Consider the following 56,450-nt stretch of genomic DNA (forward strand, 5'->3'; position numbering starts at 1 on the left):
CCCCGGGCGCAACCTGCGGCATGCGCGCCGCCGGCGTGCCCGCGCGCGGGCTGTAGGGGAAGATATGCGCATGCACGATGTCGCAATCGTCGATCAGCGCCAGCGTGTTGGCGGCCATCGCGTCATCCTCGGTCGGAAAGCCCGCGATCAGGTCCGCGCCGATCGCGATGTCGGGCCGTGCCGCCTTCAGTCGCTCCACCAATGCCACCGACTGTGCGCGCGAATGCCGTCGCTTCATCCGCTTGAGCACCATGTCATCGCCCGCCTGCAGCGACAGATGCACATGCGGCAGCACCCGCCGCTCCTGCGTCAGCAGCGCAAACAGCCGCTCGTCAATCTCGATCCCGTCGAGCGAGGACAGCCGCAACCGCTCGACCGCCGTATGCGCCAGCACCCGCTCGACCAGTTGGCCCAACGTCGGCGCACCGGGCAGATCGGGCCCATAGCTGGTCAGGTCGACCCCGGTCAGTACGATCTCGCGATGCCCCGCTTCGACCAAAGCCTGCACCCGATCGATCACCGCGCCCGCAGGCACTGAGCGGCTATTCCCCCGCCCGAACGGGATCGCGCAGAAGGTGCAGCGATGATCGCAGCCATTCTGCACCTCGACAAAGGCGCGGACATGCGCGGAAAAGCTCGCGGCCAGATGCGGCGCAGTCTGGCGCACCGCCATGATGTCCTGCACCAAGGCCGCGTCGTCGCTGACCCATGATGCCGGGACCAGCTTTTCGGCATTGCCGATCACCCGATCCACCTCCGGCATCGCGCCGAACGAGGCCGGGTCGATCTGCGCCGCGCAGCCGGTCACCACCAGTTGCGCCGAGGGTCGCGCCCGCCGCGCGCGGCGGATCGCCTGCCGCGTCTGGCGCACCGCTTCGTTGGTCACCGCACAGCTGTTGACGACCACCACATCGCTGGACCCCAACAGCGCGCGGATCGTTTCGCTTTCGGCAAGGTTGAGCCGACAGCCAAGGCTGATTACCTCAGGTGCGACAATGGAGGACGACATGACGGGCGATCTAGAGACGCAAGGGGTCGAAGTCCATGCGTGCGCGAAGGCGGTGCTGGACTATTGGTTCGATGAACTGAAGCCCGAGCAGCAATTTGCCAAGGACGATGCGGTCGATGCGGAGATTGCGCGCCGCTTCGGCCATGCGCGCGATGTCGTGCTGGCGAGCGGCGCGGCGGGGTGGCGTGACGATCCGGATGCGCTGCTCGCGGCGGTGATCCTGCTCGACCAGTTCAGCCGCAACATCCATCGCGGGACGCCTGAGGCGTTCGCCGCCGATCCGCTGGCGCTCGCCCTGACGCTGGAGGCGATCGGCAAGGGCTGGGACCGCGACCTGGTGCCGGAGCGCGCGACGTTCCTCTACATGCCGCTGATGCACGCCGAGAGTGTCGAGGCGCATCGGATGTGCCTTGAGAAATTCACCGCGCTGGGCCGCGCCGAGAATCTGCGCTTCGCGATGGAGCATGCGGTGGTGATCGAGCAATTCGGCCGTTTTCCAAGCCGCAACGCAGCGCTTGGCCGCGAGTCCACGGCGGAGGAATTGGAGTATCTGAAGCGGCCGGATGCGGGGTGGTAGACTCAATTCCTCCCCCAGCTCGCTGGGGGAGGGGGACCGCCGGCGAAGCCGGTGGTGGAGGGGCGGCCGCGTAGACGGCCGTCAAACAGCTCGGCAAAATTCCGCCGCTTGCAGCGGCGGCCCCTCCGTCAGCACTTCGTGCTGCCACCTCCCCTGCGAGGCAGGGGAGGAATTGATTACCCCGCCATCCGGTCCGGACGCTGCACCGGCAGCTCGCTCTCGATCGTCGGCTCAACCGGCGCCTGCACCAGCAGACGGCGTTCCGCGAGCAGGCGGCGCGCGCCGCTGACCGACAGCGGCTTGCCATAATGCCAGCCCTGCGCCTTGGCACAGCCCAGCGCCTTCAGCCGCGCGGCGATCGCCTCGTCCTCCACGCCCTCGGCAGTGATCGGCAGGTTGAGGCTTTCGCCCAGCGACACGATTGCGTTGACGATCGCCGCCGAATCCGCGCTTTCGTTGAGTGAAATCACGAAGCTCTTGTCGATCTTGATCCGGTCGAACGGCAGCGCGCGCAGATGCGCCAGCGACGAATAACCGGTGCCGAAATCGTCGAGCGCCAGCCGGACCCCCTGATTCTTCAGGCTGCCGACGATCGACTGGGCAAGCGAGAGATTGTCGAACAGCGAGCTTTCGGTGATCTCAACCTCCAGCCGGCTCGCCGGGAAGCGCGTCTCGGTCAGCACCTTGATGATCTTCTGCGCCAACCACGCATCGCGCAGCTGAACCGGGGAGATGTTCACCGACAGGCTGAGCGAGCTGTCCCAGTCGCGCGCGGCGGTGAACGCCTGGTGCATCAGCGACAATGACATGTCCGCGATCAGGCCGGTTTCCTCGGCGATCGGGATGAACAGCTCGGGGCTGATCAGGCCGCGGGTGGGGTGTTCCCAGCGCGCAAGCACCTCGAACCCGATCAGCTTGCCGGTCTGCAGGTCGATCTGCTGTTCGAAATAGGGGACGATCTCGCCGCGCGGGATCGCGGTGCGCAGGCCGTTTTCCAGCTCGTTGCGCGTCTGCAGTTCGCGCTCCATCGAATGGTCGAACCAGGCATAGCGGTTGCGGCCCGATTTCTTGGCGACATACATCGCGATGTCCGCCGATCGCATCAGCGAATCGACCGACTGGCAGTCGAAGTCCGACCGCGCGATGCCGACCGAACAGCTGACATGCAGCCGCAGCCCTTCGGCCTCGAACGGCTGCGCCATCTGCGCGATCAGCTTCTCCGCGATCCGTTCGATCAAGTCGGGATGCTGCGGGTCGAACAGGAAGGCGCAGGCAAACTCGTCGCCGCCCAGCCGCGCGGTCAGCGCGATCGGCGGCATCGCGCCGGCAATCTCGCCCGCTGCAGCGCGCAGCAGTGCGTCGCCCACCGCGTGGCCGTGCATGTCGTTGACGGTCTTGAAGTGATCGAGGTCGATGATCATCATCGCCATCGCCTTGCGCCGCTTTTGCCCGCGCACGAACATCGCCGCGCCCTCTTCGGCCAGGCTGCGGCGGTTGAGGAATCCGGTGAGCGGGTCGCGGCTGGCGAGCATCTGCGCACGCTCCTCAGCAGCGGCGCGGATGCGCACTTCGTTGCTGAGGCCCCGGTGGCGGCGCCAGCCGAACAGGATCAGCGCAACGTTGAGCAGCAGCGCGATCACTAGCGTGCGATCGGCCGGGGCGGCGCCCTCCAGATAATGGCGCAGCGTCTTCGACAGGACCGAGCTGCCGGTGCCGACGAACATCAGAATCGCGGCAACGCTGATCGCACCCGTGATCAGGTCGGATCCCGCGCCGTTGCGGTCGGACTGGTCGTCGTCGATGCCCAGCGACATGCCGGAATTGCTCCCCTTCATATGAACCGGGGATATCCCATGCCGACCGTGTAGAAGGGGTTAAGGCAATCGCAGGAAGAGGGTTAACGTCGCCGCAGTTGCACTTATCTAGGAATGCGGCTAAGCGCGCCTCCGACCGTTCTCACGAACGCGACGACATATGCCCCCGGGCAACGCTGGCTGACGAGGTTTCGTCCGCCGGCGTTTTATGCGTTTCGGACGTGAGAGCAATGGGAGAAGCGAGTGTTTGACAGTCTGAGCGAACGGCTTGGCGGCGTATTTGACCGTCTCAAGGGCCGTGGCGCGCTGACCGAAGCGGATGTGCGGACCGCGATGCGCGAAGTGCGTATCGCGCTGCTCGAGGCTGACGTCGCGCTGCCGGTCGCCCGCCAGTTCGTCGACAAGGTGACCGAGGAAGCGGTCGGCCAGCAGGTGCTGCGCTCGGTCACGCCGGGGCAGCAGGTCGTCAAGATCGTCAATGACGCGCTGGTCGCGATGCTCGGCCCCGACACTGCCGAGCTTCAGATCGACGTCACCCCGCCCGCCGTGATCATGATGGTCGGCCTGCAGGGTTCGGGCAAGACCACCACCACCGCCAAGCTCGCCCGCCTGCTCAAGAAGCAGGGCAAGAAGGTGATGATGGCGTCGCTCGACGTCAATCGCCCGGCCGCGCAGGAACAGCTGGCGGTGCTCGGCACCCAGATCGAGGTCGCGACCCTGCCGATCGTCGCGGGTCAGCAGCCGGTCGATATCGGTCGTCGTGCGATGCAGGCGGCGAAGCTGCAGGGCTTCGACGTGCTGATGCTCGACACCGCTGGCCGCCTGCATGTCGACCAGCAGCTGATGGACGAGATGAAGGCGGTTGCCGACATCTCCAAGCCGCAGGAAATCCTGCTCGTCGTCGACTCGCTGACCGGTCAGGACGCGGTCAACGTCGCGCAGAATTTCAGCGATCAGGTCCCGCTGACCGGCGTCGTGCTGACCCGCATGGACGGCGATGCACGCGGCGGTGCGGCGCTGTCGATGCGCGCGGTCACCGGCAAGCCGATCAAGTTCGCGGGCATCGGCGAAAAGCTTGATCAGATCGAGCCGTTCCACCCCTCGCGCGTCGCGGGCCGTATCCTCGGCATGGGCGACGTCGTCTCGCTGGTCGAAAAGGCCGCGCAAGCGATCGAGCAGGAAGACGCCGAGAAGATGGCGGCGCGCCTCGCCAAGGGGCAGTTCGACATGAACGACCTGCGCGGCCAGCTTGCGCAGATGCGCAAGATGGGCGGCCTGGGCGCGCTCGCTGGCATGATCCCCGGCATGAAGAAGGCGCAGGGCGCGGTCGAACAGGCCGGCGGCGACAAGATTCTGCTGCGCATGGACGCGATCATCACCTCGATGACCGTCAAGGAACGCGCCAAGCCCGAACTGATCAACGCCAAGCGCAAGATCCGCATCGCCAAGGGCAGCGGCACGACCGTTCAGGACGTGAACAAACTGCTCAAGATGCACCAGGAAATGTCCACCGCGATGAAGCGGCTCAAGAAGATGGGCGGCCTCAAGGGCATGCTCGGAATGTTGGGCAAAGGCGGCATGGGCGGCCTTGGCAATGCGCTGGGCGGCCCGGGCATGGGTGACATGATGGGCAAGCTCGGCGGGCCCGGCGGCGGGCTTCCGGGTCTTCCCGGCGGTGGCGGCGACATTCCGCCCGAGCTCGCCAAGTTTTTGAACAAGAAGAAATAGCCGTCGCCCCGGCGGAGGCCGGGGCCGCCCTGTGGCAAGGCGGGAACACTGAAACATAGCGGCCCCGGCCTCCGCCGGGGCGACGAATTGAAAAGAAGAAGGAAGTACACAATGGCTCTCAGCATGCGTCTGTCGCGTGGCGGTTCGAAGAAGCGCCCTTATTACCGCATCGTCGTTGCCGATGCGCGCTCGCCCCGCGACGGCAAGTTCATCGAGAAGATCGGCACCTACAACCCGCTGCTCGCCAAGGATGACGAGAAGCGCATCGTGCTCGACACCGATCGCGCGAAGCACTGGCTGAGCGTCGGCGCGCAGCCGACCGACCGCGTCGCCCGCTTCCTCGACGTCACCGGCGTCAAGGAGCGCACCGCGAAGAACAACCCGAACAAGGGCAAGCCGGGCGAAAAGGCCGTCGAGCGCGCCGAAGAAAAGGCCGAGAAGCTGAAGGCCGCCGAGGAAGCCGCCGCCGAAGCCAAGGCCGCTGCCGAAGCCGCCGCTGCCGCCCCGGCCGAAGAGTCCGCCGCTGAAGAAGCCCCGGCCGCTGAAGAAGCGACCACCGAGGAAGCTCCGGCTGCCGAAGGTGGCGAAGAAAAGGCCGAGGGCTGATCCTTGGCTAACGACGCCCCCGTCACGCTCGCCGTCATCATCGGCGCGCACGGCGTGACGGGGGAGGTCCGCCTCAAGGTCTTTGCCGAGGACCTGTCGGTGCACCGCCGTTTCAACGGCGGCGCGCTGACCCTCAAATCGGTGCGCCCCGGCAACAATGGCGCGATCGCGCGCTTTGCGGAAGTCGCCGACCGCAACGCCGCCGAAGCACTGCGCGGCATCGAACTCACCGTCGCGCGCGACGAACTTCCGCCGCTGGGTGAGGGCGAATATTACCATGCCGACCTGTTCGGCCTGAACGCCGTGTCCGAAAGCGGCGAACCGATCGGCACGATCGTGACGGTCGAGAATTTCGGCGCGGGTGACGTGCTCGAAATCGAAAAGCCCGACGGCAAGCGCTTCATGGTGCCGATGCGTGCGGAAGCCGTGCCCAGTTGGGACGCGACCACGCTCACCATCGCCGACGGCTGGGCGGAATGAGCACGGACGGCATGCTGGCCGTCCTGTCCGACATCCATGGCAATCTGCCCGCGCTGGAAGCGGTGATCGCTGACGCGCAGGCGGCGGGCGCGACGCGTTTCGTCAATCTGGGTGACAGCCTGTCCGGCCCGCTGTGGCCGGCAGAGACGGCCGCGTTGCTGATGCGGCTCGACTGGACGACCATCGCCGGCAACCATGAGCGCCAGCTACTCAGCGACGCGCCCGAGCGGATGAACGCGTCCGATCGCTTCGCCCGCGCCGCGCTCGATGACACGCAGTTGCGCTGGCTCGCCGCTCAGCCCGCGACGCTGAGCATCGACGGCATCCGCCTCGTCCACGGCACCCGCCGCAGCGATGTCGAGCAGCTGCTGGAAACGGTCGAGCCGACGGGCCTGCGCGCCGCGAGCGCTGCCGAGATCGCCGAGCGGCTGGGAGACGAGGCCGCACTGCTCACCCTGTGCGGCCACTCGCACCTCCCCGGCGTCCGCACGCTGGGCGATGGCCGCACCGCCGCCAATCCCGGCAGCGTCGGTCTGCAGGCCTATCGCGAAGACCAACCCTATCCCCATGTCGCGCAGACCGGCGACCCGCGCGCCCGCTACGCGTTGGTCCGTGACCTTCAGGTCGAGCTGCGCGCCATCGCCTATGATCATGCGAGCGCGGCGCAGAAGGCGGAGCGGGAAGGGCGCCCCGACTGGGCCATCGCACTGCGCACAGGAATGGCCTGAGCCCAATAGCGCTTTACATATCCATCAAGTTATATATCCATATGGCTATGGATGAGTCGCTCGATCTAGCCTTCGCCGCCCTGGCCGACCCCACCCGCCGCGCGATCCTGGCGCGACTGGCTAAGGGGGAGGCGACCGTGTCCGAACTCGCCGCGCCGTTTGCGGTCAGCCAGCCCGCCATTTCCAAGCACCTCAAGGTGCTCGAACGCGCCGGTTTCGTCGAAACCGCCACCGCCGGCCAGTCGCGCCCGCGCCGCCTCAACCGTGCCGCGCTCGCGCTCCCCGCCGACTGGCTCGACCGGCTCGGCGCCGACTGGGATGCGAAGTTCGACCGCCTCGACGCCTATCTCGCCACGCTCAACACTGGAGACCCCGCATGACCGACGCCGCCGTGACCCCCGAATTCACGATCCAGCGCACCTTTGCCGCCCCGATCGACCGCGTGTTCGACGCCTGGGCCGATCCGGTCCAGATGGCGCGCTGGTCGGGGCCGGAGGGGACGCAGGTGACCGTGCTCAGCGGCACCATCGAAAGCGGCGCGCAGCTCCACGCGCGCTCCGACGCGGCGGATGGCGGCGTGCTCTACACGCTGTGCGACTATCGCACCGTCGATCGCCCCGACCACCTTGTCTATGACCAGAGCTTCGCCGACGCCGACGGCAACATCGTGCCATGCCCGTTCTTCGACGCCTGGCCCGCAACGCTACGCACCGATATCCGGTTCGAGGCGGTTGCAGGCGGCACGCGCATCACGCTGCGCTGGATCCCGGTCGATCCGACGGCGGAGCAGGCGGCCAGCTTCGTCGCGGCGATGGAATCAATGACCGGCGGCTGGAGCGGCAGCTTCGACAAGCTCGACAGCTACCTCGCGGGCTGACGCGCGCAGGGGTTTGCGTGCGGGGCGGATTTCTGATTGGCTGCGCGCCATGAAGCTCCGCCTCGCCGCCGCCCTCGCGCTCGCCCCGCTGCCCGCGCTCGCTCAGACGCCAACGGGCCAGATCCCGCCCGCGCAAGTCACCGAAATCGGCGACCATTTCGCCAAATATCGCGACCAGAACCCGACCCCCGGCATGGTCTATATGATCGTCAAGGACGGGAAGCCTGCACTGTCCGCGATGGTCGGCACCCAGACCCCCGGCGGCGCGCCAGTCACGCTCGACACCCGCTTCCGCATCGCGTCGATGAGCAAGGCGTTCACCGCGCTCGCGATCCTCAAATTGCGCGACGACGGCAAGCTGCGCCTCGACGATCTGGCCGAACAGCACATCCCCGAAATGCGCGGCTGGAAATACCCCACGACCGACAGCCCGCGCATCCGCATCCGCGACCTGCTCGCCCATGTCGGCGGCATGGTCACCGACGATCCGTGGGGCGACCGCCAACAGGTGCTGAGCGAGGCGGAGTTCAGCGCGATGATCACACAGGGCGTGCCGTGGAGCCGCACCGGCGGCATGGCGCACGAATATTCCAACTACGGCTATGCGCTGCTCGGCCGGATCATCACCAATGCCTCGGGCCAGCCCTACCAAGCCTATATCGGGCGCACGATCCTCCAGCCGCTCGGCATGACCGCGACCACCTACGACATCGCCAAGGTGCCGCGCGACAAGCTCGCGCTCGGCTATCGCTGGCAGGACGAGACATGGGTGCTCGAGCCGGAAATGCGCGATGGCGCGTTCGGCGCGATGGGCGGCATGATCACCACCGCCGACGACTATGCTAAATGGGTGAGCTTCCTGCTCTCCGCATGGCCCCCGCGCGACGGCGCCGAAACCGGCCCGGTCAAGCGCGCCACGGTGCGCGAGATGGTGCAGGGCCTCAACTTCGTCCGCGTCGGCCCGCGCCGCGGCGCGCCGGAGGGCGATACGTGCCGCCACGGCACCGCCTATGGCATGGGCATGCGCATCACCAGCGACTGCGACCTTGGCACCGCGCTCGAACATGGCGGCGGCTATCCCGGCTATGGCAGCTATGTCGTCCTCGCCCCAGAACGCGGCATCGCCGCCTTCGCCTTCACCAACAAGACCTATACCGCGCCCGCCGTACCGGTGTGGCAGTCGCTCTGGTCGCTCGCGCGGGCAGGGGCGGCAGAGCCCGGCGCGACCCCGCCCAATCCGTTGCTCGTCCAGATGCACAATGCCGCTCGGGCCGCCTATGCCGCAGGCGACCTCAAGCCGCTCGACGGCAAGCTCGCGATAAATTTCCTGCTCGACCGCGACGCCGCCCACTGGCGGACGGAATTCGCGCGGATCAAGGCGATGGTCGGCGACTGTCCCACCGCCGAACCGCTCTTCGCGACCGGCAACCTCTCGGTCAATTTCCGCTGGAATTGCGCCAAGGGCAAACTCGACGGCCAAATCCTGATGGCCCCAACGAACCCGCCGACGATCCAGGCGCTGCGGTTCTTCCCGACGCAAAACTAACCTCACCGTCGCCCCGGTCTTGAGCCGGGGCCGGGCTTCCTCTTTGAGCTCGACGAAGAAGCCTTGCCCCGGGTCAAGCCCGGGGCGACAAAGGCACGAAGGCGCTTGCCTATCTCTGGAGTTGAAACCTTGCCAAACCGCAATGCAGCCAAGGGATGGATCGCCGTCATTGTGGCTGAAGCGGCGCTGACTGCCGCGGGCTTCACCGCATCATTCCCGATCGCGTCCGAATGCAGCACGCCGCAAGAGCTGCATTGGTGGATCGCGGCTCCGTTCTTCGCGATCTATGCCGTCGCGGGAACCTATGTCACGGCCGTCGGCACGCGCGCTCAGCGCCTGCTGCTGTTTGTTGGCACAGTGCTGACTGTTGCGGGATATGTCGGAGGGCTCTCTCTCACCTTGCCGACAGCTTTCGAGACCGAGATTTCGTGCGCTGCCGCTGGCGAGCGTTAGGCCGCACTACCGCCAAATCGCCCGCTGCGCGCTCAGCATATTCCGGATCGTCGTTGACGCGACCCCCGCCTGGCCCATCGCATTGCTGATCTGGTCCAGCCCCTTCACCACATCGCCCGCCGCAAACAGGCCGGGGATGCTGGTGCGCTGGTGATCATCGACCTCAAGGCACCCCTCCGCCGTCGCCGCCGCGCCCGCCGCAACCGCCAGGTCGGATCGGATGCGCGACCCCAGCGCCGGGTAGAGGCTGTCGAACGCCATCCGCCCATGCGCGGTATCCAGCGCAATCCGGTCGCCTTCGATCGCATAGCCCCCGCATGGCCCGTCGACTCGCGCGATCCCCGCTTCCTCCAGCTTGGCGACACACGCCGCATCCAGTCGATGCTCCACGTCCGGCGCGATCAGCGTCACGTCGCGGGTGAAGCCGCGCAGGAACAGTGCCTCGCGCATCCCATGGTCGCCGGTCCCGATCACGCCCACACGCGTGTCGGTAACCTCATAGCCGTCGCACACCGGGCAGTAGCGCAGCAGCCCGCGCGCCAGCGCCGGATCATGCACCGCATCCTCCAGCCCCTCGGGGCGGTGATTGACCACACCGGTCGCCAGCAGCACCGACCGCGTCGCAACCCGCCGCGCGCCGGCATGGACGATAAAGCCATCCGCCACGGGCTCGAGCCGCGTCACCTTGGCCGCCTCACGCACCGCGCCATACAGTTCCGCTTGTGCCAGCATCCGCCGCAGCAACTCGACCCCCGCGATGCCCTCGGGATAGCCGGCATGATTGTGCGTCCTCGGGATCAGCGCCGCGCGGCTCGACCCGCAATCGAACAGCCGGATCGACAGGTGATAACGCGCCAGATAGATCGCCGCTGTCAACCCGGCCGGTCCCGCGCCGATGATGATGCAATCTTCCATGCCCGCTCCCTTGCCAATTGGCGTTCAAGCGGCGAACAGGTGCGATGACCTTCGCCGCGACCGTCTTAACGCTTTACCCCGACATGTTTCCCGGCCCGCTCGGCGCGTCGATCGCCGGGCGCGCGCTGAATGAGGGGAAGTGGTCGCTCGACACCGTCCAGATCCGTGACTTCGCGACCGACAAGCACCGCACCGTCGATGACACGCCGGCCGGGGGCGGGGCGGGGATGGTGCTTAAGCCCGATATCCTCGCCGCTGCCTGTGACAGCGTGGGTTACGACCGCCCGATGCTGGCGATGACCCCGCGCGGCGCACCGCTGACACAGGACCGCGTCCGCGCGCTCGCCGCCGGTCCCGGCGTATCGATCCTGTGCGGAAGGTTCGAGGGGTTCGACGAGCGCTTGTTCGACGCGCGGCCGATCGAGCAGGTGTCGATCGGCGACTATGTCCTGTCGGGCGGCGAGATGGGCGCACTCGTGCTGCTCGACGCTTGCATTCGGCTGCTTCCCGGTGTAATGGGCGCGCCTTCCAGCGGAGTCGAGGAAAGCTTCGAAAGCGGCCTCCTCGAATATCCGCAATTTACCCGACCCGTCGAATGGGAAGGGCGCACGATCCCCGAAGTGCTGCGATCGGGGGATCATGCGCGGATCAACGCCTGGCGCAAGCAACAGGCGGAGACCGATACACGGCTAAGGAGGCCGGATCTTTGGGAGCGCCATGAGGGCGCTCGGGTCCAGTCTCCCTCTGGCGCGCGGCGCGAAAAGGAATGAGAGCCATGAACCTGCTCCAGCAGATCGAGGCCGAGAACGTCGCGAAGTTCTCCGCTGAAAAGAAGATCCCCGAATTCCGCCCCGGCGACACCGTCCGCGTCGGCGTGAAGGTCGTCGAAGGCGAGCGCACCCGCGTTCAGGCCTATGAAGGCGTCTGCATCGCCCGCGCCAACAAGGGCATGGGCAGCAACTTCACCGTGCGCAAGATTTCGTTCGGTGAGGGCGTCGAGCGCGTCTTCCCGCTCTATTCGCCGAACATCGACAGCATCGAAGTCGTCCGTCGCGGCGTCGTGCGTCGTGCGAAGCTCTATTATCTGCGCGGTCGTACCGGCAAGTCGGCGCGTATCGCCGAGCGCCGCGACCCGCGTCCGGCCAAGACCACCGAAGCCGCCGAGTAATCGGCCTTCGGCACGAACAAGCGCGGGGCGCGGGGCGAAAGCTTCCGCGCCCCGTTTGATTCTGCGGCCTGCGACACTAAGTTGGAGCGGTGACAGCCCGCTCCATCGCCTTCGCCGCCCCAACTACCCGGCCAGTCCGGGCGGCGGCGCTGTGGATGGCCCTGCTCGTCGCACTGGCCTCCTCGCTGCTCAGCAGCGGATTTCCGCGGACCACGGCGCTCGGCTCCGCATTCAACCCCGCAACCACGTCCGTGGTGCTCAAGCCGATCCGTCCGGCACCCCGCATCGTCGCAGACACCGCCCGCCGGGATGATGGCCCGGCGGCGGGTGCCAGCGGTATTGCCGCCAGTTCCGTGGTACCGGTCGCGATTGTTTCACCGGCATGGAATGGCTCCGCGCATGCCGTTGCGCCAGAACCGCTCCCCCTCGATCCGCATTCCGTACTCGACGGCAGCCCGCGCGGCCCGCCGCTCGCCTGACATCCGCCCTTTCGCCGGCCACGGCGTCATCGGGAGTATTGTCATGGAACAGGAAAAGAAGAAGCGGCCACCCTGGTGGTTCGCACCGGTCGTCTGGGGCGGGGTTGCGGCAAGTGCCGCTGCTGCCGCGCTCGTGATCGGGGGAACCCAGGGCTAACCGCACTGCCCGGACCGTCAACCGCGGTCCGGGCAACTACAGGGATAACGCCAGCCTATGCACCACACGCCGCTTATCGCCACGATTGTCGCGGGTCTCGTGATCGCCTTCATCATGGGGGCGATCGCCCACAAGATGAAGGTTTCGCCGATTGCCGGCTACCTCCTCGCCGGCATCATGGTCGGGCCATTCACGCCCGGCTTCGTCGCCGATGGCGACCTGGCCGCCGAACTCGCCGAGATCGGCGTGATCCTGCTGATGTTCGGCGTCGGCCTGCACTTCTCGCTCCGCGACCTGCTCGCGGTGCGCAAGATCGCGGTGCCCGGGGCGATCGGGCAGATCGCTGCTGCGGTGGTGATGGGCATGGGCCTGTCCTGGACGCTGGGCTGGGACCCGCTCGCCGGGTTCGTCTTCGGCCTTGCCTTGTCGGTCGCGAGTACGGTGGTGCTGCTGCGCGGGCTGCAGGGGTTCGGCATTGTCGATACCGAACGCGGTCGGATCGCGGTCGGGTGGCTGATCGTCGAGGATCTGGTGATGGTCCTCGCGCTGGTGCTGCTGCCGGTGCTGGCCCAGATCATGAAAAGCGAAGGCCCGATGACGTGGAGCGCGCTGCTGGTGCCGCTGGCGCAGATCGGGTTCAAGGTCACCGGCTTCCTGGTCGTCATGCTGCTGGTCGCGCGCCGCGTGATCCCGATGGCGCTGCATTGGGTGGTCCACACCGGCTCCCGCGAACTGTTCCGCCTTGCCGTCCTTGCCATCGCACTCGGCGTCGCATTCGGCGCGGCGGTGGTGTTCGACGTGTCCTTCGCGCTCGGCGCCTTCTTCGCCGGCATGATCCTGGGCGAAACGCCGCTCAGCCGTCAGGCGACCGAAGAGACCCTGCCGCTGCGCGATGCGTTCGCGGTGCTGTTCTTTGTGTCGGTCGGCATGTTGTTCAACCCGGCGGTGATCGTGGAGCAGCCGCTGCCCCTGATCGCGACCTTCCTGATCATCGTCGTGGGCAAATCGCTGGTCGCCTATGCAATCGTCCGTGCCCTGGGCCGCACGCACCGCATCGCGGTGACCGCCGCCGCCAGCCTCGCCCAGATCGGCGAATTCTCGTTCATTCTTGTGGGGTTGGGCGTGTCGCTGCAGATCCTTCCGCCGGAAGGGCGCGATCTGGTGCTGGCCGGCGCGCTGCTGTCGATCCTCGCCAACCCGTTCATCTTCAACGCCTTCGTCCCGCGCCGCCAGGAGCGGACCGACCCAATCGAGCCGCCGCTCGATACCGGCGACCGCACCGGCCATATCGTGCTGGTCGGCTATGGCCGGGTCGGCAAGCTGATCGCGCGCGATCTGCTCGCCCGCAAGCGCCCGTTCATCCTGATCGAGGATCAGGCTGACATCGCCAAGGTCGCGAAGGAGGCCGGGCTCGACGTGGTGCGCGGTAACGGCGTCGATCCCGAAGCGTTGAAGGCCGCCGGGGTCGATCGCGCGGCGAAGCTGCTCATCGCGATCCCCGAGGGGTTCGAGGGCGGCGCGGTCGTTCAGGCGGCGCGCGAACTCAACCCCGGCATCGCCGTCGTCGCTCGTGCCCATTCGGATGCGGAAGTTGAGCATCTCGAAGCGCGCGGTGCAGGCGACGTCGTGATGGGCGAACGCGAAATCGCCAACCGCATGCTCAGCCTGTGCGCGGTGCGCGCAGGGCGGGCGTAACCCACTCCTTCTTCTTCGTTCTCAAAACCCCTCCCGCTTGCGGGAGGGGCAGGGGAGGGTCTTCTTCTTCTTCTTCTTCTTCCCGCGTCGCGCGACCCAAGAAGAAGACCCTCACCCAACCCTCTCCCGCAAGCGGGAGAGGGCTAAGAAGGAAGGTGCGTGCTAATCCTCCCCCGCCAGGGGGGAGGTGGCGCCGAAGGCGTCGGAGGGGGAGGACGGCGATGTGCTCTCGACTCAATCCGAACCCCTTCCTCCCCCTCCGTCAGCTGCGCTCAAACCTCCCCCTGGCGGGGGAGGATGAACAATCACCCATAGCTCACAATCTCGAACTCGATCCCGTCGAAATCGAAGAAATAGAACCGCCGCCCCGGCTCATAGTCGTCATGGCCGAACGGTTTCAGCCCCGCCGCCGCGACCTTGGCCTCGATCGCATCCAGATCGTCGACCACGAACCCGACATGGTTGAGCGGCTGTCCCTTGGGGTAGCGCCGCTCGCCCTCAACCGGTGGGGCATAGAGCGCGAGGTAGCAGCGGTCGTCGCCGACATGGATCGACATGCCCCCATCGCGCGCGGCCCCCTGCCAGCGGATGTGCCAGCCGAACAGATGCTGGATCAGCTTCGCGGTGCGCGCCGGGTTGGTGACGGTCACATTGACGTGTTCGATAAAGGTCGTGGGCATGGCAATTCCTTTGCGGTTTGCGTTGGTGCCCAGCCCCGCTACAACCTCAACATAAGTTGAGGTCAAACGGAAAATGCGCGGCAACGAATTGCTCACCATCGGCGACCTGGCGGCGCGGACCGGGCTCAGCGTCTCGGCGATCCGTTTCTATGAGGGGCGGGGGCTGGTCGCGCCGATCCGAACCAGCGGCAACCAGCGCCGTTTCCTGCGCTCCGACATCCGCCGCCTGTCCTTCGCGCTGATCGCGCAGAGACTGGGGCTGACGATCGAGGAGATTGCGACCGAGCTGAACCGCCTGCCCCAAGGCCGCACCCCGACTGCGGCCGACTGGACGCGCATCAGCCGCCATTTCCGCGCCGAGATCGACCGCCGCATCGCGCTGCTGGAGCGGACGCGCGAGAAGCTGGACGGCTGCATCGGCTGCGGCTGCCTGTCGCTCAAGAAATGCGGTCTCTACAATCCGGGCGACGAAGCTGCCTCCACCGGCGCTGGCCCACGCTATGTGCTGAGCGATGCGGTTGCGGGTGAGACTTTACCTCGCCCCCGGGAAGCCCGATAGGCATGCGGACAATGGACAAGATGGACGGGTTGCAGGATGTGGAAAGCGGCACTGGGTGCGATGGCGTTAGTGTCGGCGGGGGTGGCGATGCCGGTTGAGGCGCAGCAGGTGGCAAGCGGCGACCTGACGCTGGAGCGCGTCTTCGCCAGCCCCGACCTCGCCGGCACCACGCCGCGCGCGCTGCGCCTGTCGCCCGATGGCACGCTCGTCACCGTCCTGCGCAACCGGGCTGACGACAATCAGCGCTTCGACCTGTGGGCAATGGACACCGCGACCGGCCAGTGGCGGATGCTGGTCGACAGCCTCAAGCTCGGCACCGGCGCAGAACTTTCCGAAGCGGAGAAGATGCAGCGCGAGCGCGCCAGGATCGGCGGGAGCAAGGGCATTGTCGCTTATGACTGGGCACCCGATGGCAAGTCGATCCTCGTCCCGCTCGACGGCGATCTCTATCTCGCGACACTCGACGGCAATGTCCGCCGCCTGACCGCGACCGAAGGCGGCGAGCTGAACCCGGTGATCAGCCCGCGCGGCGGCTATGCCAGCTTCGTGCGCGACCAGAATCTCGTCGTGCTCGACCTCGGCAGCGGCAAGGAGGTCAAGGCGACCACCGAAGGCAAGGGCAATGTCTATTTCGGCGAGGCCGAGTTCGTTGCGCAGGAGGAAATGGGCCGCCGCACCGGTTACTGGTGGTCACCCGATGATAAACGCATCGCCGTCCAGCGCTTCGACGAAAGCCCCGTCGGCATCGTCAGCCGCGCCGCGATCGGGGCGGAGGGGACGAAGATCTACGACCAGCGCTATCCCAAGGCGGGGACCGCCAATGTGCTGGTCGACCTCTATGTCATGAACCCGGACGGGTCGGGCCGGGTCAAGGTCGACCTCGGCGCCGAAACCGACATCTACCTCGCCCGCGTCGACTGGACGCCCGATGGCAAGACCCTGCTCGTCCAGCGCCAGAACCGCGCGCAGACCGTGCTCGACATGCTCGCAGTCGATCCCGTGACCGGCGTGTCGCGCGTGCTGTTCAGCGAGAAGTCGGGCGAGCGCAGCTGGATCAACCTGTCCGACGCCTATCACCCGATGCAGGACGGCAGCCTGATCTGGTGGTCCGAGCGCGACGGTCATGGCCATCTCTACCGCTTCAAATCGGGCAAGTGGACTCAGCTGACCAAGGGCGACTGGGAAGTCGCCGACATCGTCGGGGTGGATGAGCCAAGCGGCCGCATCACCTTCACCGGCAACAAGGACGGCGTGCTCGAACGCCATCTCTACACGGTGAACCTGAACAAGCCCGGCGTCGTGACCCGCATCACCGAACCCGGCTGGTGGCACGGTGCCAGCGCGAACGGTACCGCCAGCAAGATCATCCTGACCCGCTCAAAGAGCGATCAGCCGTCGCAGGTCATGCTCACCGACGCGGCGGGCAAGCGCATCGCCTGGGTGAACGAGAACAAGGTCGCGGGCGACCACCCCTACGCCCCCTATCTCGCCAGCCATCAGCAGAAGCAGTTCGGAACGATCAAGGCGGCGGACGGCACCGTCCTGCACTGGGAAATGATCACGCCCAAGCTGGAGCCGGGCAAGAAATACCCCGTCTTCTTCCACCACTATGGCGGCCCGCATTCGCAGCAGGTCAGCCGCGCCTGGGGCGGGGCGCTCCAGCAATATCTGGTCGATCGCGGCTATATCTGGTTCGTGCTCGACAATCGCGGCGCGGCCAATCGCGGCAAGGCGTTCGAGGATCACCTCTATCAAGCCATGGGCGGGGTCGAGGTCGAGGATCAGCTCGCCGGTGCGGCGTATCTCAAGGGCCTCGATTTCGTCGATGCCAACCGCATCGCGACCTATGGCTGGTCCTATGGCGGCTATATGACGCTCAAGATGCTTCAGGCAGCGCCCGGCACCTTTGCGGCGGGCATCTCCGGCGCGCCGGTCAGCAAATGGGAACTGTACGACACCCATTATACCGAGCGGTACATGGGCGACCCGCGTCAGGTTCAGGCGGCGTATGACAAGGCGAACACGGTCGCCGATGCCACCAAGATCACCGATCCGCTGCTGCTGATCCACGGCATGGCCGACGACAATGTTGTGCTGGAACATTCGACCGTGATGATGGCGAAGATGCAGGGCGCGGCGGTGCCGTTCGAAACGATGCTCTACCCCGGCCAGACGCACCGCGTCGCCGGGCCGGGCATCAGCGTGCATCTGTGGACCACGATCCTCAACTTCCTCGACCGCCACATGGGCAAGGACGCGCCGCCCGCGAAATGAATTGACCATCTGGAGGCACCGGCGCACCCTCCCTGTCTAAATTGGCGGGGAGGGGGAGCATGAAGGCACTGGTTGCAGCAGCGACGGCACTGACGCTGGCTGCTGGACCGGCGGCGGCGGAGCTGACCCAGTCGGATGCCACCGCCTTCGTCTCGACCCACAAGCTGGTCATCGCCGCCCCGCCGGAAAAGGTGTGGGACACCATCGCCCGGCCATCGCTGTGGTGGAGCAAGGATCACACCTACTCCGGCGACAGCGCGAACATCAGCTGGGACACGCGCCCCGGCGGCTGCTGGTGCGAAAAGCTGGATGGCGGCGCGGTCGAACATGGCCGCACGCTCTACGCCGTACGCGGCAAGACGCTGCGCCTGTCGGGCGCGTTCGGGCCGCTGCAGAGCGGGGCGGTGACCGCGACGATGACCTTCGCGCTTAAGCCCGAGGGGCAGGGGACCGCGCTCACCGTCACCTATGTCGTCGGCGGCTTCCATCCCGCCGGCCTCGCCAACCTCGCCGCGCCCGTCGACGGGGTCATCGCCGCGCAGATGCCGGGCCTGAAGGCGGCGGCGGAGCGCGATTGACGCATCTGTCGGAGAGCGTCCGTTGTTGCCCGGTCATCTCACTGGCGTGATATCGCGATGATTCCCGCGCTCGCCGCTCTTATGTTGATCGCGCAGGTGCCTGCGGACGCTGGCACAACGCGTTGGCGCGTCCCCGCGGAGGCGCTTGCGGCCAGTGCGCGGGGCGAGCACGCAACCGCCGCCGAGACTATTGCAAAGACGCTGGCCGAATGTCGCGCCAGCGCGCCGGAGCCAGCGCCCTGTCTCGACCTGATGCTCGCGCTCACCAGTTCGCAGACGCGTGCGGCGCAGCTCACCGCGGCGGTCGCGACCGGGCGAGAGGCGTTGGCCATCGCCGATCACTTGCCCAAAGCCAACAATCCCCGCCGCACCCGCGCGCGGGTAGTGCTTGCCTATCCGGTCGAATTCATCGGACGCCGGATGGAAGCCGAAGCACTGTTGCGCGAAGCGCTGGCGCTGGCCGGCGCGCACTATCCGCCCGGTCATCGCGAGCTGGTTTCGATCCGCTATGCCCTTGGTACCAATCTCTACCGCCAGGGGCGGTTGGAGGAGGCTGGGATCGAGCTGCGCGCGGCGATGGCGGTCGTTGAAGCGGGTGCCAAGGTTCATGAAACCGATCTGTATGCGCTGGTCCATGCGCTGGCGGTCGTTCTTGATGAGCAAAGGCGTTTTGCGGAGGCGGAGGCGATGTATCGACGGGCGATCGCGCTGCTCGAGGCGGCATCGCCGTCCGATGCGACCGGCCTGTCCGCGCGGACCATCGCGCTCGGCAAAGTGCTCGCCCGGCAAGAGCGGATCAGCGAGGCAGGGGTGATGTTCGCCCGCGCACTCGCCATCCGTGAGGCGGCGGCGCAACCCGACCCGGCATCAATCGGGGAGGCATTGAGCTTGGTAGGCCGCAACCTCAACATTCAGCGGCGGACCGGCGAGGCTGCGTTGGTCCTGCGTCAGCTCGTCGCCTTGTATGAACGCAACTTGCCGCCCGACGATTCCCGGTTGCGTGGGGCGCTGCACGACCTTGCTGGAGCACTATGGACGCTTAGGCGCGGTGCCGAGGCGGATGCCGCCATGGCGCATGCGCTCGATCTTTGCCGCCGTCATTGCGACCCCAATGAAACCACGCTGGCCAATGCCATGGCCAACTATGCGTCGATATTGATGGACCAAGAACGGTATCGCGAGGCCGAGAAGCTGCTGCTGGATGCTATTGCACTACAGGAACGCCGCACGCAGACGGACGACGATCGGGCGGATCTGGCTTTGGACTATGGCAATTACGGCGTGCTGCTGGGGCTAATGAACCGCCTGGTCGAAGCTGAAGCGGCTCTGCGCAAGGCGGTTGCGCTCGGCGATGCGGCCTATCCGCCCGGTCACCCGTGGGCCGTCGGCCTGCGCGGCGACCTTGCCCGCATCCTGCACAAGCGGCGGACCTGACCTGCCGAGCGCCGCACATTGTATCGGGAAGCGGGGCGAGCTGCACTGGCCGAGCTCAAGGACGTGGAGCTGACCAGCGCCGACGGCCGCGATCGCATCGATGTGATGCGCGATCTGTTCACCGGACAGGTCGCCGCCGCGTGGGATCTGTCCGTCCGGCAATGAGACGGGTGCCAGCCGCGTGCACTTGGCCACCACCCCGATTTGGTGTATGGCTTCCGAACCGATTTTTCCCTCGGTCCGGCGCTTGACAGCGCGGGCCGTGGTCAATATGTCGCCCATCTTCCGAAACACCGGCCAACGGCAGCGTGCATGCGCGTCTGCCGCGCGCATGCGTTTCGGGTCAACGCGACGAGATGGGGTTTGCTGCCATGCACGCCCCGTGGAGCTGGGAGAATTTGGTTCATGGCACGTATTGCGGGCGTTAACTTGCCCACCAACAAGCGCGTACTGATCGCGCTTCAGTATATCCACGGCATCGGCCCGGCAAAGGCCAAGGAAATCACCGAAAAGCTCGGCATCACCGTTGAGCGTCGCGTGCAGGACCTGACCGATTCGGAAGTGCTGCAGATCCGCGAAACCATCGACGCCGACCACACGGTCGAGGGTGACCTGCGTCGCCAGACCGCGATGAACATCAAGCGTCTGATGGATCTGGCCTGCTATCGCGGCCTGCGTCATCGCAAGGGCCTGCCGGTTCGCGGTCAGCGCACGCACACCAACGCCCGCACCCGCAAGGGCAAGGCGAAGCCGATCGCTGGCAAGAAGAAGTAAGCCGCTGGGCCGTTTCACGACGGCCCGCCTGCTTCGATTTTCGAAGGATTACTGAATAATGGCACAAGCACCGCAGCGTCTTCGCCGTCGCGAACGCAAGAACATCACCGCCGGCGTCGCCCATGTGAACGCCAGCTTCAACAACACCATGATCACGATCACGGACGCCCAGGGCAACGCGATCAGCTGGTCGTCGGCCGGCATGATGGGCTTCAAGGGCTCGCGCAAGTCGACCCCGTACGCCGCGCAGGTCGCTGCCGAAGACGCAGGCCGCAAGGCTGCCGAGCACGGCGTCCGCACGCTCGAGGTCGAGGTCAAGGGTCCGGGTTCGGGCCGTGAGTCGGCACTTCGTGCGCTGCAGGCGGTCGGTTTCCAGATCACGTCGATCCGCGACGTGACCTCGATCCCGCACAATGGCGTTCGCCCGTCGAAGCGTCGCCGCGTCTGATTTGACTTTCCGCCTCCGTCGCGGACTCGGGGTGCCGGGTCCGGGCTGGAGGCGGCTCCAATCCTGGCAGGATAGCCCCGTCCTGCCCAACCCAGGGGAAGCCTGTGTCTGTCAACGCAAAGAACTGGCAGGAACTGAAGAAGCCGAACGGCCTTGAGAAAAAGGGCGGTGACGGCAAGCGGAAGGCGACGTTCGTCGCTGAACCGCTGGAGCGTGGCTTCGGCCTGACGCTCGGCAACGCGCTGCGCCGCGTGCTGCTCTCGTCGCTGCAGGGTGCGGCGGTGACCTCGATCAAGATCGAAAATGTGCTGCACGAGTTCAGCTCGCTCGCCGGCGTGCGTGAGGACGTCACCGATCTCGTCCTCAACGTGAAGCAGATCGCGCTGCGCATGCAGGGTGAGGGCGCCAAGCGCCTCCAGCTCAGCGCAACCGGCCCGGCCGAAGTCAAGGCCGGCGACATCGCCGTGTCGGGCGACATCGAAGTGATGAACCCGGAACTGGTGCTGTGCCATCTCGATGATGGTGCGACGCTGAACATGGAACTGATCGCCGACACCGGCAAGGGCTATGTCCCCGCCAGTGCCAACCGTCCGGCCGATGCGCCGATCGGTCTGATCCCGGTCGATGCGCTCTACTCGCCGGTCCGTCAGGTCAGCTACAAGGTCGAGAACACCCGCGTGGGTCAGGAGCTCGACTATGACAAGTTGAGCCTGTCGATCGAAACCGATGGCACCGTCACGCCGGAAGACGCGCTCGCTTATGCCGCGCGCATCCTGCAGGACCAACTGGCGCTGTTCGTCCACTTCGACGATTCGGCGATCACCCGCACCAGCGCCCCGGTCGGCCTCGCCGCCCAGGCGTCGGCGTCGGAAGGCAGCAGCGACACGGCGACGATCAACCGCTACCTGCTCAAGAAGGTGGACGAGCTCGAGCTGTCGGTCCGTTCGGCCAACTGCCTCAAGAACGACAACATCATCTACATCGGCGATCTGGTCCAGAAGACCGAAGCCGAGATGCTGCGCACCCCGAATTTCGGCCGCAAGTCGCTGAACGAAATCAAGGAAGTGCTGTCGTCGATGGGCCTGCGCCTCGGCATGGAAATCCCGGGCTGGCCGCCTGAGAACATCGAAGAGATGGCCAAGAAGCTCGAGCAGGAAATTATGGGCTAAGCGTCGCCCCGGCGAAGGCCGGGGCCGCCATGCCGCTTGGCGTGGCACTTTGCTCATAGCGGCCCCGGCCTTGGGTCCCATCAAAGTATTACTTTGATGGGTGCCCTTTCGCCGAGGCGACGGATTTATCGGCGGGCGCACCGTCCCTGCCTGGTCTGGGGTTCCGTAAGACGGCCCCTTAACGAACGAAGGAAGATATCATGCGCCATAAGTACGGCGGTCGTAAGCTTCAGCGCACCTCGGCGCATCGCCTTGCGCTGTTCCGCAACATGTCGGCCGCGCTGATCAAGCACGAGCAGATCACCACCACCGTCGCCAAGGCGAAGGAACTGCGCCCCTACGTCGAAAAGCTGGTGACGCTTGCGAAGAAGGGTGGTCTTTCGAACCGCCGTCTCGCCCATGCCCGTCTGCTCGACGATGCGCAGCTGGTGAAGCTGTTCGACGTGCTCGCGTCGCGCTACGCCGACCGCAACGGCGGCTACACCCGCATCATCAAGACCGGCCCGCGCGCTTCGGACGCCGCGCCGATGGCGATCATCGAATTCGTCGACCGCGACGTCTCGGCCAAGGGCCAGGACTCGGGTCCGGTGATGACCGACGAGGATTTCGACGAAGCCGCCTGATTTGGGCAGCCCGATTTAGGGCACTTCATCGACCAGAGCTGGGGCGGTCGCACGACGGTGCGGCCGCCCCTTCGCGTTTGAGGCCAGCGCACAGGCCCTCCCACTTCCTCTTAAGCCCCTCCCGCCTGCGGGAGGGGTTGGGGAGGGTCTCCTTCTTCTACCTGTGTCCGTCATGCTGAACTTGTTTCAGCATCCACCCCTCCACCAACACCTCAGTCGCCTGAGGAGCCGTGGATCCTGCAACAAGTTCAGGATGACGGAAGTGGGGAAGGGGCCGCTCCACGCTGCCTCAACATCGCTTCAACTCCGGCAAGGCCCGCTATCCCAAGCAAATGTTGCGCCCCCGTAAGAATCGCTGAACTTTGGCGCAGCGTCCGACTTCCCATCTAGCGTGCACCGGCCAAACCGACGGAAATCCGCCGATCGCCGAATTGGCACGCGCCCTGCAAACGATGCGGCGCAGGAGGACTCGATGAAACGGACGAGCGGACATGGCGCAAGCAATGCGGTAGCGATCGCCTTTGCCACATTCCCGCTGCTGGTGATGGCGTGGGTCGCGCATGAAAGCGCGCTGCTCGCTTTCGCCTGAGCTACGGCCTTCAACTGTTGGATTTTCTCTGATCTATGCTGGCGCGTACCCGGCGATCCCATCCATCGATGCCTGTGACCGCGAACCGGACAGCGCCACCCGGTGTCGCGTCGTCGTCGCGCGGATGTCGCCTACACGGCGCGTCGCGGTCGCTTGGCGGGTGCCTCGCGGTCGTGTCGGCCGAAAAGGACGCATTTTTTGTCTGCTTCGTCCGGCGCCCGCTTGACCCGGTCGGGTGTAGCAATAGGGTAAGGCAGTTCCGTTTCAGGAGATACCAATGCGCCGCGCGTCGATTCTCGCCCTGCCACTGTTGTTCGTCACCCCCACTGCCTTTGCCAGCCCGGAGTCCGCGCCGACCATGACTGCACCGATCACCTATCCCGATACCCGCCGCGTCGATGTCGTCGACGAGCAGTTCGGGGAAAAGGTCGCCGATCCCTATCGCTGGCTCGAAAACGATGTCCGCAACGACAAGGAAGTGGCCGAATGGGTCGCGGCGCAGAACAAGGTGACCGACGCCTATCTCGACACGCTGCCCGGCCGCGACGTGTTCAAGGCGCGTCTGACCAAGCTGTTCGACTATGAGCGGTTCGGCATGCCGTATCGCAAGGGCGGGCGTTACTTCTACTCGCGCAACTCGGGGCTTCAGAACCAGTCGGTCCTCTATGTCCGCGATGGCCTGAACGGCGAAGGGCGCGTGCTGATCGACCCCAACACCTGGGCAGCGGATGGCGCGACGGCGCTTGGCGAATGGTTGCCGTCAGAGGACGGCAAGCTGCTCGCCTATTCGATCCAGGATGGCGGTAGCGACTGGCGCACGATCCGCGTGCTCGACGTCGCGACCGGCAAAGTGCTGGACGACAAGATCGAATGGGCCAAGTTCACCATGGCCGCGTCGTGGGCCAAGGATGGATCGGGCTTCTTCTACTCGCGCTATCCCGAGCCGCCGGCGGACGCCAAGTTCCAGGCGCTGAACGAAAATCACCGCATCTATTTCCACAAGCTCGGCACCCCGCAGAGCGCCGACCGGCTGGTCTATGAAACCCCCAGCCAGCCCAAGCAGAGCCATTATTCGGGCCTGACCGACGATGGCCGCTGGCTGGTAATCTATACCAGCGAGGGGACCGACAACCGCAATCTGCTGCACGTCATCGACCTCAAGGACCCGGCGGCCAAGCCCAAGACGATCATCGGTGAACTGACCAACGAATGGTCGGTGATCGGCAATGTCGGATCGACCTTCTATCTGTCGACCAACAAGGACGCGCCGCGCAGCCGTGTCGTGACGATCGACGTCGCCAGCGCCGATCTGACTCCGCGCGAAATTGTGCCGCAGGATCAGGCAGTGCTGAACGGCACGTCGATCGTCGGCGGCAAGCTGATCCTGTCCTATCTGGTCGACGCCAAGACCGAAGTGCGCCGCCATGCGCTCGACGGCAAGCTGCTGGGCAAGGTGACGCTGCCGGGCATCGGCACCGCCGCGGGCTTTGGCGGCGATCCGGACGAGACCGAGACGTTCTTCGCCTTCACCAGCTTCAACTATCCCACAACCATCTTCCGCTACGATGTCGCGACCGACAAGGCGACGGTGTGGGCGCAGCCAAAGGTCGCGTTCGATCCGACCGCCTATGTCGTCGATCAGAAATTCTACACGTCGAAGGACGGCACCCGCGTGCCGATGTTCGTGGTGCGCAAGAAGACGACGACCGGTCCGGCGCCGACGATCCTGTGGGGCTATGGCGGTTTCAACATCGCCTATACCCCCGCTTTTTCGGCGGCGCGGGTCGCATGGATGGAGCAGGGCGGCGCATTCGTGCTCGCCAACATCCGCGGCGGCGGCGAATATGGCAAGGCGTGGCATGACGGCGGCCGCTTGGCGAACAAGCAGAATGTGTTCGACGACTTCATTGCGGCTGGCGAATATCTGATCGCTCAGGGCATTACCAAGAAGGACGGGCTGGCGATCCAGGGCGGCTCGAACGGCGGCCTGCTGGTCGGTGCGGTGGTCAATCAGCGACCCGACCTGTTCGCGGCGGCGATGCCGGCGGTGGGCGTGATGGACATGCTCCGCTTCGACCGCTTCACCGCCGGGCGCTACTGGGTCGATGACTATGGCTATCCGTCGAAGGAAGCGGACTGGAAGCGGCTGCGTGCCTATTCGCCCTATCACAATATCCGGTCGGGCGTGACCTATCCGGCGATCCTGGCGACGACGGCGGATACCGACGACCGCGTCGTGCCGGGGCACACGTTCAAATACACCGCCGCGCTGCAGGCCGCAGATATCGGGCCGAAGCCGCACCTCGTCCGCATCGAAACCCGCGCCGGCCATGGTGCGGGCAAGCCGACGGACAAGGTGATCGAGGAGACGTCCGACCTCTATGCCTTTGCCGCAAAGTGGACCGGGCTCGACGTCAAGCCGGTCCAATAAGTTCGGATCCCCGGGGACAGCAATGCCCCGGGGCCGTTGAGATCGCGGCATTTTTGTCGCTTTCTGCCCTGACTGGCTGCCGTTATCGTTGCGGCGAATCGTTGGGGGGCTTTCGGTGAAGAGATTCTGGGCAGCGCTGGTCGGCGCAGTGGCGACCGGCGGGATGGCAAGCGGTGCGCAGGCCGGCCAGTCCAAGGTGGTCGAAGTGCCATCCCCGCCGCCACCGGTCGTGGTGAGTCCGCCGGCCCCGCCAACCCCGTCGGTTCCGGTCGCGCCGCAGCCCGCGACCGCGGCAGACTATGTCGTCTGTGACGGCTATCCGGTCCCAAACCCGAAAAAGAAGCTGAAGCCCGGCGAAAAGCAGCCCGAGCACCGGGCCTGGGGCGGTCTGGGCCCGAACTACGGCATCCGCTTGCGGTCGTTCGGCGTGCAGGGCAGCGCAGCGTGCGAGCGGACGCTGGCCGACCCGATGCTTGTTCCCGAGTTCCGCAATCGCCGCCTCTCGCTGCTCCGGGCCCGCGCCCTGCACGAACTCGCGGAGAAGAGCGACGCCACCGCGCTGGCCACGCTGGACGAATTCGACACCTTCCACGCCACCTATGCCACACCGGAGGAGCTTGCCGCCACGCGCCTCGGCAGCGACGCGCTGCGTGCCGTCGCGCTGTATCGCACCAAGAAGACGGCGGACGCGCAGAAACTGCTCGATTCGATCGTCGCGCGGCGCCCCTATTCGCCCAGCGTGCGGCGGCTGGCGTCGGCGATCCGGTTGTTGTTCGACAGCGATCGCGGCAACCGCGTCGCCCAATTGCGCGAACAGGCATCGTATAACCCGGCGATGCTGCGGCTGATGCTGCTCATCGCGCTGCAAACCGGCGATTTCGAGAATGCCGCGCTCTACGCCGAACAGATTAGTTTCGACTTGCCCAAGAATCGCGGTGGCTGGACGCTGAGCGGTGAGGCGGATCGCAAGTATGAGGAGATCGAAGGTCGCGCGGCGATCCGGGGCGCCCGGGCCTATGCGCTGCTCGCGGCGGGAAAGACCGAACAGTCGGCGATCGAGCTGAAAGGTGCGCGGGACGAGGTAGCCTTTGCTGTCGAACCCCCGGCGCCGCGTCCAGACGGGCGCAAGCAGCCCAAGCGGGTCGAAGAGGATTATCGCCGCCGCGTTGCCGCAGGGGATAAGGCGACCGAGGTGCTGGACGATTGGTCGCGGGCCATCGCTCTGCGGCTGCGTGCCGGCAAGCTGACGATGAAGGCGCTCGCCGACGAGCCCGAACGGCCGCGCGGCGAAGCGATGGTCGTCATGTCCGACCTGATCGGACAACTTCGCGCCGATGGTCCCGCCGAAGCACGGGCGATCGATGCCACGATCGACGAGATCCGGCGGATGCAGGATCTTGGCATGACCAAGATGCTGCAGTTGGGCTTTGGCGACCTGGTCAAGCTGCTGCCGCGCGGCGAGCATGCCGCCGCCAAGCCCAAGATGCGGGATGAGGGGAGCAACTTCTGGCGTACCGATATGGAAGGGTATCGGGTCATGAAGGGCGACGATCCCCAATTGGTCAATCTGCGGATGGGCAGCCTGTCGGCGAGCCCGGCGATGGTCGAAGAGGCGGCGATGCTGGTCGCGGCGGACCATGTTCGCGGCCTGGGCAAGGATGCCTTCATCATCGAGAGCGCGTTGCTGGTCGAGCGCACGGTAACCTATGGCTATTATGGCTATAGCGCCGGCGGCGGGTCGCCGCAGGGGTTCGAGTATCGTCTGCTGATCCGCCCGATCAGCCTGGCGGCGGGCGAGGAGCCGTCGCGGCAATGGCGGGCGATCAAGGTGGCCGATGTCCGCGCCGCGTTGGCCGACAAATACCCGCCGGCGCAGTAATTCGATGGATTAACGGATACATAGGTAGAAACCCGATCGCAATTTCCCGTTATGGGCAACCCGGCCCGGACGTGGCAGCTTTGGCAGCATCGAGCGGAGTGTTGCCATGCCCTCTTACCACGAGATCGCCAGCCCGGATGACCCGATGGACGACGCGCTGCCCGCCGGTTCGGGTTTCCTGATGGTCGTGTGTGGTTCGCTGCTATTCTGGCTGTTCGTCCTCCTGCTGTTCAGCGCCGCCTAAGGCACCCGGCTTACTTTCAAGATTCGGATCTTCGGGCTGAGCATCTGCCCCTTCATCACGCCTTCGCCCGCGGTCGGTGAGGTGGGTGCGTCGAGGATTTTCCACACCACATCCATCCCCTCGACCACCCTGCCGAAGGCGGCATAGCCGAGATTGTCGCCGGGCCGCGTCGGATCGGCGTCGAGCGAAGGCTGGTCTCCCACGCTGATCGTGAACTCGCCGCGCGCGGTGCCGGGGGCGAAGCGGGCGGTGCTGATCGCGCCATTCACATGCTTCACGCCGGTTTGCGTGGTCGGTTCATGCTTGATCGGGGGCAAGACGCGCTTGGGATCGTTGTCGACCCCGAACTGGATGAAGCCGAATTTGTCGGCGACCCTGACCGTCCGGTAGAATGCGATGCCGTCGAGCCGCTTCTGATCGGCATAGCGCAGGAAATTGCGCGCGGTGATCGGGGCGCGTTCGGTCTCCAGCTCCAGCACGATGCGGCCGAAGCTGGTGTCGAGCGCCACCTTCTGTGTCGCGGGCTTGGGCGTGGGCGTCGGTGCCGGGGTAGGGGCCTCCTGCGCCAGTGCGGGGAGGGGGAGCAGCAGGGCTGCGGCGAGCAGGGTGCGGCGGAGTATCATGCCGCCAGTCTGCCCAGCCGGGCGGCGCCCTTCAACCGGCTTTCGTCCACAACAGAATCGCTTTGCTGGCGGAGCGGGGCACACCACCCATGTTGCCTTTGGCGGTGCCGACCCCCTAGATGCGGCACCGCCACCCCATGCAGGGGCTCCAACAGGATTTGAGAATGACCGCCACCCACTCGACCCGCATGCTGATCCTTGGTTCCGGCCCGGCCGGCCTGTCCGCCGCCATTTACGGCGCGCGCGCGGGGCTGGCGCCGATCGTGGTGCAGGGCATCCAGCCCGGCGGGCAACTGATGACCACCACCGATGTCGAGAATTATCCCGGCTTTCGCGAGGTGATCCAGGGCCCGTGGCTGATGGGCGAGATGCAGGCGCAGGCCGAGCATGTCGGCGCGCAGATGATGTACGATACGATCGTCGAGGTCGATTTGTCGCAGCGCCCGTTCCGCCTGATCGGCGATGGCGGCACCGTTTACTCCGGCGACACCCTTGTGATCGCGACCGGCGCGCAGGCCAAGTGGCTGGGGCTGGAGAGCGAAGACGCGATGAAGGGCAAGGGCGCGTCGGCCTGCGCCACCTGTGACGGCTTCTTCTATCGCGGCAAGAAGGTCGCGGTGATCGGCGGCGGCAACACCGCCGTCGAAGAGGCGCTGTACCTCACCAACCACAGCCATGACGTCACACTGATCCACCGCCGGGACACGCTGCGCGCCGAGAAGATCCTGCAGGAGCGGCTGTTCGCCAATCCGAAGGTCAAGACGCTGTGGAACAAGGAAGTCGTCGAGTTCGTCGGCGGCGGCGATCCCGAAGGGCTGGTGGCGCTGCGCCTGCGTGATACCGTCACGGGCGAGGAATCGAGCATCGACGTCGAGGGCGGCTTTGTCGCGATCGGCCATCACCCGGCGACCGAGCTGTTCCGCGGGCATCTGGAGCTGGACGAGGACAGCTACATCACCGTCGAGACCGGGACCACGCGCACCAGCGTGCCCGGCGTGTTCGCGTGCGGCGACGTGATGGACAAGGTTTATCGTCAGGCGATCACGGCGGCGGGGACCGGCTGCATGGCGGCGCTGGATGCCGAGCGGTTTCTGGCCGAGGCGGATTTCGAAGCGGTGGCGCAGGCGGCGGAGTGAGCCGGGGAAGCTAACGAAGTTACGGGCAACGCGCGTCGTTCTGTCAGGTTCGGGAGACGAAACTGACAGAATGCGCTGGGTGTCATGCGCCCGCAGCGCGGAAGTTGACACTAGCTTTACACTATCGGCGTCGTTTCGCGCGGGTTGGCCGGGGCCGGGATTGCGGCGTGTAGGTCCGGGCAAGGCGAGTCGGGGGCGCATCGACCAGTTTATGCGCTTTTTGGGGGTTTGTAGGAAAGCCCTGATCATTGTTGACGGCGCATCCCGGCTGGCGCGGGTCCGGCGCTAGTCGATCATTGCTTCGACAGTCTCGTGCGGATAAATCGCAAACTCGCGATACAATCGAAAGTGCGCTGTATCTTCCAATCTGACCGGTTGAATACCGAACTCGTCCACCTGCCACAGATCGGCGTCAGGCAAGGCCATCAAAATGGGCGAATGCGTCGCCATGATGATCTGACTTTTGTTTCCCCGCTGTAGCCTACGGAGCAGCTTCAGAAAATCGAACTGGCGCTGTGGGGATAGAGCGGATTCGGGTTCATCGAGTATGTAGAGGCCTTGGCGGCTCAATCGCTCCTCGAAAAAGGACATGAAACCTTCGCCGTGGGACGCAGACAAATAGTCCGCCATGGGGGAGCCAGATTCATCCAGATAACGAGCGACCGAGAAAAAGGTCTCGGCCCTGAAGAACCAGCCCTGTTTGACTTGGGGTAGCCATGCCGCGCGAAGCCGGGCACCAAGTGCTCCGGCGTCGGACCCTGACGATGTCGCTGCTTCGATTGCGTGCATCCCCGGACCACCGCCCGCCTCATTGAACCCCGCATTTTGCGCGATCGCCTCAAGGATCGTCGATTTTCCCGTGCCGTTCTCGCCCACGATGATGGTCACAGACTTTTCGAAGCGAAAGTCAAAGCCCCCGTTGCGGATTAATGGGAGTGTGAACGGATAGACGTCGCGGGTAGCCCCCTCGTCGCCGCCCTCCGGCGGCAGCCAGATGTGCCGCAAGAAGGGTGGCGGGAGTTCGGTGTCGCGTCGCTTGGCCATGGGGCCAGGATAGCCTTCCTAGGGCGACCGGCAATGGCTGCTTACTTGCTGAGGATATCGATTACCCGTTCCGTCAGCCATGCCTTGTCCGCCGGCCGCGCGAAGCTGTGGCTGTCGGTTGGGCAGGTGGTCAGGGTTGCGGTGCTGCGGGCTGGGCCGAAGGCGGTGCTCTTCCAGTGGTCGGTGAAGGCGAGGGCGGTGTTGTCGCGTTCGGCGAGCAGGATCGTTACCGGCACCTTGGCCGCCGCGAGCGATGTGGCTAGGCGGGCGGGGAGGCTGGTTGGGGGTTGAGACTGTTTCACCGATGCCTTGGCCAAACCGCTGATTAGCTTGCGAATGTTGACGCCGCCGGTGAGCAGGCGGAGAAGTTCGCGGGGGCTTTTCAGCTTTTCGAGATAGCGCGAGCGGATCGCGGCGGCGGGGGGCAGGTCGTTGCCTTCGGCGCTGGGCTCGATCGTCCAGGGGTTGGTGAGGATCAGGGCATCGATCGGTGCCTGTGCGTGGAACAGGATCAGCGCGCTGGCGGCGTCGCAATTGCCGAAGGCGACGATGCGGGTGAGATGGGGGGCTTCGCGGCGGAAGGCGGCGGCGGCTTCAGAGATGTCCTGCGCTGTCGATTCGAAGCCGTTGTTTTCGCCCGATGAATCGCCAATGCCGCGGCGGTCGTAGCGGAATACCGGATGTCCGGCGGCGGCGATGGTGGCGGCGAGTTCGACCATGCCGCGATGCGCGCCGATGCGGATTTCATTTCCGCCCGAGACGATCAGCAGGCCGGTGGTGCCGGGCGCTTCGTCAAGCGTCGCGGCGAGTGTTTCGCCGGCGCAGGGGAAGTGCGTCAGGCGGCGCATGTGGCGATCCACTCTGCGATATCGTCTGCCACGGCCTGGGCGAAAGCGAGGTCGTTGTCGGGCTCGGCGCGGCGCCAGAGCGGGGTGCCTGGGAGCTTGGCGTCGGCGGGCTTGGCTTCGGTGGCGAGGCGGACGGTGCGGGTTCGCTCGGCTGACGGCGTGGCGTCGCTGAGCTGGGCGAGCAATGTGGGGCCGACCAGATTGCCGGCGAGTTCGACCGGGTCGGTGGCGGTGTCGAGGCTGGCGGGATCGAACGGCTCCCCGGATTCGCGAGCCGATGCCTGGCGCGCGCGGATCAGTTCGCGGCGCAGATCGGCTCCAGTCATGGGGGAGAGGTAGGTGCGAGCGGTGACGCTGGCGTCGCTGTCGAGCAGGGCGCCGCTGCGGATGGCGAGGGTGAAAGCGGGCGTGTTGAGGCTGGAGACTGCTGCGGCGAACCCTGCGCGGAGTTTGGCGAGATCGGTCTCGTGGGTCGGCAACAGGCTTTCGCCCTGACCGGGCAGGTCGGGCAGTGCTCCGGCGATGCCGCGATCGGCCAGCGCGCGCAGGATCGTCACCGCGAAGGCGCGGGTGCGGTTGGCTTCTTCGAACAGGGGGAGCGCGACGACCACGACCGGGCCGGTATCGGGGCCGAAGCGGAGCATCGCTTCGCGGCCGCCGGGCCAGTCATAGGCGTCGACGCGGATCAGATGAGCGCCTTGGACGCGGCGAACTGAACCAGCGCACCGAAGGTCTCGAGCATGTCGCCATCGACCTCATCATCGTCGATGATGATGCCGAGGCGATCCTCGATCTCGGTCAGCACGCCGGCGACGGCCATCGAGTCGAGCTCGGGGAGCGCGCCGAACAACGGCGTCGCCTCGTCGAAGGTTGCGGCGCGCGCGGCGTCGATGCCCAGCACGTCGCGCAGCACACCGCGCACGGTTTCTTCGACTTCACTGTATCCGTCAGGCTGCACGGCCCAAATTCCCCGGTTGTTTTGGCGCCCGTTACGCGCTGGACGCGGCGATGCCAAGTGCTGCACCTGCTAAGCGATAATAGACACTGGATCGTTAACCGATGCGGGATATGCAGGCGCGATGGTGGAACTGGACCCTACACCCAATCCGATCGATGCGCTGACGACGCGCGGTGCGCCTGACGCCGTGGCGCTGGAGGATCGTGCGGGGACGCTGAGCTATGCCGAGCTGGAGGGCGCGGTGGCGGCGCTGGCGTGGTGGTTGCGCGGGCAGGGGCTGGAGCCGGGGGATCGCGTTGCGACCTGGCTGCCCAAGACGCGGCATGCGTGTGTGATGCCGCTGGCGGCGGCGCGGGGGGGATTCGTGCATGTGCCGGTCAATCCGGTGCTGAAGCGCGCGCAGGTGGCGCATATTCTGGCCGATAGCGGGGCGCGGCTGTTGCTGACTCAAGGCGCGCGGGCGGGGACGCTGGAAGAGGGCGATGTGCCAGCAGGGTGCCGCGTCGTGTTCGATGCCGACGCGCCGCTGGCGGGCGAGGGGCTGGCCTATTCCGCGCGCGATCCGAATGGGTTGGCGGCAATCCTCTATACTTCCGGCTCGACCGGGCGGCCCAAGGGGGTGATGCTGAGCCATGCCAATTTGTGGCTCGGCGCGATCAGCGTGGCGCATTATCTGAAGGTGACGCCGGACGACCGCGTGCTGGGCGTGCTGCCGCTGAGCTTCGACTATGGGCAGAACCAGCTGCTGTCGACCTGGGCCGCTGGCGGTCGTGTGATCCCGCTGGATTATCTGACCGCGCGCGACGTCATCAAGGCGATGGACCGGCATGACGCCACGACCATTGCGGGGGTGCCGCCGCTGTGGACGCAGCTGCTGGAGGCCGATTGGCCGGTCGAGGTCGCGGCGAAGCTGAAGCGGCTGACCAATTCGGGCGGGGCGCTGACGATTGGCATGGTGCGCGGGTTGCGGGCGCGGTTTCCGCAGGCCGCACTGTATCCGATGTATGGGCTGACCGAGGCGTTTCGGTCGACCTATCTCGATCCGTCGCTGGTGGACGCGCATCCGGAGTCGATGGGACGGGCGATCCCCTTTGCCGAGATCATGGTGGTGCGGTCCGATGGCACGCGCGCCGATCCGGGCGAGGCGGGGGAGCTGGTGCATGCCGGGCCGCTGGTCGCGCAAGGCTATTGGCAGGATGCGGAGCGGACCGCGTTGCGGTTCAAGCCTGCTCCGGCGGAGTCCAGCTATGGCGGGATGGCGGTGTTTTCGGGGGATACGGTAGTCGAGGGCGCGGACGGGCTATTGCGGTTCGTCGGGCGCGATGACGAGATGATCAAATCCTCGGGCAACCGGATCAGCCCGACCGAGGTCGAGGAAGCGGTGCTGGCCGGGGGCGAGGCGCGCGAGGCTGTCGCGCTGGGTGTGCCCGACGCGCGGCTGGGGCAGGCGGTGGTGGTGATCGCGGTGGCGCGGGGTGAGGCAGAGGCGGCTGAGGCGGCATTGCGCGAGCGGTTGCGACGCGAGTTGCCGGCGTTCATGCAGCCGGCGCGCTATGTGTGGCGCGAGGATTTGCCGCGCAATGCGAACGGGAAGCTCGACCGGTCGGGCCTGAAGGCGGAGATGCTGGCATGAAGCCGATGGGGCCGATCCCCCCCTATTTTGCGGGGCAGAGCGGGGAGTTGCGGATCGCCGGGCGCGCGACGCATGACTGGGTGGCGCAGGCGAGGACGCCCTTGTTCGTCTATGACACGGCCATCGTGCGGGAGCGGATCGGGCAGTTGCGCGCGGCGCTGCCGCATGCCGTCGAGATTCATTTTGCGATCAAAGCCAATCCCTTGCCCGCGTTTCTGGCAGCTGTGGCGCCGCTCGTCGGTGGGCTGGACGTGGCGTCGGGGGGCGAGCTGGCAACGGCGCTGGCGGTCAAGGATGCGGGGCACATCAGCTTTGCCGGGCCGGGGAAGCGCGATGTCGAGCTGGAGGCGGCGATTGTTGCCGGGGCGACGCTGAACCTGGAGTCGGAGGGCGAGGCGGATCGGGCGCTGGCGATCGGCGAGCGCTTGGGCGCGACGCCGAAGCTGGCGGTGCGGGTCAATCCGTCGTTCGAGCTGAAAGGTTCGGGCATGAAGATGGGCGGGCGGCCTTCGCCGTTCGGAATCGATGCGGTGCGGGTGCCCGATCTGGTCAAGCGGCTGATCGCTGCGGGGGCGGACTGGCGCGGATTTCATATCTTTGCGGGATCGCAGGCGCTGGACAGCGAAGCGATCTGCGAGACGCAGGCGGCGACCGTCGGGCTGGCGCGCGAGCTGGCCGAGGCGGTCGGGACGAAGGCGCCGCTGGTGAATATCGGGGGTGGGCTGGGTGTGCCCTATTTCGCTGGTGATACGCCGGTGGACATCGGGCTGGTCGGCGCGCGGCTGGCTGAGGTGCTGGAGCCGGATCAGGCCTATGCGATCGAGCTGGGGCGGTGGATCGCGGCGGAGTGCGGCGTGTATCTGACGCGGATCGTCGACCGGAAAGTGAGCGGGGACGAGACGTTTCTGATCTGTGACGGGGGATTGAACCACCAGCTCGCCGCTTCGGGCAATTTCGGGACCGTGGTGCGGCGCAACTATCCGATTGCGATTGTCGGGAAGATGGGTGCGGAGGCGACGGAGACGGTTTCGGTCGTGGGGCCGCTGTGTACGCCGCTGGATCGGCTGGGTGACAAGGTCGCGCTGCCGGAGGCGCAGGTGGGTGATCTGGTCGCTGTGTTCCTGGCCGGGGCGTATGGCGCGAGTGCGAGTCCAGCTGGCTTCCTGGGCCACGGACCCGCAACAGAGATCGTCGCCTAAACCATGACGTCACGCCGCCAGCTGCGGCGTTCCTAACGCAATCTTTACCTCCCACCGCCATAGCAAAGCGGTTGTTCGTGTCATGGCCCCGGGACGCCGAGGCCGCGCGGGCGTCAGGAGGTTCGATTGTGATGCGTTTGGGACATGCCGGCAAGAAGTTGGCGCTTCCGCTGATGATGGCGGTGGCGCTTTCGGGCTGTATGGGCGGCGGGAACCGGCCGGAGCTGCCGCCGACCGCATTCGTCGCGAGCCGCGAGGGGCCGGGCGAGGAATATGTCATCGGCCCGCTCGACACGCTGCAGATCTTTGTCTGGCGCAACCAGGAATTGTCGGCCGAGGTGCAGGTGCGCCCCGATGGCCGCATCACCACGCCGCTGGTGAGCGACATGCCGGCGGTGGGCAAGACGCCCGCGATGCTGGCCGACGACCTGAAATACGCGCTGGGCGAGTATATCAAGGATCCGATCGTGTCGGTCGTGGTCAAGAGCTTCTCGGGCACGTTCAGCCAGCAGGTGCGCATCGTCGGTGCGACCGAAAAGCCGGCGTCACTGCCCTATCGCGCCAATATGACACTGCTCGACGCGATGATCGCGGTGGGTGGCCTGAGCGAATTTGCGGCGGGCAATCGTGCGCGGCTGGTCCGCTACGACAAGGCTTCGGGCAAGCAGCGTGAATATAAGGTGCGGCTGTCCGATCTTCTGAAGAATGGCGACACCAGCGCGAACGTCCGGCTGGAGCCGGGCGACGTGATCATCATTCCCGAAAGCATGTTCTAACCAGACGGAGACCGCCCGGTGGGGGGATTGTGGGACGAGATCAGGACGGCACTTCACGGCGTGTGGCAACGCCGGTGGATCGCCGTGGCCGTCGCCTGGGCCGTATGCCTGGCGGGCTGGCTGGTCGTGTCGCAAATCCCCAACCAATATGAGAGCCGTGCGCGCATCTTCGTGCAGCTGCGCTCGATCCTGCCCGGCGAGGGGATTGCGACCCAGCAGGAGCAGCAGAAGGATATCGACCGCGTCCGCACGACGCTGGCGAGCGCGACCAATCTGGAAAAGGTGGTGCGCGGCACCGACCTCGCCAACACCGTCGCCACCGACCGCGATGTCGCGGACCGGGTGGCGGGGCTGCAGAAGAAGATCAAGATCACCGCGCAGCAGGACAATCTGTTCGAGATCACCGCGACCGCGGACAGCGGCAAATTGTCGCGCACCATCGTCCAAAAGCTGATCGACATTTTCGTCGAGGACAATCTCGGCACGATCCGCGACGAGGCGAGCCAGTCGCTCCAGTTCCTCGACCAGCAGCTCGCCCAGCGACAGAAGGCGTTGCAGGAGGCCGAGGCCAAGAAGGCGGATTTCCAGGATCGGTATCTGGGGTCGCTGCCCGGCACCGGCACGCTGTCCGAGCGGCTGTCGGCGGCGCGGACGCAGCTGGCGCAGGTCAATCAAGAGCTGGCGGCGGCGCAGAGCGCGCTTGCCGCCGTGAATGGCCAGATGGCGGGGACATCGGCGACGGTGGCGGGCGCGGGCGGCGGCGGCGTTGCCGGACCGGCACGCGCGCGGCTGTCGGCGATCCAGGGGCAGTTGGCCGAGGCGCGGGCGCGCGGCTGGACCGACAGCCATCCCGACGTGATTGCGCTGAAGAGCCAGTTGTCGGCGGCGCAAAGTGCTGCGCGCAACGAACCGGTTTACTCGGGCGGCGGTGGCGCGAGTGCCAACCCGCTGTATCTGAGCTTGCGCGCGATGCAGGCCGACAAGTCGGCGCAGGTCGCCGCGCTGACCAACCGCAAGGCGCAGATCGAGGCCGATATGGCCGCGATCGACGCGAAGATCGCGGGCGATCCGGCGGCGGCGCAGGAACAGGCCGAGATCGACCGCAACTATCAGGTGCTCAAGGCGGCGTATGACAAGCTGCTCGCCGATCGCGAGCAGGTGAAGCTGCGCAGCCAGGCGGCGGGGCAGGCCGACGCCGTCAAGTTCAACGTGATCGATCCGCCGACCGCACCGCGTTCGCCGACCGCGCCCAACCGGCCGCTGTTGCTGACGGGCGTGCTGATCGTCGGGCTGGGTGCCGGTCTGGCCGTGGCGTTCGGCCTGAGCCAGCTGGCGGGGACATTCCCGACCACGGCACGGCTGGAGAAGATGAGCGGGATGCCGGTGATCGGATCGATCGGCGAAGTTGTGACGGCCGCGCAGACCGCGCTGCGCCGCAAGCGGCAGCAGATGTTTGCCGCGGCGACGGCGGGGCTGGTGGTCGCATGGGTGGCGTTGCTGGGGCTGGAAATGCTCCAGCGCGGCATGAGCGCGTGAGGGACAGGCGATGAACGACCAGACTCCCAAACGCCTTGGCGGATCGCTGGTGGAGCGGGCGGCGGCGCATCAGGCGTTCGTCCAGCGCCAAGCTGCGCAGCAACATGCTCCGGCGCAGCAGGCGGCGGCTCCGGCTCCCGTTACTCCCCCGGTGGCCAAGCCGCGCCATGACATTCCGGTGTTCGGCGCGGTCGAAGCGCCGCGTGCGCCGCTGGTCCGGCCCGAGCCCGTCGCGGTTGCGCAGCCGGTGCAGGAGCCGAGCGCGCGTCGGCGCGTGGCGATCGATCGCAAGAAGCTGGCCGAGCATGGCATGCTCGTCCCCGGCGCGACCGTCACCGCGCTTGCCGAGGAATTCCGGCTGGTGAAGCGCCAGCTGCTGACCACCGCGCGGCAAATCCGTGCGGGCGGGGGTGAGGGGGCGGACGATCGGTCGCGGATGATCCTGGTCTGTTCGGCCAAGCCGAATGACGGCAAGACCTTCTGCGCGATCAACCTGGCGCTTTCGCTGGCGGCGGAGAAAGATGTCGAAATCCTGCTGGTCGACGCCGATTTTGCCAAGCCCGATGTGCTGGCGCGGCTGGGTGCGACGGACGGTCCCGGGCTGCTCGATGCGCTGTCGGGTGGCGTCAAGAATGTCGAGGACTGCATCATCGACACCGATGTGCCGCAGCTGTCGGTCCTGCCCGCCGGTACGCGCAGCGTTGCCGATACCGAATTGCTTGCCAGCGAACGGGCGCACGCGATCCTCGACGGACTGGCGGCGGCCAATCCGCGCCGCATCGTGATTTTCGATTCGCCCCCGATCCTTGCCGCATCGCCCGCCAGCGCGCTCGCCAGCCATGTCGGTCAGGTGATGCTGGTGGTCCGCGCCGACCGCACGCGCGAGAATGAACTGCGCGACGCCGTCGGCCTGCTCGACGGGTGCGACCATATCCAGTTGTTGCTCAACAGCGTTTCCCTTCAACCCAATGGTCGCCGGTTCGGGAGCTATGGCGCCTATTATGGGGAGCCCGACCAATGAGGTTGTTCGCCGCGGCGCTGGCCGCCACCACGCTGATCGCCGCGCCTGCGCTGGCGAAGGACAAGAGCAAGTCGATCACCCCTTATGTCGATGCGGGCCAGGTGCTGGTCGCCGACCTGTCGGGCGGGGGCGAGGTGCTGACCTACTCCACCGTCGGTGCGGGGATCGATGCGTCGATCCAGACGCGCCGAGTCGAGGTGCAGCTGTCGTACAAGTACGAACGCCGCTTCGACTATCAGAAGCCGGTTGCCGATCAGGATACGCATAGCGGCTTGGCGCGTGCGGCGGTGAAGGTCGCGCCCGGATTCACGGTCGAGGGCGGCGCGCTGGCGACGCGGGCGCGCAGCGACATTCGCGGCGATGCGCCGACCAATCTGGCGGGCAATGTCCGCAATGTGAGCCAGGTCTATTCGGTCTATGGCGGGCCGACGTTCCATACCGGCAACGGTCCGGCGAGCGTGAGTGCGGCCTATCGTTTCGGCTATACCAAGGTCGAGGCGCCGACGATTTCGTCGATCGATCCCGCGGCGCCGGCGGTCGATGTGTTCGACAGCTCGACCAATCATCTGGCGCAGGTGCGCGCAGGGGTGAAGGCGGGGACGATCCTGCCCGTGGGGCTGAGCGTCGCGGGTGCGTGGCAGCGCGAGGAGATGAGCCAGCTCGACCAGAAGTTCGACGGCAAGTATGGCCGCGTCGAGGCGGTGCTGCCGATCGGTCGCGGGCTCGCGGTCGTGGGCGGTGTCGGTTACGAGAAGATCGAGATCACGCAGAAGGACGCGCTCCGCGACGGGACCGGCGCGATCGTGCGCGATGGGGCAGGGCGGTTCGTGACCGATCCGGCATCGCCGCCGCGCATCGCGTACGAAATTGAGGGCATCTTCTGGGACGCGGGCGTGCTGTACAAGCCCAATGCGCGGCTGATGCTCGAGGCGCGGGCGGGGCGTCGGTACGATTCGATGAGCTACACCGGGTCGCTGCAGTGGCAGATTTCGCGCCGTTCGGGATTGCAGGTCGGCGTATATGATTCGGTGCAGAGCTTTGGCCGTCAGCTGGCGAGCGATCTTGCCGCACTGCCGACCAGCTTCAACGTGCCGACCGATTCGTTCGGTGACCAGTTCGATGGCTGTATCTTCGGCGACAGCGGCAGCGCGGCGGGCGGGTGCCTGACCAATGCGCTGGGTTCGGTGGCGAGCGCCAACTATCGCGCGCGTGGCGTCACGGGCGTGCTGGCGATGAACTCGGGCCGCACCACGCTGGGGCTGGGCGCGGGCTATGCCAACCGGCGCTATCTGGTCCCGGCGGGTAGTTCGGTGCTGGCCGGGAGCAGCGACGACACTTACTATGCCCAGCTGTTCGCGTCGCGCGCGCTGGGCGGCCGGTCCGGGGTGAACGGCAATATGTTCGTCAACTATTATCAGAGCAGCATCGCCGGGGCGCCGGGCGTGTTCGGCGGTGGCGCGGCTGGATCTTATTATCATAATTTCGGGCCGCTGAGCGCCGTGGCGTCGGTCGGCATCTCCAGCTTCGAGGTCGATGGCGAGGGCAGCAGCACCCAGGCACAGGCGCAGCTTGGCCTTCGCTACGGTTTCTGAAGGTTTTTGGTCCAGGGATGGCAGGATGTACGACGACCATTACGGACTGAGCGGGCGACCGTTCCAGCTGACGCCGGATCCGGCGTTCTGGTTCGATACCGCCACGCACAAGAAGGCGATGGCCTATCTCGGCTATGGCGTGAGCCAGGGCGAGGGGTTCATCGTCATCACCGGCGCGCCCGGCGCGGGCAAGACGACGTTGGTCGGTCACCTGATGGAGACGATCGACCCCGAGCGGCTGCACGTCATCAAGATCGTCACGACCCAGGTCGAGGCCGAGGACCTGTTGCTGATGGTCGCGGCGGGGCTGAACATCGACGGGACGCATCTGGCCAAGGCGCAATTGCTCGCGGCGATCGAGAAACAGCTGCACGCGGTGGCGCGGCAGGGGCGGCGGACGCTGCTGATCGCAGACGAGGCGCAGGCGCTGCCGCTGGAGAGCCTGGAGGAGCTGCGCATGCTCTCCAATTTTCAGGCGGGTGGCTATCCGCTGTTGCAGATCTTCCTGCTCGGCCAGCCCGAGTTCCGCGCGCGCCTGTCCGATCCGCGGCTCGATCAGCTGCGCCAGCGGGTGATCGCGATGCATGCGCTCGACCCGATGGGCGCGGATGAGTTGGAACCCTATCTGATCCACCGCCTGTCGTGCGTTGGGTGGCGGGGCAAGCCGCGCTTCACCAATGATGCGGTGGCGGCGATGTATCGCTGGTCGGGCGGCATTCCGCGCAAGGTCAACCTGCTCGCGGGGCGCGTGCTGCTGCTGGGCGCGATCGAGGAGATTACGAGCTTTACCGGCGCGGACGTCGAGGCGGTGATTGCCGATCTGGAAGGCGATCTGTCGGGGGCGATGCCGCCCTCCGCGCCCGCGCGTTCGGCTCCGGTTCCGGCACCACCCGAGGTTGCACAGACCGCGCGCGAGGCGCTGCGGCGCGAGGTTTCGGCTCCGGCCGCGCCTGCGGCAGCCCCTGCGCCTGCACCGGCTCCGGTCATTGATGCCGATCTGGCGGCGCGCTTCGCAAAGCTGGAAGCGCGGATCGAGGAGCAGGATGCGGCGCTGCGCCGCGTGCTGACGCTGATGGTCGATTTCATCGAGGTCGAGGATGCCCGGCCGACGCGGCGGGGAGCCGCTGCCTGACGATGATCGCCAACGCCCTTTCGGTCGATGTCGAGGACTGGTTCCAGGTCGGCGCGTTCGAGACCGTGATCGCCCGCGACGACTGGGCGTCGCTCGAGCATCGCGTCGAGGCGAATACCGACAAGGTGCTGGCGCTGTTCGGCGAGGGGGGTGTCAAGGCGACGTTCTTCACGCTGGGCTGGGTGGCCGAGCGCTATCCCGCGCTGATGCGGCGCATCGCCGATGCCGGGCATGAGGTGGCGAGCCATGGCTGGGACCACCAGCGCGTGTTCACCATGGGGCCGGAGCAGTTTCGCGCCGATATCGGACGCGCCCGCGCGGTGCTGGAGGACGCGACCGGGCAGAAGGTGAGCGGGTATCGCGCGCCGAGCTTCTCGATCGACGTCCGGACCCCCTGGGCGCATCAGGTGCTCGCGGAGGAGGGCTATGCCTATTCGTCGAGCGTCGCGCCGATTGGGCACGACCATTATGGCTGGGCCGATGCGCCGCGCCGCGCCTATCGCCCGGTGGCGGGGAGCGATCTGATCGAATTGCCGGTGACCACCGCGCGGTTCCTGGGGCGCGAAGTGACCACTGGTGGCGGGTTTTTCCGTCTGTTGCCGGGCAGCGTCGTGCAGGGGGCGATCCGCGCGATGAACGCAGGCGGCCAGCCAGCAGTGTTCTATTTTCATCCATGGGAGGTCGATCCGGGCCAGCCGCGCGTCGAGAATGCGCCGCTCAAGTCGAAGCTACGGCATTACAGCCGGCTGGGCGCGATGGCGGGGAAGTTGCGGACGCTGTTCGCGGGGCATCGCTGGGACCGCACGGACCGGGTAGCGGCGGAAGAGGCGGCGTTGCTCGACGCGGCTCCGGTGCTGGAGGTGGCGGCATGAATGCGCCGATGCTGGCCCGCCCGATGACGCTGCGCGTTGCCGATCTGACCGATACGATCGATCGTGCGCGGATCGGTGCCTATGTCCATGAGCATCGCGATGCGACGCCGTTTCACCTGCCCGCGTGGAGCGCGGCAGTGGCGAAGGGGTGTGGGCAGCGCGCGCATTATCTGGTCGCGGAGCGCGGCGAGCGTGGGATCGTAGGCGTGATGCCGCTGACCGAACTGCACTCGCCGCTGTTCGGGCGAGTGCTGGCATCCGCCGGGTTCGGCGTGGGCGGTGGTATTTTGGCCGACAAGCCGGTGGTGGCCGAGGCGCTGGCCGAGGCGTGCTGGGCGCTCGCCGAGCGGCTGAGCTGTCCGAGCGTCGAGGTGCGCGGCGGGCCGCGGCCGGGGCTGGAATGGACGGTGGACGACAGCCATTATGTCGGCTTTGCCCGTCCGCTGGCCGAGGATGACGATGCCGAACTGCTCGCCATACCGCGCAAGCAGCGCGCCGAGGTGCGCAAGGCGCTGGACATCGATCTCGACATTTCGGTTGGGCGCGATCCTGCCGATGTGGCGGCGCATTATGCCGTTTATGCGGAATCGGTGCGCAATCTGGGTACGCCGGTGTTTCCGCGTGCACTGTTCACGGAAGTGTTGCAGGAATTTGGTAGCGCAGCCGATGTGCTGGTTGTGCGGCGTGAGGGTAAGGCGGTGTCCGCTGTGTTGAGTCTCTATTGGCGGCGGACGGTGTTTCCCTATTGGGGTGGCGGCACGGCGGAGGCGCGCCGGTTGCGCGCCAATGACCGCATGTATTTCGAACTGATGCGCCATGCGCGGACCCGCGGCTGCACGCGGTTCGATTTCGGTCGGTCTAAGGTCGGCACCGGGGCGGCGGCGTTCAAGAAGAATTGGGGTTTCGAGCCGCAGCCGCTGACCTATTACGACCGCGTCGCCGATGGCGCGGCGATCCGCGATGCTAATCCGCTCAACCCCAAATACCGGCTGCAGGTCGCCGTCTGGAGCAAGCTGCCGCTGGCCATCGCCAATCGTGTCGGGCCGTGGATTTCGCGGGGGCTCGGCTGATGGGCGATATCCTGTTCCTCGCGCATCGCGTGCCGTTTCCGCCCGACCGCGGCGACAAGATCCGCGCGTTCAACATCATCCGCTACCTGAGCGAGCGCAAGCGCGTGCATCTGGTGGCATTTGCCGACGATCCCGCTGACCTCAAGCGCAAGTCGGGCCTCGCCAAGCTGACCGGCAACCGTCAGATCGTGTGGCGCAGCAAGCCGCAGGCATGGGCGGGCGTGCAGTCGTTGCTGTCGCATCGTCCCGTTTCGCTGACCGCATTCGACAATGCCGAGGTGCATCGCGCGGTTGAATCGATGCTGGCGCGGCATGCGATCGACACGATCTACGTCTTTTCCAGCCAGATGGCGCAATATGTGCCGCTGCGCCCGCGTCAGCGCGTGGTGATGGATTTTGTCGACATGGATTCGGCCAAGTTCGCGAGCTATGGCGCGACCAGCCGCGGCTTCGCAGGCTGGATGATGCGGCGCGAGGCACAGCTGCTCGGCGCGCACGAAAAGGCGATCGCCGCGCGCGCCGATGCGAGCCTGTTCGTCAGCGAAGAGGAGGCGGAGCTGTTCCGCGCGCGCACCGGGGCCCAGCGGGTCCATGCGGTGTGCAACGGCATCGACACCAGCATTTTCGATCCGGGCGCGCAGTTCAAGCGTATCGATACGATGGGCGAGCTGATCGTGTTCACCGGCCAGATGGACTATCGCCCGAATATCGAAGGGGTGACCTGGTTCGTCGAGACGATCCTGCCGCATATCCGGCTGCGCCATCCCAATGCGCGCTTTGCCATTGTCGGGCGCAAGCCGACCGACGCGGTCAAGGCGTTGGCCAAGCATCCGGGCGTTACCGTAACCGGCGAGGTGGCGGATGTCCGCCCATGGCTGCAGGCGGCGTCGGTCGTCGTCGCGCCGCTCAAGCTGGCGCGCGGGGTGCAGAACAAGGTGCTGGAGGCAATGGCGATGGCGCGGCCGGTCGTGGCCTCTGCCGCGGCGGCGACTGGCATCGACCATGGCGGCACGATCGAGGTCGGTGAGACCGTGGGCGAGATTGCCGACGCCGTGAACCGCATCCTTGCCGATCCGAAAACCGGCGCCGAGTTCGGTGCGCTCGCGCGGCAGCGGGTGATCGATCACTATAGCTGGGACGCGCGCCTGTCGGTTCTGGACGACATTGTCGGGCTGCGTGGGCGCAACGACCGGCGGCTGGACCGTCCGGCGGCGGCTTGAACGTGGCGAGCGCGGCGATGCCCGTGGCGGCGACGCCCCTGTTCGATGCGCGCTGGCAGCGGCATGCCGCGATGCTGGCGGGCGTATGGGCCGTGCTGTTGCTGCTGTTCCGCGGCGATGTCGGCGATCTGGCCGCGATTTATTGGACCAATACGACGTTCGGCCATTGCCTGTTCGTGGCGCCGGTCGTGGGTTGGCTGGTGTGGCAGCGTCGGGCCGACCTCGCCGAGGTGCGGCCCGATGCCTGGTGGCCGGGGCTGATTGTCGTCGCGGGTGGCGCGGGGGCGTGGCTGCTCGGCGATGCGGCGGGCGTGGCGCTGTTTCGGCATCTTGGCCTTGTGGTCATGCTGCAGGGCGCGGTGGTCGCTTTGCTCGGGCCCAATGTGGTGCGGGCGCTGGCGTTTCCGCTGGCGTACATGATCTTCCTCGTGCCGTTCGGGGAGGGGCTGGAAAAGCCGCTTCAAGATCTGACCGTTGCGATTTTGGTGCCGCTGCTCGACCTGTTCGGGGTGCCGGCGCATGTCGATGGCGTGCTGATCACAACTCCTAATGGCTATTTCGAGGTGGCCGAGGCGTGTTCGGGCGCGAAGTTCGTGATTGCGATGATCGCGTACGGCGCACTGGTGGCGAACGTCTGCTACACCAGCTGGGCGCGGCGGGTGGCGTTCATGGCCGTAGCGCTGATCGTGCCGATGCTGGCCAATGGCGTGCGCGCGTTCGGGACGGTTTATGCCGCGTATCTGACATCGGTCGAGGCGGCGACGGGGTTCGACCATATCCTCTATGGCTGGGTATTCTTTGGCGCGGTGATGGCGGGCGTGCTGGCGATCGGGTGGAAGTGGTTCGACCGCGATCCGGATGCGCCGTGGTTCGATCCGGCCAAGCTGCAGGCGCGCTGGCCGGGGAAGGCGCAGATGCCGGCGGTGGTGGCGCTGGTGGCTCTGACGATTGTCAGCCTGTTCATGGCCTGGGCGGGGGTGATCGCCGCGCGCGCCGATACGCTGCCAGCGAAGGTCGTCGCGCCGCAGGTGGCGGGGTGGACGCAGGTTCCGTTGAGCACCCGCGCGCTGTGGAAGCCCAACTTCCCCGGCGCGGACCATTTCGTGATGACGCGCTATTCCGACGGCATGGGGGCGCAGGTCGATCTGGTGATCGCGGTCTATGCCAGCCAGCGCGAGGGCAAGGAGCTGGTCGGATTCGGGCAGGGCGCGATCCGGGAGAATGACAGCTGGGTGCGGATCGAGGATCTGCCCGAGCTTGAGGGCGGGAGTGCGTTGCGGATGACGGCTCCGGGACCGGTCGAGCGTGAGGTTGTGACGTGGTATCGCGTTGGCGATGCGGTGACCGGAAGCCCGTCGCGAGTGAAGGCGGAGACGCTCAAGGCGAAGCTGCTCGGCGGACGGCAGCGCGCGGTGGCGGTGATGGTGTCGGCGGAGAAGGGCGACCTTCCGACCCGCGCAGCGATCAAGCGGTTTCTGGGCGCGATGCCGCCGGTGGATGTGCTGGCGGATCGGGCGGCGGGAGTCGATTGAGCGGCAAGTTGTGGGGTTCGCCCTTGCGCCTCTCCGTCATCCCCGCGAAAGCCGTGCGACGGAACCGGGCGGGGAACGACTGACTGATGTGCGGCATAGCTGGCCTTTACTATCCCGGAACGCCCAAGCCGGTGGAGCCGGCGCGGGTGCGGGCGATGACCGATGCGCTGGTGCATCGCGGGCCGGACGGGGCGGGCGTGTGGACCGGGCCGGGCGTTGGCCTGGGGCATCGGCGGCTGTCGATCATCGACCTGTCGGGCGGTGGTCAGCCGATGGCGACGCCGGAGGGCGATGTCGTCGTCAGCTTCAACGGCGAAATCTATAACTTTCAGGAGGTGCGCGCCGAGCTGGAGGCCAAGGGCGCGGTCTTCGTCAGCCAGAGCGATACCGAGGTGCTGCTGCATGGCTGGCGGGCGTGGGGGCCGGGGATGTTGTCGCGGCTCAACGGCATGTTCGCCTTCGCGCTGTACGACGCCCGCAAGCAATCGCTGCTGCTCGCCCGCGACCGGATGGGGGTGAAGCCGCTCCATTATGCCGAATTGTCCGACGGCGCGGTGGCGTTCGCGTCCGAGATCAAGGGGCTGCTGGCGCATCCGCTGTTCCGGCGGACACCCGATTTTACCGCGGTCGAGGATTTTCTGGGGCTCGGCTATGTCCCCGACGATGCGAGCGTGCTGGCGGGGGTGAAGAAGCTGCCGGCCGGGCATTATCTGTTGCTGGAGCGGGGCAAGCCCGTGCCCGCGCCGGTCAAATGGTGGGACATCGACTTTTCGCAGCGGGCCAAGGGATCGGCACGCGATCTGGAGGCGGAGTTGATCCACCATCTGCGCAGCGCGGTGCGCTCGCGGATGATAGCGGACGTGCCGCTGGGTGCGTTCCTGTCGGGCGGGGTGGATTCGAGCGCGGTGGTCGCACTGATGGCCGAAGCGAGCCGGGCGGCGGTCAAGACCTGTACCATCGGGTTCGACGAGGCGGGCTATGACGAGACGGCGCATGCCGCGCTGGTGGCCGAGCGGTTCGCGACCCAGCATCGGGTGAAGACCGTCGCGGCGGACGATTATGCGCTGATCGACACGCTGGTGCATCATTTCGACGAGCCGTTTGCCGATGCGTCGGCGCTGGCGACTTATCGTGTGTGCGAGCTGGCGCGGGAGAGCGTGACGGTGGCGCTGTCGGGCGATGGCGCGGACGAGGCGCTGGCGGGCTATCGGCGGTACAAGTTCCACGCGGCGGAGGAGCGGGTGCGCGCGGTGCTGCCGGCATCGGTGCGCGGCATGTTCGGAGCGCTGGGGCGGGTCTATCCCAAGGCGGACTGGGCGCCGCGCCCGCTGCGCGCGAAGACGACGCTGCTGGCGTTGGCGGATGAGGGCGGGGCGGCCTATGCCAAGGCGGTTGGGGTGACCACGCCGGCGGTGCGCAGCGGGCTGTATACCGATGCCGCGCGGGCGGCCTTGGGCGGGCATCGTGCCGAGACGCGTTATGTCGAGACGATGCGCGAGGCTCCGGCGCGCGACGGGCTGGACCGGGCGCAATATGCCGATTTCAAGCACTGGTTGCCCGGCGACATCCTGACCAAGATGGACCGGACCAGCATGGCGGTGAGCCTGGAGGCGCGCGAGCCGCTGCTGGATTATCGCTTCGTCGAGTTTGCCGCGACCTTGCCTGCGTCGATGCGGATCCGGGGCGGGCAGGGCAAGTGGCTGATGAAGAAGGCGCTGGAGCCATATCTGCCCAAAGAGGTGCTGTACCGCCCTAAAATGGGGTTTGTGACGCCGGTTTCTGCCTGGTTCCGCGCGGCGCTGGCGGATGAGGCTGCGGGGCTGGCGCGATCGCGCGTCTTGGCCGGCAGCGGGTGGTTCGAGCCCAAGGCGATCGCGCGGCTGGCGGAGGAGCATCGCAGCGGGCGCGCCGAGCATGGGCGGACGCTGTGGCAGTTGATGATGCTGGAGCGGAGTTTGGCGCGGTTGTTTCCATGACCCGTCGCCCCAGCCTTTGAGCCGGGGCTGGGCTGCCTTTGCAGTCGGAAGAAGAAGCCCTGTCCCGGGTCAAGCCCGGGACGACGATGGGTTTAGTGGAAGCTCACGCTCCAATACGCCATCGCGGCGTGGACCGTCAGCATGATCAGCGCGATCGTTGCGAGGCTGAAGAGCGAGAAGCGCACGATGACGCGGTTTGTCGTGACCTGCACGAGGCTGTGGGCGATGCGCAGGGCGACATAAGCCCAGGCGATGGTCGCGTTGAGATTGTCGCCCTGGTCCATCAGCGCCAGCACGATGCAGATAGCGTAGAAAATCACCGGCTGTTCAAGCAGGTGGTTGTAATTGTCGGCGGGCCATTGTGCCTTTGCGTCCAGCACGGCGCGCAGATCGGCGCCGGTGCCGCCGACCTTGGTCTTTGCGTCGATCCCGGCACGCTGCATCGCCGGGATGCGCTTGGCGTACATCCAGATCCACATGATGAGCGTCCAGCCGATCAGCGCGATGACCGGGCCGAAAATGGCGCTGTGCATGGTGTGTCCTCCCCCTTGTTTGGCAAGAGGGTGGCGGATTTGTTGCGGGGGTGCAACTGATCCTCCCCGGAACGGGGAGGGGGACCGCTCCAGAAGGGCGTGGTGGAGGGGGAGCGAGGCAAGGGAATCCGGTGCCGAGAGCCCCCTCCACCATGCTGCGCATGGTCCCCCTCCCCGTGCCGGGGAGGAGTTTATTTGGTGTGCGTCGCGGTCCAGGTGGCGAACCAGTCCAGCCACTTTGCGCCGGGGTTGGTCGGGGGCAGCGACAGCGCGCCGAAGCCGTGGCCGCCGCGTTCGAGCAGATGCGCTTCGACCGGCACCTTATGGCGGCGGGCGGCTTCGATCAGGGCGATGCTCTGGCTGACCGGGACGGTGCCGTCATCCATCGCGTGCGCGAGAAACAAGGGCGGCATCGCTGGGCTGGCGCGGGTGAGGACGTCGAAGCGGGCGGAGGCGGCGCCGGCGGGTGGCGGGCCGCCGAACAGGTTGGGGCCGGAGCGGCTGTTGGGGCCAGCGCTGGCGAACTGCGTGACCGGGTAGATCAGGCCGGAGAAGCGCGGGCGGGCGGACAGGCTGTCGGCGGTGTCGCGCGGCTTGTAGACCGGATCGTCATGGCCGACGGTGAGCGTGCCGCCGAGGTGGCCGCCGGCGGAAAAGCCGAGGATGCCGAGCTTGGCCGGGTCGATGCGGTAATGGGCGGCGTTGGCGCGGATCAGGCGCATCGCCCGCTGCGCGTCCTGCAGCGGCACGTCGGTGCGGTTGAACCAGCCTTCGCCGGGCAGGCGATAGGCGAGGACGAACACGGTGATGCCGAGCGGGTTGAGCACGCGCGCGACATTCACCCCTTCATTGATCAGGCTGACAAAGACATAGCCGCCGCCGGGCATGACCAGCACCGCGCGCCCGTCGGGCCGCTGCGGGCGGAAGACGCCGATATAGGGGTGGCGGATGCCTTTTTCCCAGCGCTGGGGGGTGCCTAGCGGAAGCGGGACGGGTTCCCGCGACGGGGCGATGCCCGGCGGGGTGCCGGGCGGTAGGGTCGGCCATAGCATCAGCGTTTCGCGCGGCGGCCATGGCGGCAGCGGGGTGAATATCTTTTGCGCCGATTGCGCGGCGGCGGTGCCGCTGAGGCCGAAGGTGGCGGCGCCGCCGATGAATGTTCTGCGTCCGATCGTCATGCTCATGTCGCATCCATAGGGGAATCCAGCGGGTTAGGGCCAGCCTGCGCTTCGCCCTTTGCATCCGGCGCGCGGGTCCCATATGGGGGCCGCATTCCCCCGGGACAGTTGAGGAAGGACAAAGGCGTGAAGGACGTTCTCGTAATCGGCGCAGGCGGCGTTTCGTCGGTCGCGGTGCACAAGATGGCGAAGAATCCCGAGCTGTTCGGCAAGATCACGCTCGCCAGCCGCCGTCAGTTCAAGTGCGATGCGATCGCCGAATCGGTCAAGGAGCGCTTTGGCGTCACGATCGACACCGCGCAGGTCGATGCCGATGACGTCGCCGCGACGTCGAAGTTGATCGAGCAGGTCAAGCCGAACCTGCTGGTCAACCTGGCGCTGCCCTATCAGGACTTGAACCTGATGGATGCGTGCCTCAACACCGGCACCGACTATCTCGACACCGCCAATTACGAGCCGCGCGATGAGGCACGGTTCCATTATGGCTGGCAGTGGGACTATCAGGACCGCTTCAAGAATGCAGGCCTGATGGCGCTGCTGGGTTCCGGCTTCGATCCGGGCGTGACCAGCGTGTTCGCGATGTACATCAAGAAGCACCTGCTTGACACGATCCGCACGCTCGACATTCTGGACTGCAATGGTGGCGATCACGGCCAGCATTTCGCGACCAACTTCAACCCCGAGATCAACATCCGCGAGATTACCGCGCCCGCGCGGCACTGGGAGAATGGCGAATGGGTCGAGACCCCGGCGCTGTCGACCCGGCAGGTGTTCGAGTTCGATCAGGTCGGCGCGAAGAACATGTACCTCATGTACCATGAGGAGCTGGAGAGCCTGGCCAAGTTCATCCCCGAAATGGAGCGTGCGCGCTTCTGGATGACGTTCGGCGAGCAGTATCTGACGCATCTGCGCGTGCTGCAGAATGTCGGCCTGACCTCGATCGAGCCGATCATGTTCGAAGGCCGCGAGATCGTGCCGCTGCAGTTCCTGAAGGCCGTGCTGCCCGAACCGTCGACGCTGGGCACCACGACCAAGGGCAAGACCAATATCGGCGACATCGCGACCGGCACGAAGGACGGGGAAGAGAAGACCTTCTACGTCTACAATGTCTGCGATCACGAGGATGCGTTTGAGGAGACCGGCAACCAGGCGGTGAGCTACACCACCGGCGTTCCGGCGATGATCGGCGCGGCGCTGATGCTCAATGGCACGTGGCGCGGCGAGGGCGTGTTCAACATGGAGCAGTTCGATCCGGACCCGTTCATGGACATGCTGAACCAGCATGGCCTGCCCTGGCAGGTGAAGGAACTGGCCGAGCCGCTGAAGTTCTGACGCGTTCCGTCGCCCCGGCGAAGGCCGGGGCCGCCAGATTTGAGCGATGACTTCGCCACAGGGCGGCCCCGGCCTCCGCCGGGGCGACGATTTGTGGGAAGGGATAACAAAGTCATGGATACCCGCGCTGCGTCGCCTGTGATGTCCACCAAGGCCGGTGATCCGGGCGCGTTTGCCGGGTTTGATCTGAGCCGCGTGCCGTCGCCGTGCTTCGTCGTCGATGCGGCGGCGGTGGAGCGCAACCTTCAGACCATTGCGGATGTGCGGGACCGCGCTGGGGTGAAGATCCTGCTGGCGCTCAAGGCGTTTTCGATGTGGTCGCTGGGCGATCTGGTCGGGAGATATCTCGACGGCGTCGCGACCTCGGGACTGTACGAAGCGAAGCTCGCCAAGGACCATTATCACGGCGAGGTCGCGACCTATTGCTCGGGCTACAAGGCTGCGGACATGGCCGAGATCTGCGCGATTTCGGATCATGTGATCTTCAATACGCCGTTCCAGCATGCGGCGATGAAGAGCGCGCTGGCGGCGGCGCGGGCGCGGGGCGACAAGTTCGAGGTCGGGCTGCGCCTCAATCCGATGCACAGCGAGGGTGAGGTCCAGAAATACGACCCCGCCCAGCCGCATTCGCGGCTCGGCTTCCCCGCCGATCAGCTGAAGGCCGAGCATCTGGAGGGGGTTGACGGCATCCATGTCCATTCGCTGTGCGAGCAGGATTTCCCGCCGCTGCGCCGGACCTGGGAAGCGCTAAAGCCGCGGATCGCGCCCTATCTGGGGCAGCTGAAATGGCTCAATTTCGGTGGCGGGCATCATATCACGCGCGCCGATTATCAGCGCGACGATCTGGTCGATTTCCTCAAGCAGGTGCGCGACGAGACGGGCCTTGAAGTGATCCTGGAGCCGGGCGAGGCGATCGCGCTCGATACCGGCATCCTGGTCGGCGAGTTCGTCGATGTGTTCACCAACGGCATGCCGATCGGCGTGGTCGATATCTCGGCCACCTGCCACATGCCCGATGTGATCGAGGCGCCCTATCGCCCCGCAATGCTGGGCGAGGAGGGTGATGTACTGGTGCGGCTGGGCGGACCGTCGTGCCTCGCCGGCGATATCCTCGGCGATTTCCGCTTTCCGGAATGGCCGGTGCCGGGGCAGCGCTTCGCGTTCCTCGATCAGGCGCATTATTCGATGGTGAAGACGACGACGTTCAACGGGGTGCCGCTGCCCAGCATCGCGCTGTGGGACAGCCGGACCGACGATCTGCGGATCGTGAAGTCGTTTGGCTATGCGGATTTCGAGGGGCGGCTTTCCTGAATCGGGTGGCGGTGTTAGGAGCCGCCGCAAATTCGTCGCCCCGGCGCAGGCCGGGGCCGCCCCGTTTCAGGCGCAGCGCTCACCACATGGCGGCCCCGGCCTCCGCCGGGGCGACGAGGCATTTTGTGAGCGAGTCATGCTGAATCTTTCCGGAATCACCGTCCGCCTTGGCGGGCGCACGATCATCGACCGTGCGAGCGCGGCATTGCCGCCAAAGGGGCGCATCGGTCTGATCGGGCGCAACGGCGCGGGCAAGTCAACTTTGGTCAAGGTCATCGCCGGGATGATTGATCCGGACGAGGGCAGCGCCGATATGCCGCGCGGTGCGCGCTTGGGCTATGTCGCGCAGGAGGCACCGGCGGGCAAGACGACGCCGTTCGAAACGGTGCTTGAAGCCGATGTCGAGCGCGCGGCGCTGATGGCGGAGGCGGAGGGGCTCGAAGACCCCGACCGGCTGGGCGAGATTCACGAGCGGCTGGGCGCGATCGACGCCTATACCGCGCCGTCGCGGGCTTCACGGATCCTGGTCGGGCTTGGCTTTGACGAGGAGGCGCAGCACCGCCCGCTCGACAGTTTTTCGGGCGGCTGGCGGATGCGCGTCGCGCTGGCGGCATTGCTGTTCAGCCAGCCAGACCTGTTGCTGCTCGACGAGCCGTCCAACCACCTCGACCTTGAAGCGGTGCTGTGGCTTGAGGATTTCCTGATTTCCTACCCCGCGACGATCGTGATCGTCAGCCATGAGCGGGATTTCCTGAACAACGTCGTCGACCATATCCTGCACCTCGAGCGCGGCAAGCTGACGCTCTATCCCGGCGGCTATGACGCATTCGAGCGGCAGCGCGCCGAGCGACAGGCGCAGCAGGCGGCGGCGCGCGAAAAGCAGATGGCCGAACGCGCGAAGCTGCAGGATTTCGTCGCGCGCAATTCGGCCCGCGCATCGACTGCCAAACAGGCGCAGTCGCGCGCCAAGGCGCTGGCGAAGATGCAGCCGATTGCCGCGGTGATGGACGATCCGACGCTGGCGTTCGGATTTCCTGACCCTGACCAGCTGCGCCCGCCGCTGATCACGCTCGACCATGCCAGTGTCGGCTATGACGGGACGCCGATCCTGTCGCGGCTGAACCTGCGGATCGATCCCGACGACCGCATCGCGCTGCTCGGGCGCAACGGCAATGGCAAGACGACGCTGGCGCGGCTGCTGGCGGCGCAGCTGACGCCGATCGAGGGCGAGAAGGCGGCGTCGGCGAAGATGCGGGTGGGCTATTTCACCCAGTATCAGGTCGAGGAGCTGCACAGCGACGAGACGCCGTTCGACCATATGCAGAGGCTGATGGACGGCGAGAAGCCCGCGGCAGTGCGCGCGCAGCTCGGGCGGTTCGGCTTTGCCGGCGACAAGGCGATGACCAAGGTCGGCAAGCTGTCGGGCGGCGAGCGCGCGCGGCTGGCGTTGGCTCTGATCACCCGCGACGCGCCGCACATGCTGATCCTCGACGAGCCGACCAACCACCTTGATGTCGATTCGCGTGAGGCGCTGATCCAGGCGCTGACCGCCTATCAGGGTTGTGTCGTGATCGTCAGCCATGACCGGCACATGATCGAGATGACCGCCGACCGGCTGGTGCTGGTCGATGGCGGGACGGCGCGCCCGTTCGACGGGAGCATCGAGGATTACATCGCCTTCGTGCTGGCGAAGGAGCCGAAGGCAGAAGGCGCGGCGAAGGGCGGCAACCGCAAGGATGCGCGGCGCGAGGCGGCCGAGGCGCGCGAAAAGGGCAATGCGATGCGCAAGGCTGCGAAGGCGGCGGAGACGGAGCTGGCCAAGCTGCAGGAAAAGCTGAGCGCGATCGATCGGGCGATGTTCGATCCGTCGAGTGCCGCGCCGGAGTTCACCAAGCTCACGATGACCGAGCTGATGAAGCAGCGCGGCGTTGTGGTGAAGGCGATCGAGGCGGCGGAAGCGACGTGGCTGGAGGCGCAGGAAGCGCTGGAGGGGATGGCGGCTTGAATTTCCACCGCTCATGCTGAGCTTGTCGAAGCATCGTCCTTCTTTCGACGCGCGAAGAAAGTACGGCCCTTCGACAAGCTCAGGGCGAGCGGAGTAGGGAGGCAGGCGTGCCCATTTCCGTCGTTCACCACCCGCTTTACGTCGCGCCGGCCCCTGCGCGCAGCCAGTATCAGTGGAACAAGAATGGCCTCGTCCGCGACCTGTTGCGCGATCTCGGCGACGCGCTGGAATGGCATGAGCCTGAGCCGATGCCGCGCGAGTGGATCGAGGCGGTGCATGATCCCGATTATGTCGCCGAGGTGATCGAGAGTCGCGTGCCGCGTGAGAAGGAGCGGCGGATCGGCTTTCCGGTGACGCCGGAGGTCGCGGCGCGGGCGCTGGCGGTGCCGGGCGGCACCTACGCCGCGGCGAAGATTGCGCAGCAGCGGGGCTTTGCCGCGAATACCGCCGGGGGCAGCCATCATGCGCTGCACGCGACCGGCGCGGGGTTTTGCGTCTTCAATGACCTTGCCATTGCCGCGCACCGGCTGGCGGATGAAGGCGAACGGGTGCTGATCGTCGATTGCGACGTGCATCAGGGCGACGGTACCGCGGCGCTGACCGCCGGGCGCACCGACATTGCGACCTATTCGATCCATGCCGACAAGAATTTCCCGGTGCGCAAGGCGCGCTCGACGCTCGACGTCGCGCTGCCCGATAACGTCGATGATGCGGGATATATGGATGCGCTCACCACGACGCTGCCGGGGCTGGTCGATGCGTTCGAGCCAACGATCCTGCTGTATCAGGCCGGGGTCGATCCATGGGAGGGTGACCGACTGGGGCGGCTGGGGCTGAGCCATGAGGGGCTGGTGGTGCGCGACAAGTGGATTGCGACGCTGGCGCGGCGGCGCGGCCTGCCGCTCGCGAGTGCGCTGGGCGGGGGATATGGCGTCGATGCGATGGAGGTGTCGGCGCGGCACGTTGCGTCGATCATGGCGCTGGGCGGAGCGCCCTAAAAGAAGCGGTTGCAACCGCGCGCCATCCTTCTAACCTTGTCGACACACCGTCCCGCAGAGGATGGGACGACATTGCAGGAAGAGACTGAATGGCCACTGCCGCCCATCAGGTCACGCCCGAAGAGGCTTCCGCCAATCCGCCGCCCGAGGCGGTGGTCGTCCGATTTGCCGGGGATAGCGGCGACGGGATGCAGCTGACCGGCGGGCAGTTCACCCTATCGACCGCGCTGGCGGGCAATGACCTCGCCACCTTCCCCGATTTCCCCGCCGAGATCCGCGCGCCGCAGGGGACGTTGTTCGGGGTCTCCGCTTTCCAGATCAATTTTGGGTCGGCGGCGATCGAGACGGCGGGCGATGCGCCCGATGTGCTGGTTGCGATGAACCCAGCAGCGCTCAAGACCAATGTCGGTGACCTCAAGCCCGGCGGGCTGATCATCGCGGACGAGGGCGAGTTCAACAAGCGCAACCTCGACAAGGCGAAATACGCCGAGAACCCGTTGGAGGACGGCAGCCTGGCCAAATGGCAGCTGCTCAAGCTCAATATCTCGCAGCTGACGCTGGATGCCGTGAAGCCGTTCGGGCTTGGCAACAAGGAAGCGTTGCGCTGCAAGAATATGTGGACGCTGGGGCTGGCGCTGTGGATGTTCGACCGTGAGCGCGGGCCGCTGATCGACTGGCTCAAGACCAAGTTCGCCAAGGCGCCCGAGCTGGCTGAGGCGAATATCGCCGCGCTCAATGCCGGCCATGCCTATGGCGAGACGGCGGAGCTGGGTGCGCTGGGCATTGCGCAGGTGCATGTGCCCGCAGCTCCCGTGGAGCCGGGGCTGTACCGCACGGTGACGGGGGCCGAGGCGATTTCGATGGGGCTGGTCGCGGGGGCGCAGCTGGCCGGGTTGCCGATGTTCTTTGGCGGCTATCCGATTACGCCGGCGTCGGCGATCCTGCATTATTTGAGCCGGTTGAAGGAGTTCGGGGTCACCACCTTCCAGGCGGAGGACGAGATTGCGGCGA

General features: G+C 66.4%; 53 protein-coding genes (1 of these 53 running past the window's edge). 42 read left to right on the forward strand and 11 right to left on the reverse strand.

Features of this window, described 5'->3' with window-relative positions; all coding sequences use genetic code 11:
- Window positions 1-1,009 (reverse strand): tRNA (N(6)-L-threonylcarbamoyladenosine(37)-C(2))-methylthiotransferase MtaB (mtaB, locus tag KYX69_RS03050; protein ID WP_300493567.1); only part of this gene is annotated, 1,009 nt, incomplete at its 3' end.
- Between mtaB and KYX69_RS03055 the strand changes: the two genes are divergently transcribed.
- Entirely contained in the window at window positions 1,008-1,586 is a 579-nt protein-coding gene (locus tag KYX69_RS03055) for a DUF924 family protein (RefSeq protein WP_300493569.1), read from the forward strand. The two genes, mtaB and KYX69_RS03055, sit on opposite strands and share 2 nt — an antisense overlap.
- A gap of 176 nt (window positions 1,587-1,762) precedes the next feature.
- Here the strand turns inward: KYX69_RS03055 and KYX69_RS03060 are convergent, their stop codons facing one another.
- On the reverse strand, window positions 1,763-3,400 hold the full coding sequence (locus KYX69_RS03060) for an EAL domain-containing protein (protein ID WP_300494180.1): 1,638 nt from the start codon (window positions 3,398-3,400) through the stop codon (window positions 1,763-1,765).
- 243 nt (window positions 3,401-3,643) lie between these two features.
- Here KYX69_RS03060 and ffh point away from each other — a divergent pair, with 243 nt between their 5' ends.
- From ffh to KYX69_RS03100, 8 genes are all read left to right on the forward strand, one after another.
- Entirely contained in the window at window positions 3,644-5,128 is a 1,485-nt protein-coding gene (gene ffh, locus KYX69_RS03065; RefSeq protein WP_300493571.1) for a signal recognition particle protein, read from the forward strand.
- 111 nt (window positions 5,129-5,239) lie between these two features.
- Window positions 5,240-5,734 (forward strand): 30S ribosomal protein S16, encoded by a 495-nt coding sequence (gene rpsP, locus KYX69_RS03070; protein ID WP_300493573.1) that lies wholly within the window; start codon window positions 5,240-5,242, stop codon window positions 5,732-5,734.
- A 3-nt stretch (window positions 5,735-5,737) separates the two neighbouring features.
- On the forward strand, window positions 5,738-6,214 hold the full coding sequence (rimM, locus tag KYX69_RS03075; RefSeq protein WP_300493575.1) for a ribosome maturation factor RimM: 477 nt from the start codon (window positions 5,738-5,740) through the stop codon (window positions 6,212-6,214).
- On the forward strand, window positions 6,211-6,942 hold the full coding sequence (locus tag KYX69_RS03080; RefSeq protein WP_300493578.1) for a metallophosphoesterase family protein: 732 nt from the start codon (window positions 6,211-6,213) through the stop codon (window positions 6,940-6,942). Before rimM ends, KYX69_RS03080 begins: the two co-directional genes overlap by 4 nt.
- Window positions 6,943-6,989: 47 nt before the next feature.
- Window positions 6,990-7,322 carry a helix-turn-helix transcriptional regulator gene (locus KYX69_RS03085; protein ID WP_300493581.1) on the forward strand — a complete coding sequence of 111 codons (333 nt, stop codon included), beginning with the start codon at window positions 6,990-6,992 and terminating at the stop codon, window positions 7,320-7,322.
- Window positions 7,319-7,819, forward strand: coding sequence for an SRPBCC domain-containing protein (locus KYX69_RS03090; RefSeq protein ID WP_300493584.1), 501 nt, complete (start codon window positions 7,319-7,321; stop codon window positions 7,817-7,819). Before KYX69_RS03085 ends, KYX69_RS03090 begins: the two co-directional genes overlap by 4 nt.
- A 49-nt stretch (window positions 7,820-7,868) precedes the next feature.
- Complete coding sequence (locus KYX69_RS03095) at window positions 7,869-9,365, forward strand: serine hydrolase (RefSeq protein WP_300493586.1); 1,497 nt, start codon at window positions 7,869-7,871, stop codon at window positions 9,363-9,365.
- A gap of 63 nt (window positions 9,366-9,428) precedes the next feature.
- Window positions 9,429-9,818 (forward strand): hypothetical protein, encoded by a 390-nt coding sequence (locus tag KYX69_RS03100; protein ID WP_300493588.1) that lies wholly within the window; start codon window positions 9,429-9,431, stop codon window positions 9,816-9,818.
- A 6-nt stretch (window positions 9,819-9,824) separates the two neighbouring features.
- Here the strand turns inward: KYX69_RS03100 and KYX69_RS03105 are convergent, their stop codons facing one another.
- The gene (locus KYX69_RS03105) at window positions 9,825-10,733 is read right to left on the reverse strand and encodes an NAD(P)/FAD-dependent oxidoreductase (RefSeq protein ID WP_300493591.1); all 909 of its coding nucleotides are present in this window, start codon (window positions 10,731-10,733) and stop codon (window positions 9,825-9,827) included.
- 44 nt (window positions 10,734-10,777) lie between these two features.
- On the opposite strand from KYX69_RS03105, the gene trmD reads away from it, so the two are divergent.
- The 4 genes from trmD (at window position 10,778) to ybaL (ending at window position 14,232) form a co-directional block, all read left to right on the forward strand.
- Window positions 10,778-11,503: a tRNA (guanosine(37)-N1)-methyltransferase TrmD gene (gene trmD / locus KYX69_RS03110; RefSeq protein WP_300493592.1), complete on the forward strand. Its 726-nt coding sequence runs from the start codon at window positions 10,778-10,780 to the stop codon at window positions 11,501-11,503.
- A gap of 5 nt (window positions 11,504-11,508) precedes the next feature.
- The gene (gene rplS / locus KYX69_RS03115; protein ID WP_300493595.1) at window positions 11,509-11,901 is read left to right on the forward strand and encodes a 50S ribosomal protein L19; all 393 of its coding nucleotides are present in this window, start codon (window positions 11,509-11,511) and stop codon (window positions 11,899-11,901) included.
- 89 nt (window positions 11,902-11,990) lie between these two features.
- Window positions 11,991-12,380 carry a hypothetical protein gene (locus KYX69_RS03120; protein WP_300493597.1) on the forward strand — a complete coding sequence of 130 codons (390 nt, stop codon included), beginning with the start codon at window positions 11,991-11,993 and terminating at the stop codon, window positions 12,378-12,380.
- Between the two features lie 214 nt (window positions 12,381-12,594).
- Window positions 12,595-14,232, forward strand: a complete 1,638-nt coding sequence (ybaL, locus tag KYX69_RS03125) for a YbaL family putative K(+) efflux transporter (RefSeq protein WP_300493599.1) — start codon at window positions 12,595-12,597, stop codon at window positions 14,230-14,232.
- Window positions 14,233-14,537: 305 nt separating this feature from the next.
- Here ybaL and KYX69_RS03130 read toward each other — a convergent pair whose 3' ends face one another.
- On the reverse strand, window positions 14,538-14,912 hold the full coding sequence (locus KYX69_RS03130; RefSeq protein WP_300493600.1) for a VOC family protein: 375 nt from the start codon (window positions 14,910-14,912) through the stop codon (window positions 14,538-14,540).
- Between the two features lie 73 nt (window positions 14,913-14,985).
- Between KYX69_RS03130 and soxR the strand changes: the two genes are divergently transcribed.
- The 11 genes from soxR to KYX69_RS03185 all read left to right on the forward strand — a co-directional run bounded on the left by soxR (window position 14,986) and on the right by KYX69_RS03185 (window position 27,914).
- Complete coding sequence (soxR, locus tag KYX69_RS03135) at window positions 14,986-15,471, forward strand: redox-sensitive transcriptional activator SoxR (protein ID WP_300493602.1); 486 nt, start codon at window positions 14,986-14,988, stop codon at window positions 15,469-15,471.
- A gap of 87 nt (window positions 15,472-15,558) precedes the next feature.
- Window positions 15,559-17,745 carry a DPP IV N-terminal domain-containing protein gene (locus tag KYX69_RS03140; protein ID WP_300494182.1) on the forward strand — a complete coding sequence of 729 codons (2,187 nt, stop codon included), beginning with the start codon at window positions 15,559-15,561 and terminating at the stop codon, window positions 17,743-17,745.
- A gap of 59 nt (window positions 17,746-17,804) precedes the next feature.
- Entirely contained in the window at window positions 17,805-18,323 is a 519-nt protein-coding gene (locus tag KYX69_RS03145) for an SRPBCC domain-containing protein (RefSeq protein WP_300493603.1), read from the forward strand.
- A gap of 81 nt (window positions 18,324-18,404) precedes the next feature.
- Window positions 18,405-19,757 (forward strand): tetratricopeptide repeat protein, encoded by a 1,353-nt coding sequence (locus tag KYX69_RS03150; RefSeq protein WP_300493605.1) that lies wholly within the window; start codon window positions 18,405-18,407, stop codon window positions 19,755-19,757.
- A gap of 405 nt (window positions 19,758-20,162) precedes the next feature.
- Window positions 20,163-20,531, forward strand: a complete 369-nt coding sequence (gene rpsM, locus KYX69_RS03155) for a 30S ribosomal protein S13 (protein ID WP_066659980.1) — start codon at window positions 20,163-20,165, stop codon at window positions 20,529-20,531.
- 58 nt (window positions 20,532-20,589) lie between these two features.
- Window positions 20,590-20,979 carry a 30S ribosomal protein S11 gene (gene rpsK / locus KYX69_RS03160; RefSeq protein ID WP_066579261.1) on the forward strand — a complete coding sequence of 130 codons (390 nt, stop codon included), beginning with the start codon at window positions 20,590-20,592 and terminating at the stop codon, window positions 20,977-20,979.
- Window positions 20,980-21,083: 104 nt separating this feature from the next.
- Window positions 21,084-22,148, forward strand: a complete 1,065-nt coding sequence (locus tag KYX69_RS03165) for a DNA-directed RNA polymerase subunit alpha (protein WP_300493624.1) — start codon at window positions 21,084-21,086, stop codon at window positions 22,146-22,148.
- Window positions 22,149-22,348: 200 nt separating this feature from the next.
- Window positions 22,349-22,771: a 50S ribosomal protein L17 gene (gene rplQ / locus KYX69_RS03170; RefSeq protein ID WP_300493626.1), complete on the forward strand. Its 423-nt coding sequence runs from the start codon at window positions 22,349-22,351 to the stop codon at window positions 22,769-22,771.
- 866 nt (window positions 22,772-23,637) lie between these two features.
- Complete coding sequence (locus KYX69_RS03175; RefSeq protein WP_300493628.1) at window positions 23,638-25,791, forward strand: prolyl oligopeptidase family serine peptidase; 2,154 nt, start codon at window positions 23,638-23,640, stop codon at window positions 25,789-25,791.
- A gap of 115 nt (window positions 25,792-25,906) precedes the next feature.
- On the forward strand, window positions 25,907-27,670 hold the full coding sequence (locus KYX69_RS03180) for a hypothetical protein (RefSeq protein WP_300493630.1): 1,764 nt from the start codon (window positions 25,907-25,909) through the stop codon (window positions 27,668-27,670).
- 106 nt (window positions 27,671-27,776) lie between these two features.
- Window positions 27,777-27,914, forward strand: coding sequence for a hypothetical protein (locus KYX69_RS03185; RefSeq protein ID WP_300493632.1), 138 nt, complete (start codon window positions 27,777-27,779; stop codon window positions 27,912-27,914).
- Here KYX69_RS03185 and KYX69_RS03190 read toward each other — a convergent pair.
- On the reverse strand, window positions 27,911-28,537 hold the full coding sequence (locus KYX69_RS03190) for a peptidylprolyl isomerase (RefSeq protein ID WP_300493634.1): 627 nt from the start codon (window positions 28,535-28,537) through the stop codon (window positions 27,911-27,913). The genes KYX69_RS03185 and KYX69_RS03190 overlap by 4 nt on opposite strands.
- 164 nt (window positions 28,538-28,701) lie before the next feature.
- Here KYX69_RS03190 and trxB point away from each other — a divergent pair, with 164 nt between their 5' ends.
- Window positions 28,702-29,673: a thioredoxin-disulfide reductase gene (gene trxB, locus KYX69_RS03195; RefSeq protein ID WP_300493636.1), complete on the forward strand. Its 972-nt coding sequence runs from the start codon at window positions 28,702-28,704 to the stop codon at window positions 29,671-29,673.
- 285 nt (window positions 29,674-29,958) lie between these two features.
- Here trxB and KYX69_RS03200 read toward each other — a convergent pair whose 3' ends face one another.
- The 4 genes from KYX69_RS03200 to KYX69_RS03215 are packed head-to-tail and all read right to left on the reverse strand — an operon-like array spanning window position 29,959 to window position 32,523.
- Window positions 29,959-30,717, reverse strand: a complete 759-nt coding sequence (locus tag KYX69_RS03200; RefSeq protein WP_300493637.1) for an AAA family ATPase — start codon at window positions 30,715-30,717, stop codon at window positions 29,959-29,961.
- Between the two features lie 41 nt (window positions 30,718-30,758).
- Entirely contained in the window at window positions 30,759-31,565 is an 807-nt protein-coding gene (locus tag KYX69_RS03205; RefSeq protein WP_300493639.1) for a hydrolase 1, exosortase A system-associated, read from the reverse strand.
- Window positions 31,553-32,209 carry a hypothetical protein gene (locus KYX69_RS03210; RefSeq protein WP_300493641.1) on the reverse strand — a complete coding sequence of 219 codons (657 nt, stop codon included), beginning with the start codon at window positions 32,207-32,209 and terminating at the stop codon, window positions 31,553-31,555. The genes KYX69_RS03205 and KYX69_RS03210 overlap by 13 nt, the downstream gene beginning before the upstream one ends.
- Before the next feature lie 41 nt (window positions 32,210-32,250).
- On the reverse strand, window positions 32,251-32,523 hold the full coding sequence (locus tag KYX69_RS03215) for an acyl carrier protein (RefSeq protein WP_300493643.1): 273 nt from the start codon (window positions 32,521-32,523) through the stop codon (window positions 32,251-32,253).
- A 121-nt stretch (window positions 32,524-32,644) separates the two neighbouring features.
- Between KYX69_RS03215 and KYX69_RS03220 the strand changes: the two genes are divergently transcribed.
- From KYX69_RS03220 to KYX69_RS03275, 12 genes are all read left to right on the forward strand, one after another.
- Window positions 32,645-34,156 carry an acyl-CoA ligase (AMP-forming), exosortase A system-associated gene (locus KYX69_RS03220; RefSeq protein ID WP_300493645.1) on the forward strand — a complete coding sequence of 504 codons (1,512 nt, stop codon included), beginning with the start codon at window positions 32,645-32,647 and terminating at the stop codon, window positions 34,154-34,156.
- Window positions 34,153-35,355, forward strand: a complete 1,203-nt coding sequence (locus KYX69_RS03225; protein WP_300493648.1) for a pyridoxal-dependent decarboxylase, exosortase A system-associated — start codon at window positions 34,153-34,155, stop codon at window positions 35,353-35,355. The genes KYX69_RS03220 and KYX69_RS03225 overlap by 4 nt, the downstream gene beginning before the upstream one ends.
- Window positions 35,356-35,486: 131 nt before the next feature.
- Window positions 35,487-36,131: an XrtA/PEP-CTERM system exopolysaccharide export protein gene (locus tag KYX69_RS03230; RefSeq protein WP_300493650.1), complete on the forward strand. Its 645-nt coding sequence runs from the start codon at window positions 35,487-35,489 to the stop codon at window positions 36,129-36,131.
- 18 nt (window positions 36,132-36,149) lie between these two features.
- On the forward strand, window positions 36,150-37,667 hold the full coding sequence (locus tag KYX69_RS03235; protein ID WP_300493653.1) for an XrtA system polysaccharide chain length determinant: 1,518 nt from the start codon (window positions 36,150-36,152) through the stop codon (window positions 37,665-37,667).
- A 10-nt stretch (window positions 37,668-37,677) separates the two neighbouring features.
- Entirely contained in the window at window positions 37,678-38,688 is a 1,011-nt protein-coding gene (locus KYX69_RS03240; protein WP_300493654.1) for an AAA family ATPase, read from the forward strand.
- Window positions 38,685-40,280, forward strand: coding sequence for a hypothetical protein (locus KYX69_RS03245; RefSeq protein WP_300493657.1), 1,596 nt, complete (start codon window positions 38,685-38,687; stop codon window positions 40,278-40,280). The genes KYX69_RS03240 and KYX69_RS03245 overlap by 4 nt, the downstream gene beginning before the upstream one ends.
- A 25-nt stretch (window positions 40,281-40,305) precedes the next feature.
- A complete protein-coding gene (locus tag KYX69_RS03250) occupies window positions 40,306-41,412 on the forward strand; it encodes an AAA family ATPase (protein WP_300493659.1) in 1,107 nt (368 codons plus the stop codon).
- Window positions 41,413-41,414: 2 nt separating this feature from the next.
- Window positions 41,415-42,284 (forward strand): XrtA system polysaccharide deacetylase, encoded by an 870-nt coding sequence (locus KYX69_RS03255; protein ID WP_300493661.1) that lies wholly within the window; start codon window positions 41,415-41,417, stop codon window positions 42,282-42,284.
- Window positions 42,281-43,354 (forward strand): FemAB family XrtA/PEP-CTERM system-associated protein, encoded by a 1,074-nt coding sequence (locus tag KYX69_RS03260; protein ID WP_300493663.1) that lies wholly within the window; start codon window positions 42,281-42,283, stop codon window positions 43,352-43,354. Before KYX69_RS03255 ends, KYX69_RS03260 begins: the two co-directional genes overlap by 4 nt.
- Window positions 43,354-44,574, forward strand: a complete 1,221-nt coding sequence (locus KYX69_RS03265) for a TIGR03087 family PEP-CTERM/XrtA system glycosyltransferase (protein ID WP_300494184.1) — start codon at window positions 43,354-43,356, stop codon at window positions 44,572-44,574. Before KYX69_RS03260 ends, KYX69_RS03265 begins: the two co-directional genes overlap by 1 nt.
- Window positions 44,575-44,645: 71 nt before the next feature.
- On the forward strand, window positions 44,646-46,106 hold the full coding sequence (xrtA, locus tag KYX69_RS03270; protein WP_367280179.1) for an exosortase A: 1,461 nt from the start codon (window positions 44,646-44,648) through the stop codon (window positions 46,104-46,106).
- A gap of 86 nt (window positions 46,107-46,192) precedes the next feature.
- Complete coding sequence (locus KYX69_RS03275; protein WP_300493664.1) at window positions 46,193-48,082, forward strand: XrtA/PEP-CTERM system amidotransferase; 1,890 nt, start codon at window positions 46,193-46,195, stop codon at window positions 48,080-48,082.
- 92 nt (window positions 48,083-48,174) lie between these two features.
- On the opposite strand, the gene KYX69_RS03280 is transcribed toward KYX69_RS03275, so the two are convergent.
- The gene (locus KYX69_RS03280; RefSeq protein ID WP_300493667.1) at window positions 48,175-48,615 is read right to left on the reverse strand and encodes an MAPEG family protein; all 441 of its coding nucleotides are present in this window, start codon (window positions 48,613-48,615) and stop codon (window positions 48,175-48,177) included.
- A gap of 191 nt (window positions 48,616-48,806) precedes the next feature.
- Entirely contained in the window at window positions 48,807-49,799 is a 993-nt protein-coding gene (locus KYX69_RS03285) for an alpha/beta hydrolase (RefSeq protein WP_300493669.1), read from the reverse strand.
- A 120-nt stretch (window positions 49,800-49,919) separates the two neighbouring features.
- Between KYX69_RS03285 and KYX69_RS03290 the strand changes: the two genes are divergently transcribed.
- The 5 genes from KYX69_RS03290 to KYX69_RS03310 all read left to right on the forward strand — a co-directional run.
- Window positions 49,920-51,125: a saccharopine dehydrogenase family protein gene (locus tag KYX69_RS03290; RefSeq protein WP_300493672.1), complete on the forward strand. Its 1,206-nt coding sequence runs from the start codon at window positions 49,920-49,922 to the stop codon at window positions 51,123-51,125.
- Between the two features lie 141 nt (window positions 51,126-51,266).
- Window positions 51,267-52,436 carry a carboxynorspermidine decarboxylase gene (locus KYX69_RS03295; RefSeq protein WP_300493674.1) on the forward strand — a complete coding sequence of 390 codons (1,170 nt, stop codon included), beginning with the start codon at window positions 51,267-51,269 and terminating at the stop codon, window positions 52,434-52,436.
- A 136-nt stretch (window positions 52,437-52,572) separates the two neighbouring features.
- On the forward strand, window positions 52,573-54,441 hold the full coding sequence (locus tag KYX69_RS03300) for an ABC-F family ATP-binding cassette domain-containing protein (RefSeq protein ID WP_300493676.1): 1,869 nt from the start codon (window positions 52,573-52,575) through the stop codon (window positions 54,439-54,441).
- 107 nt (window positions 54,442-54,548) lie between these two features.
- The gene (locus KYX69_RS03305) at window positions 54,549-55,439 is read left to right on the forward strand and encodes a histone deacetylase (protein ID WP_300493678.1); all 891 of its coding nucleotides are present in this window, start codon (window positions 54,549-54,551) and stop codon (window positions 55,437-55,439) included.
- A gap of 89 nt (window positions 55,440-55,528) precedes the next feature.
- A protein-coding gene (locus tag KYX69_RS03310) for a 2-oxoacid:acceptor oxidoreductase subunit alpha (protein WP_300493680.1) crosses the window boundary here: on the forward strand, window positions 55,529-56,450 show its start. The gene runs 956 nt beyond the window's last position; the window shows 922 of its 1,878 coding nt (coding positions 1-922); its start codon is at window positions 55,529-55,531; its stop codon lies beyond the right edge, outside the window.

Source organism: Sphingomonas sp. (assembly GCF_030145815.1).
Lineage (GTDB): Bacteria > Pseudomonadota > Alphaproteobacteria > Sphingomonadales > Sphingomonadaceae > Sphingomonas.

What these genes read in the sequence shown, in the direction of transcription:
- ybaL (WP_300493599.1), top strand. Translation starts at nt 12,595, where the DNA reads ATGCACCACACGCCGCTTATCGCCACGATTGTCGCGGGTCTCGTGATC.
- KYX69_RS03090 (WP_300493584.1), top strand. Translation starts at nt 7,319, where the DNA reads ATGACCGACGCCGCCGTGACCCCCGAATTCACGATCCAGCGCACCTTT.
- trxB (WP_300493636.1), top strand. Translation starts at nt 28,702, where the DNA reads ATGACCGCCACCCACTCGACCCGCATGCTGATCCTTGGTTCCGGCCCG.
- KYX69_RS03245 (WP_300493657.1), top strand. Translation starts at nt 38,685, where the DNA reads ATGAGGTTGTTCGCCGCGGCGCTGGCCGCCACCACGCTGATCGCCGCG.
- KYX69_RS03140 (WP_300494182.1), top strand. Translation starts at nt 15,559, where the DNA reads ATGCCGGTTGAGGCGCAGCAGGTGGCAAGCGGCGACCTGACGCTGGAG.
- KYX69_RS03210 (WP_300493641.1), bottom strand. Translation starts at nt 32,209, where the DNA reads ATGCTCCGCTTCGGCCCCGATACCGGCCCGGTCGTGGTCGTCGCGCTC.
- KYX69_RS03220 (WP_300493645.1), top strand. Translation starts at nt 32,645, where the DNA reads ATGGTGGAACTGGACCCTACACCCAATCCGATCGATGCGCTGACGACG.
- rplQ (WP_300493626.1), top strand. Translation starts at nt 22,349, where the DNA reads ATGCGCCATAAGTACGGCGGTCGTAAGCTTCAGCGCACCTCGGCGCAT.
- rpsK (WP_066579261.1), top strand. Translation starts at nt 20,590, where the DNA reads ATGGCACAAGCACCGCAGCGTCTTCGCCGTCGCGAACGCAAGAACATC.
- KYX69_RS03145 (WP_300493603.1), top strand. Translation starts at nt 17,805, where the DNA reads ATGAAGGCACTGGTTGCAGCAGCGACGGCACTGACGCTGGCTGCTGGA.
- trmD (WP_300493592.1), top strand. Translation starts at nt 10,778, where the DNA reads ATGACCTTCGCCGCGACCGTCTTAACGCTTTACCCCGACATGTTTCCC.
- xrtA (WP_367280179.1), top strand. Translation starts at nt 44,646, where the DNA reads ATGCTGGCGGGCGTATGGGCCGTGCTGTTGCTGCTGTTCCGCGGCGAT.
- KYX69_RS03200 (WP_300493637.1), bottom strand. Translation starts at nt 30,717, where the DNA reads ATGGCCAAGCGACGCGACACCGAACTCCCGCCACCCTTCTTGCGGCAC.
- KYX69_RS03080 (WP_300493578.1), top strand. Translation starts at nt 6,211, where the DNA reads ATGAGCACGGACGGCATGCTGGCCGTCCTGTCCGACATCCATGGCAAT.
- rpsP (WP_300493573.1), top strand. Translation starts at nt 5,240, where the DNA reads ATGGCTCTCAGCATGCGTCTGTCGCGTGGCGGTTCGAAGAAGCGCCCT.
- KYX69_RS03285 (WP_300493669.1), bottom strand. Translation starts at nt 49,799, where the DNA reads ATGAGCATGACGATCGGACGCAGAACATTCATCGGCGGCGCCGCCACC.
- soxR (WP_300493602.1), top strand. Translation starts at nt 14,986, where the DNA reads ATGCGCGGCAACGAATTGCTCACCATCGGCGACCTGGCGGCGCGGACC.
- KYX69_RS03225 (WP_300493648.1), top strand. Translation starts at nt 34,153, where the DNA reads ATGAAGCCGATGGGGCCGATCCCCCCCTATTTTGCGGGGCAGAGCGGG.
- KYX69_RS03240 (WP_300493654.1), top strand. Translation starts at nt 37,678, where the DNA reads ATGAACGACCAGACTCCCAAACGCCTTGGCGGATCGCTGGTGGAGCGG.
- KYX69_RS03295 (WP_300493674.1), top strand. Translation starts at nt 51,267, where the DNA reads ATGTCCACCAAGGCCGGTGATCCGGGCGCGTTTGCCGGGTTTGATCTG.
- KYX69_RS03255 (WP_300493661.1), top strand. Translation starts at nt 41,415, where the DNA reads ATGATCGCCAACGCCCTTTCGGTCGATGTCGAGGACTGGTTCCAGGTC.
- KYX69_RS03265 (WP_300494184.1), top strand. Translation starts at nt 43,354, where the DNA reads ATGGGCGATATCCTGTTCCTCGCGCATCGCGTGCCGTTTCCGCCCGAC.
- rpsM (WP_066659980.1), top strand. Translation starts at nt 20,163, where the DNA reads ATGGCACGTATTGCGGGCGTTAACTTGCCCACCAACAAGCGCGTACTG.
- rplS (WP_300493595.1), top strand. Translation starts at nt 11,509, where the DNA reads ATGAACCTGCTCCAGCAGATCGAGGCCGAGAACGTCGCGAAGTTCTCC.
- KYX69_RS03190 (WP_300493634.1), bottom strand. Translation starts at nt 28,537, where the DNA reads ATGATACTCCGCCGCACCCTGCTCGCCGCAGCCCTGCTGCTCCCCCTC.
- KYX69_RS03300 (WP_300493676.1), top strand. Translation starts at nt 52,573, where the DNA reads ATGCTGAATCTTTCCGGAATCACCGTCCGCCTTGGCGGGCGCACGATC.
- KYX69_RS03095 (WP_300493586.1), top strand. Translation starts at nt 7,869, where the DNA reads ATGAAGCTCCGCCTCGCCGCCGCCCTCGCGCTCGCCCCGCTGCCCGCG.
- KYX69_RS03060 (WP_300494180.1), bottom strand. Translation starts at nt 3,400, where the DNA reads ATGTCGCTGGGCATCGACGACGACCAGTCCGACCGCAACGGCGCGGGA.
- KYX69_RS03055 (WP_300493569.1), top strand. Translation starts at nt 1,008, where the DNA reads ATGACGGGCGATCTAGAGACGCAAGGGGTCGAAGTCCATGCGTGCGCG.
- KYX69_RS03105 (WP_300493591.1), bottom strand. Translation starts at nt 10,733, where the DNA reads ATGGAAGATTGCATCATCATCGGCGCGGGACCGGCCGGGTTGACAGCG.
- KYX69_RS03130 (WP_300493600.1), bottom strand. Translation starts at nt 14,912, where the DNA reads ATGCCCACGACCTTTATCGAACACGTCAATGTGACCGTCACCAACCCG.
- KYX69_RS03205 (WP_300493639.1), bottom strand. Translation starts at nt 31,565, where the DNA reads ATGCGCCGCCTGACGCACTTCCCCTGCGCCGGCGAAACACTCGCCGCG.
- KYX69_RS03250 (WP_300493659.1), top strand. Translation starts at nt 40,306, where the DNA reads ATGTACGACGACCATTACGGACTGAGCGGGCGACCGTTCCAGCTGACG.
- KYX69_RS03150 (WP_300493605.1), top strand. Translation starts at nt 18,405, where the DNA reads ATGTTGATCGCGCAGGTGCCTGCGGACGCTGGCACAACGCGTTGGCGC.
- KYX69_RS03280 (WP_300493667.1), bottom strand. Translation starts at nt 48,615, where the DNA reads ATGCACAGCGCCATTTTCGGCCCGGTCATCGCGCTGATCGGCTGGACG.
- KYX69_RS03175 (WP_300493628.1), top strand. Translation starts at nt 23,638, where the DNA reads ATGCGCCGCGCGTCGATTCTCGCCCTGCCACTGTTGTTCGTCACCCCC.
- KYX69_RS03260 (WP_300493663.1), top strand. Translation starts at nt 42,281, where the DNA reads ATGAATGCGCCGATGCTGGCCCGCCCGATGACGCTGCGCGTTGCCGAT.
- KYX69_RS03230 (WP_300493650.1), top strand. Translation starts at nt 35,487, where the DNA reads ATGCGTTTGGGACATGCCGGCAAGAAGTTGGCGCTTCCGCTGATGATG.
- KYX69_RS03185 (WP_300493632.1), top strand. Translation starts at nt 27,777, where the DNA reads ATGCCCTCTTACCACGAGATCGCCAGCCCGGATGACCCGATGGACGAC.
- KYX69_RS03275 (WP_300493664.1), top strand. Translation starts at nt 46,193, where the DNA reads ATGTGCGGCATAGCTGGCCTTTACTATCCCGGAACGCCCAAGCCGGTG.
- KYX69_RS03085 (WP_300493581.1), top strand. Translation starts at nt 6,990, where the DNA reads ATGGATGAGTCGCTCGATCTAGCCTTCGCCGCCCTGGCCGACCCCACC.